A 51,195-nucleotide genomic window follows, 5' to 3' on the forward strand; every position below is an offset into this window, starting at 1 on the left:
TTATACTCACCCGGCTCAACATCAGCACCCGGCTTAGCACTAATAGAACCATCAGCATTAACCGTCGCCCACTCAGGAACACCCTCACCAGGAGCAAACTTAGACCCCTCCGGCAACGCATTCCCATCAGCATCCTTAGGAGCCGCAACAGAAACCGACTCCCCAGCCTTCACCGAAACATCCTCATACTTCGGATCAACCGAATCAGCAACAGGCTTATCAGCCGCACCAACCTTAACCGGAACCTCAACAGTGTCAGTAGACCCATCCGGATAAGTCACCACAACCGGAACCTTATACTCACCCGGCTCAACATCAGCACCCGGCTTAGCACTAATAGAACCATCAGCATTAACCGTCGCCCACTCAGGCGCTGCCGTCATCCCTTCTGGCAGCTCCTCGGCCGTAGGAGAGGCAAAAGTGGTCCCTTCATGTAACGGATTGCCCGCCTTAGTCAACGGAACCGCAACCGTACCACTATCCCCGGCTTCGACCTCGATCTTCTTGTACTGCGGATCCGGAGTCGCAGCGAAGTTATCTGCCGCGAGCGCCGTAGTAGTATCGCCCTTCGGATAGATCGTAGCGGTGTAAATCTGTGCCTGATCCAAATCGTCGGGAACAGTGAAGGGGCAGGACTCAATCTTGCCCACACTGGAAGATGTCACAGTGCACTTGCCGACCTGCTTACCAGTCGAATCAGTCCAAATAACGTCATAATCCTGCTCCGGGTTGAACCCAGAAGCTTCAGTGTTTGCAGTATCGCCCGGTGTTGCCAGCTTGTCCGTGGAATCATATTCCACAACGTCAAACTTACGGTTCTCCAGTTTCAGCGCAAAGTCCATATCGATTACGCCACTGATCGCATTAGAGGAAGCAAGCAGCGTATTTCGGCCAGCGTCCTGGAACATGTTGGTCTGCATCGTATCCATGGACCCGCCAACGCCCTCGGGAATCTCGGGAGACACATACATGTACTTGGTATTGACATGCTTAGAACCAAAGTTGCCCTTCGCCCAAGAACCCTTGTCTGCAGGAGCCAAATCGCCATAGGTTCCGCCGTTGGAAATACCCTTATAGCTGTAGCTGTCCCCCCAAAGCCCCTGGAACTGAATCTGGTAGGAGCCATCGGCCTTGGTCAAAGCGTACGCCGTTTCAGCAATGGCGGACTTGCCCGGATTTTCTTCCTCGTACTGCGCCATGATCTGCTTTTGCGCGTCACGGAACTGATCCTGGGTTGCTCCCTTGTTTGCAGCCAGCCACTTATCGAATCTGCGGGCTACCTCGTCCTGCACATATGACGCACGAACCTTCATTCCCTCCATAGGCTTATCGCCCATACCAGTATTTAGCCGGGGAACATCGCCGTCCTCACCATAAACGTTTCGCTGATCCCACCACACACGGCCAAGCACGTCGCCACCAGTCTTGGTGGGAGTCAAGTTAGTCTGCTTGTCCTCGGGCAGGTGCATCACATCGTTTTGAGGCCGCTCTTGGAAAGACACGTTGTAATCAACAGCGCTCTGCCGGGCCAACCGCCAAGTTGCGTGCACACGCTGCACGCTGTTGTGGAATGTTTGGAAGCCCTCCGAGAAGGACGCCATGTACTTCGAATCGTCCGGATTGTCAGACCAGACTCGCAACTTCTGGGTCGAGTTAGCCTTCCACTTGTGCTTGTTACCTAAAGAATCGGTCCAATCAGGCAGCTCAATAGAGTACTTTCCGTCCTCTGCGGAAGTAGCCGTATATATAGGAGAGACAGTCTTAGCAGAATCGTCATCCATCCACTGCACGTACACGTTCACTCCTGGCAGAGGAGTGTCAGCATCGTTATAAGCCGACCAGGTCTGCTTGCTATCGGCCAAACCGCGCGCCCCCGACCGGTCAAGGAATACCTGGCCGGAAACAGTATGGGCAGCCTGATACTGCCCGGGCGATGAGATCGGGGTATTTTCAGCAAAGGCAACCGGATTTACCACCGGAGACATAAAAAGCCCACCCGCGGTAAGAGCAACAGCACCAAGACCTGCCGCTAACGGACGGGGAGTAAAAATCAACGGGTTGCGCTTTAGACTCATGAGTCCTCCTGCCTAGAAGAACCGTGCGCCCCGACCATCGTTGGCGGGAAAAATACGCGACGGTATGCACTCATAAAGCCTAGCAAGTAGCAATGTCATTCACATAGGACTGTGAGCCGCATCACCATCAATTGCGCAACTAAATTATCGCAGGTGAGGTAACGAAAAGCGCCATATAAAGCCCGCCCCCAACAGGCGAGGGCGGCCCCTAAAGTTCCTACAACAACTACTGCTGCTCTTTCCACCAAGCCAGCAGCCGCTCTTTTGCCACCTCTTCATCAAGCGGACCAGCATCCATACGCAACTGCAGCAAGTACTTATAAGCTTTTCCTACCTGCGGACCAGGACCAATCCCCAAAATCTGCATAATCTGCTTGCCGTCCAAATCCGGGCGGATAGAATCCAGCTCTTCCTGCTTAGCAAGCTCGCTGATACGACGCTCCAGATCGTCATAAGCATGCGACAAATACGCCGCCTTCCGCTTATTGCGCGTAGTGCAATCCGCCCTGGTAAGACGGTGCAACCGCTCCAAGAGCGGCCCCGCATCTGCCGCGTACCGACGCACCGCCGAATCGGTCCACGCCTGCTCCCCATACCCATGGAAACGCAGGTGCAGCTCTACCAGCCGACACACCTTTTTCGTAGTGTCCTTGTCGAACTTCAACGCCCGCATCCGCTTGCGCGTGAGCTTAGCTCCCACGATCTCGTGATGATGGAACGAGACCGTCCCATTAGATTCAAACCGCCGCGTATCCGGCTTACCCACGTCATGCATAATCGCGGCAAAACGCAGAATAAAATCAGGCGCCGGCACAGCCCCGTCCGGGCCGGTCTCCATAGACATCGCCTGATCGAGCACAGTCAACGTATGTTCATAAACATCCTTGTGACGCTTATGCTCGTCAACCGTCTGCCGCAACCTGGAAAACTCGGGCAACACAATATCTGCCACCCCGGTATGCGTCATCAACTCAAGCCCAGCCCGAGGGCGCTTACCCACCATGAGTCGGACCAGCTCGGCCTGGATTCGCTCAGCAGACACAATCGACAGCCGCTCCGCCTGCTCCCCCATGGCACGCATGACATCCTCGGCCACGTCAAAACCTAACTGCGAAGCGAAACGCGCCGCCCTCATAATGCGGAGCGGATCATCGTCAAAGGACTGCTCAGCAGAAACCGGGGTACGCAGGGTGCCCGCCAACAAATCCGCAAGCCCCCCAAGCGGGTCGACCAACGTCATGTCGGGAAGACGAATCCCCATAGCGTTCACCGTAAAGTCGCGCCGCGTCAGATCGCCCTCTAAAGAATCACCGTACGCAACCTGCGGCTTCCTAGAGCCCACCTCGTACTCGTCAGTGCGGTAGGTCGTAATCTCGACAACCGTGTCGCCAATACGACCGCCGATAGTGCCAAAAGCGCGCCCCACATCCCACGTGTTAGCGCCAGCTTTACGCAACAGCGCCTCCGTCTGCTCGGGATGGGCAGAGGTAGTCAAATCAAAATCATGAGGGCGAAGACCCAAAAAAGCATCCCTGACCGGGCCGCCCACAAGCGCGATCTCTTCGCCGGCGTCGACGAAGACCTGCGCCACCGCAAAAACTTCCCTAGGCACGAGCGCTAATGCTGCGTGCGCGTTCTTCATTGCAACCTGCGCTGCCGCTGCCATTCCTACTTCGGCAACGTCGGGCAAACGGACAGCATCAGCGATCGGCTCAGGAATATTCTGCATACGACAACCCTAATCGAAACGGGCAACTAATAGACAAACAGATACGCAAGATCACCTGAATTCCGCTTCGCGGTGGGTAAAATATGGCCTTTCCACTAACATGTTTCCTATGGGAAAAGCCGGCACCACAAACACATGGACTACCACTCTGCCGTGGGTCCGCTCGGTGCCGCCTAAGAAAACGGCGGCCCAAGAAGGCGCTCCCACCACCTTGATTGACTCCCTTGCCAGGCGCGTACACCGTCCTGACGACTTGGTACAGCTGGTGTTCATTGCTCTATTAGCAGCGTCGCTGGTGCTAATTTCCATGGTGGGAACCGAAACTTCGGTGGCCATCACTTCAGACGTGCAGCACGCCGCCTCCCGCCTACAAGAGATCGTCTATTTTCCCCTTCGCATCGTAGAGAACGCGCTAGTACTGGCAATTCCCGTGGCGGTGTTAGGGATGCTGGCATTCAAAGAACTGTGGCGTCTGATTCTAGAGGCCGTACTGGTGGCCATCGTTTCCGGCCTGGCCGCCTGGGGCGTCACCGAAGCCCTAGCGCTACTACCTAAGCACCTGCTGACCGCCTTCGCTATTACCGAGGGCGGCAGCACCGTGATCGCCCTGAACGTCCCCATTGCCGCCCTCGTCGGCATGATCACCTGTGCTGGGGAACGCTCCCGCGAGCGCGTCATAGCCCTATCCTGGACAGGCATCTGGATCACCCTGTTCATCGCTCTGATTCAGAACCGGTCTACCCTGTCTGCAGCACTTCTTTCCGTTGCCGTAGGGCGCATCGTGGGACTCTTGGGCCGTTACGCCGTAGGGGTAGTTGACCGGCGCGCAAAGGGTGCGGAACTAGTTGGAGCCATCCGGTCTGCTGGGCTTCACCCGAAACTCATCAGGCGCCTCGGCACCCCGGCCGGAGGAGCGCCGCAAGTCCTGCAAATTTCCACAGTGGCCTCTAGGCGGGGCCACCTGGTACTGCAAACGAAGCGGGTAGGAGACGCAGAAGTGGTACCCGACAAGGCCGCCTGGCCCTCCGGGATCGATTCGCGCCACTACGTGATGGAAGACGTTTCCGGAAAACGTTACGAAATCACCGTCCTAGATTCGAACCGCAACTATTTGGGGTGGATTGAGCGCACATGGGACAGCTTGCGCCTGCGCGGCCTGTCCGGATCCAACCCCGCCACCCTTCGCGGTTCCCTAGAACGCGCCACGATGATGGCCTCTGCCGCCACCGCTGCGGGAGTGCACTCGCCCCGCCTTGTCCAGGTAGGCAAGAGTGGGGAAAGCGCGCTCATGATTTATGAGGAGACGCCGGACGCTCGCCCTCTGGCAACGCGCAATGCCGACCCGCGCGAAAAGGGCGGTTCCTCCGCTATGGCGCAGGGTGCCTCCCTTACTGAAGAGGGCGCCCGCTCCCTTTGGCGGCAGCTGCGCCGCGCCCACGCTGCCGGCCTGGCACACCGCAACATCACCCCCGATGCCATAGCCATCACCCCCAACTCGGATCCGGCGATCATGCACTGGGAGGCCGGCGAGATCGCCGCCTCGGAACTAAATCAGCGCGTTGACCTTTTCCAAATGCTGGTAGTCCAAATATTCACGTTGGGGTGGCAGCGCGCCCTCGACATCGCTAAAGAAGAACTGGGGTCAGAAGTGCTGCGGCAGATCGTGCCGGTGACCCAACGCATCGCTCTGCCGTCGGTAACTTCGAGGCTGGCGGGCAAACACAAGCTACTAGGCCCGCTACGCGAAGAGCTGCTGGGCGAACAACCCGAGAAGACCGACGTGCAGATGGTCGAGCTTACCCGCTTCAACTGGAAGCGGACCGTCTTCGCCGCGATCGGCGTGGGGGCACTGGTAGTAGTGGCAGGCAGCCTGAACATTGAGGAGCTCAAGACCGCCATCACCGGCGCCAAGCCCGGATGGATCATCGTGGCCACCGCCTTTGCTTTTGCCTCCTACGTTGGCGCCGCCCTCAACCTGAAATATTTGACCCCGGAAAAACTGCCGGTATTGGAGACTACCCTGGTGCAAGTTGCAGCCTCCGTGGTGGCACTGGTCGCACCCTCCGGGGTGGGGCCCGCAGCCCTAAACCTGCGCTACCTGCAAAAGAAGGGCGTAGCCCCATCGCTCGGGGTTGCCACGGTAGCCCTGGTGCAGGCCGCCCAGTTCGTGTTCACCGTTGCCGCCCTGGCGATCGTCATCGTGATCACTGGCCAGGACGGTTCGGTCCGCATTCCCGGCCGCACACTATTCCTGGTACTGGTAGGCATTGCCGCCGTAGTAGTGGTCATCGCCGAAATTGGACCACTGCGCAAACGCATCATGGCTTGGCTAAAGCCTTGGCTGTCAGAAGTGTGGCCTCGCATCGTCTGGGCCATGGCCGATCCTAAACGAATCGCCCTGTCCGCCCTCGCCGTGCTGCTGCAGACCGCCTGCTATGTGGGCACATTCGGGGCGTGCCTGATGGCATTCGGCCACCGCCTGCCCATCCCGCAGCTGACCGTTACGTTCCTAACCGCGAACACCCTCGGTTCAGTAATCCCCACCCCCGGCGGTCTAGGCCCGGTAGAAGCAGCCCTCACAGGCGGGCTACAAGTTGCCGGCATTCCGGGAGCCATCGCCCTGTCCACGGCCATGCTCTACCGCCTTCTCACATACTGGCTACGTGTACCTTTCGGGTGGGTAGCGCTAAAGTATTTGCAGCGAAAGAACACCATCTAGCCTGCTGAAAGGGAACAGATGACTGACAAGGCGAGCGAGCGCCGCAACCCCGTCGTGGTGCTACTTGCGGCAGCAATTTGCGTGACTGTGGCCATCATTGCCGGGCTAATCATTTACAACGCCACCAAGAGCAAAGACCACGAGGCTGCACCCACCCAGCAGACCAGCGAGCAGACCGAAACCGAGGTCGCCCTCCCGACCGACCCGCAAGGGCTCCTGGATGTGGGCGCCCGCGAACAGCCTGCCGAAAAAGTTGCGAACGAAAAACAGCGCAAAGCTATGCTGGCCGAAGCCCGCCGCGACCCGCAGGATGGGCGCGCCCTCGGCAAAGCGGATGCGCCGGTAGTTATGGTCGAATTCGGCGACTTCTCCTGCCCGATGTGCGAACGCGCTCAGGAAGAAAGCATTTCGAAGCTGACCCCGCTCATTGACGCGGGAGTTTTGCGGGTGGAATGGAAAGACATGGCCTTCTTCGGCCAGTACCATTCCGAATACGCCGCTGCTGGCGGACTAGCAGCCGCAAACCGCGGTAAGTTCTGGCCCTTCCACGACGCCGCCTACAAATTGAGTGCGGATGGCGACCACCCCGATTGGAACGAATACCTGCTCCGCCAGACGGCACAAAAAGCGGGCATCGAAGATGTTGACGAATTTATCGAAGAGGCGGGCTCTGACGAACTTGCCTCACAGGTAGACCAGCAAACCGATCATGCTTCTACCGACCTGGGCCTGCAAGGTACTCCCATGTTCTTCATCAATGACCGATTCATCAGCGGCGCTCAGGATCCGCAGCTATTCCTTGCCACTATCCGAGCCGCCTACAAAGATGCCACAGGACGGACAAACATCAAGTGAGCGTCACACTACTAAGCGCATACCTGGGCGGACTGGTTACCCTTCTGGCCCCCTGCTCTGCCACTCTAATTCCCGCGTTCTTCGCTTACGCTTTCAGTTCCAAGGGCCAAATTGCGAGGTCGACGCTCGTGTTCTTCGCGGGCCTTTTGGTAGCGCTTTTGCCGCTTGGGGCCGCAGCGGGTGCCCTGTCTAGTGTGCTGATGCAGTACCGACACACGATAGCGGTTGTTACTGGTGTCATCATTATTGTGATGGGCGTTTGGACTGGGCTGGCTTTGCCGTTCCCGCATCTGCGGCTACCGGGGAGCACGCGGCGCGCGACTCGGCGGGGCGGCGGGGTTTCTGCCCTAGCTATTGGCCTGTTGGGATTGAGCTACGGGTTGGCTGGCGCCGGTTGCACCGGCCCCATCCTGGGTGCTGTTTTGGCGCTTGCGGTTACTGCCGGTTCGACCACGTTGGGTGTGGCCACCATGTTTTCTTACGCGCTTGGCATGTTTACCCCGATCGCGGCGCTTTCGCTCGGGTGGAATTCGCTCAGCCAGCACAAGCGCAATTGGTTGCGGCCACGCCCGGTGAAGTTCTTGGGGAGGCAAACCACTTGGGGTTCGCTGATTGGCGGGGCGCTGTTCGTCATCTTGGGGATCCTCCTTATTGGCAGTGGCGGAATTGCTGGTTTCGCGATCTTGGGCACCAGCGAACAGGCCCACCTAGAAAACGCTCTTTTGCAGGCGGGAAAGGCAGTACCTAACTGGTTGTTCCTTCTGCTTATAGTGCTGCTGGCCGCCCTGGTGTTCGTCCTCGTGAAAGGCGGAAGGAACAAGCGTAAATGAGGTATTTGCACTGGCGGTCTAACCTGCCTACGGTTGGCTGGCTCGCGGCAACTTTCGCGGGAGCATTCCTGCTACGCGAGGTAGCCGTCGTGGTATTCACCCTGCCCATCGAGGCGGTTGGGTTCCCCAGATCGCTACTGCGCCCTTCCACCACCGTGTTGGAACTGGTGATTCCACTAGCCATAGTGTCCTTCTTTACTTTGGCGGTTGCCCGCAAGCTAGACCATGGCATGGACGTGCTGATAGAGCCGTCATTGCAGGCCACCCGCGAGCGCGCTGCTCGTCGGCCGGTGGATCCGTGGGAGGACGAAGAGTACTCGAACGCGCGCGCCTTTTCAGAGCTATCCCTTACCCCAGACCCGGTCACCTATCCGCCTAGGCGCAGTATTCCGGTGCTGATTCGCGCGGGAGCTATGGCCCAGTTCTTCCTAATTGCCGTTATTGCGATCCGCAATATCACCGTCTACGAGGTGACGGAGGAATCCACGGCAGCGCTGCTGAGCGGCGGTGTGGGCGTGCTGGCGGTAGCAGTGGCCGAGGAGTTGCTCTTTCGCGGCACCCTTTTGATGACTAGCCGCGACCTGTTTCGGCGCGAGTGGCAGGCTGTGGTCCTGTCGTTGGTGCTGTTTGCTATCTGGCAGTTCGGCATGATCCCCCTGGGCACCGACTGGACTATGGCAGTCCTGATTGCTGCCCGCTCAATCGTGACCGGTTTTGGTTTCTACTGTGTGCGCGTCATGACCGGGCACCTGTGGCCCGCGATCATTGCGCACACGCTCTGGGGTTTCTTCGTTTTCGTCCTGTGAACTGGCCCGCGCCCACCGGCCTCGCCTAGACACCTAACGGCTAGTTGGCGCGCAGGGCATCCAAGATTTGCTTGTCAGTGGCGCCGCCTTGACCTATGGCGCGGCCGACAGAGCCTTCCTGGGTAAGTGGGGAGGTAGTAGCCCCAATTGCCCCTGGCAACCCCAGGAGTGAGCGCCAGTACGCCAAGTATTCGCCTTGGTAGTTGTGGCCGTGCCCCGGTTCGGTTTCTATTGCCAACGGCAGTTCTGCGGAAAGCTGCGTGAAGGTGACAAACCAGTGCCACCGCAGGTGCGAATCCACGTCGTGGCCGGCGTCTTCGCGCATCCAGTCCGGTTCCGCGGTCCAGATCGGAAGCTCCCAGCGGGTGACCGGGTCGGAAGCGTGCTGGGCGTAGATAGTGCGCGGGTAAGACCACCTGCCAAGCTCGCGGCCATAAATGTCGGTGGCAAGTTCTCCATGAGAAGTGACCACCCTAATGTGGCGGCCGTTGTCTATTACGGGGGCGATTTGAGGGCTGCCATGGGTGCGCGCCCTCTCTAGATTCACCCGCTCCGGCGTGAAGGCCGGAGTTCCCGCCCATAGCTGCCCGCTCACTAGGGAAACCAGATGGCGCCCGTGGGCAGTCTTTGACAGTTCGGTGAGGGCGGCCAGCCCAGAGTAGGCGCCCAAAGATTCTCCCGACAGGTACACCTTCGGGCGCTTATCCTTGGGCAGGGTGGATACTTTCTCGAGTACCGCGCGCACGAGCGTGGTCCCCGCCCTCTTCACTTCGTCTTTGTTGGCCAGGATCTGCACCCACGAAGGGTTGTATGAATACTGCATCGCGGCGGTGGCGCAGTTGCCGCCAGTGACGTATTCGAAGGCGCCCGGATTCCAGCTATTCACCCAGCCGGTGCCGGTCGTGGTGATGACGGCCAGCACGGGACGCTCAAAGGCGCCGGTGCGTTCCAGCTCGGCTACTACGGCACGGGCCGTTTCTGCCACGTTTTTGTGTTGCGCCACCGAGGCGTAGGCGCGAATTGGCTGCGTGGCGGGAAGCTTCGTCAGCTTGCTTATTTCACTTTTCGAGGGCGTGTGTGCGACGTAGGCGCGCCCTTCCTTTCCCAGCAGGTTCCAGTCCTCATTGGAGGTGACTGACCCCGACACCAGTTCCGAGGTGGGCCGGGAAGCGTTGGGGTAGGTCTGTTTGTTTAGTTCCGCCGCCTGTTTTGAGGCCCATCCCAGTCCACCGCGAATCACCCCGCCGTATAGGACAAGTGCAACCACGGTAATGACCAGCACCCACCCGGCCAGGCGCGCGAGCGGCAACGGCAGCCGGGACCCAAAGCTCTTGATTAGCTTCACGGTTAGCTGGTGTACCAGGCTGATGAGCTGCAAAATGCCCCACGCCAGGGCTGCTCCCAGGGCAAGTTCCAGCAGGTAGATTATGACGCTCGGTTTTTCCATACCGGTCAAAGACGCCGTTTTTATTGCTGCCCGATAGTTCATCACAAAACCCCAGGTAGCCAGCGCTAATAGACCTGCGGAGACGATCCAGGCGAGCAGTCTGAGGACGCGTTTTTCTACCACTACTTGCAGCGCCAGCGCCCTGGCTATCCAGTAAACAATGGAGCCCAGCAAGGCCCCGAAACCGTATCCGAAAGCAGAACAAATCCCAATTGCGACGGACTGGGCCCAGGGTGGTTTCACGAGTAACAGGGGGGCCGTAACTACGAGCGCCACATTCACGGCAGCAATTAGCCCGACCACCGAAGCGGGCAACAAACGTGCATAGTCGCCGAACGCCAACTGACGCACGGACTGCCGCTCAGGATGCGGACCAAAAGAAACGAGCACGCTTTTCCCCAAAATCCCGTATTTACTCTGCCAATACCAGGATAAAGGTTTTTCATCCACACTCGCTTCTACCCACACCACCACCCGTCGTCCTAGCTGCGAGGGCGCCAGTAACTACTGCAAGTGAAAATCTGAAAGCTGCCCCGACAATTGCACGCCGCCCTTGACCGGTCGGATCGAATCAATCGTGGTTCCCGCCGGCAAATCCGTCAGCGGCAGCGGACCCAGCGTAGTCTCCTTATCCCCGCCCAATTGCCCGGAATAGCCCCAAAGATTCATGTCTACGCCGTGCACAACAAATTCAATCTGCGGCTTATTGTCGCTGGTGGGCTCTGCGGCGCGGATGGTTAGCTTCCCAGTAACCTGCACTCCCATAACCTTGCTAGTCAGACGGATCTGTTCGCCGTCAGTGTGCACCTGGGCGGGGATGTCCTTTGCCTGCAACACCTTCTGTATTTGTTCGTCCGGCAGCAAGAAAACATAGCTGGCGTGACGTACCTGCGTTTCAGGTTTATACGCCAACCCCTGCGCCTGCACCTTCAGATCGCGCAAACTAATAGTCGTGCGCTCGTCCCCGGAAAGGATGGGCACTTTCACTTCGCTGGCGGTAAGAGTCGCGTCCTCGACACGCGTGCGCACCAGGTTTTGCAAAGCCGGAAGATCGTGGATTTTCACTTTCGGGTCAACCGCCCCGTAGTCCTGCAGTTTCGAGGCCCCAACGCTCTGCGCAAAATACACGGCTCCCCGGTCGGCACCTATGGCCAGCACCGCAACCAGCACTAGCAGTCCCAACAGGGCCTTCCACGTCGAATTCTTGGCCATAACAAACCCTTTCGGACTACTGGGAGGCTTTTTCTACCAAACGTCTGATCCAATAATCGATCGCAACCGCACCCGCGCCCGCAGCCCAATTAGCGTAGCCACCCTTGCGAACGTGCACGCGAATCGGGTCAATGTTTGGCCCCAGAAATTCGGCAAGTTCCTTTTCGAATTCCATTTCGGGCCATTCGGCAATAGCCGCCAACGTCCCACAGATCACCACGTCAGACACCATTGCTACTGACGAAACGACCGTTACCGCCTTGTGGAGGGCATGTTCAAAACCGCACAGGATCTGGGTAAGTGCCGGATCCTTGGCAAGCAGTTTTTCGCGCAGCAGCGCAATGAACTCTTCAGTATTCAGATCCTTCTGCGCCAGATCGGGTTGCGCCCACGCCACTCGTGACCGCAGCGACTGTACCGTCAACGCGGTAGAGACGCAGCCGCGATGCCCCAGCGTGCAGATGCCAGACCCACCGGACAGGGGCATGTGCGCGATGCGCTGGTGCCCGCCATCGTCACTGGAAAGCAATTTGCCAGAACGAACCAGAGCGTGCCGTACCGTAGCCCCGGTAGTCAGCACAGCAAAGTCATCTACTTTCCGCCCAATGCCAAACCACAGTTCCCCCTGCGAAAGCGCATCCGAATCATTCGAATACCACAGCGGGAACAGGCGCGGTTCAACGTACTGGGAGAGGTCAATCTGTTCCAACCCCAGCGAGGGCGCCGAAGTAACGTAGCCGTCCCGATCGACAATGCCGTCGAGGGCGACCACCGCCGCCTCAATGGTTTCGTTAGCCCCAGCCGCCTCGGCAGAGCTAAGCAATTCGTCAACCACCTTGCCGATTGCCTGCGGCGTAGACATGTCAGCGTGCTCGGCGTGACTGTAGCGGGTGCGCCCGGTTGAATCCACGAGCGCGACCGTGGCGCCGCCCTCGTAAAGAAGAACGCCCGCGAACAAGATGCCTGCACGGACTCGCATATTGGTTACCGGCCGGCCCAAAGTCTTCGAAGCTCGGTCTTCGCCCCGATCCAGCTCCGGCTTAGACTTGGCCTCTTCAGCTATGCCCAAATAGATCAGCTGCTTAGCGATACGTGTCAGGGAAGCGGGGGAAAGCCCAAGAGCCTTGGCAAGTTCCAAGCGCCCCAGCGGACCACGACGCACAATCTCGTGGGCAACTAGGATTGCTGACTTATCGACTGCCACTTGCTCCCCACTTTCTGGCACCACAGTGCCCTAGCCACATAAAAAGCTACCCATCCCCATTAAAGGAGCCGGGTCTAGTCTATCGACTTAGTTAGCCTTCGCGGAACATGATCCCCATAGAGGACTGCGGGTAATGCCAGGTCAAAGCGCCAGGAGCAGCTACCGCGCGACAGGTGCCACATTCGAGGCAGGCCGCGTATTCGACCTCAATGTCTCCGTTTTCCGCTTCGGAGTACACATGCGCAGGGCAAATGCGAACCAGCAGCTTGCCAGTGCCCGTGGCCTTCGCAATCTCCTGATTTACCTCAATGTGCGGGTTACCTTCGTCTACTTCGTACACGTTCCTGGCCAGGCGGTCCGGAACGGTTCCCCCAATGTATTCTTCCATTTACATCGACCTCATACCTTGAACGGCGATCTTGGCTAGCTTGGTTAGTTTCAGCGGCGATTCCTTGAACGCATCCCACGCGACCTTCACCAGGTGCTTGCGCGGGGTGAGGTCGTGGTTGTAAACGCCGTACAGGACGTTCGCCACCAGTTCACCGACCTCGCCGTACATTTCGTCGTTTTCCAGAAATTCTGGCGCGCCTGCGTAAGTCTTCATATCCTTGCCGACAAACATGGATTCGTATTCGGTGATGTAGGCGCTCAGCGCTTCCTTCGAATAGTCCTTCTTGTCGAGGGCGGCGAGCACGGCTCGGGCTGCAGCCTGCGCGCTACCAGCAGCTAGGTCCATGCCGCGAACAGTGAAGCCGGTGTTCAGAGTGAATCCAGCGGCGTCGCCGATAACAATAAGGCCGGGGTGGACCAGGTCGTGCTGCATCTTGGATCCGCCTTCAGCTACCAGGTGGCAGCCGTACTCGAGCAGTTCCCCATCCTTGAGGAACGGCGCGATTGCGGGGTGGGAAAGGAAGTGGTCGTGCAGATCAGAAGAGACCTTGCCCTTCTTCTCGATGTCATCGAGGCGCGCCACAATACCGATGGATACGGATTCCTTGTTGGTGTACATGAATCCGCCACCTGCGACGCCCTCGGTGCAATCGCCCACGATGGCGTAGGCGGCACCCTCGTCCTCGTTCAGGTTGAAGCGTTCGCGAATGCGACCTTCCCCAAGCTGGATGACGGACTTGACGCCCACCGCCAGATTCTCTTTAGGTTCGCGATCGCGCAGCCCCTCGTCCTTGCTAATGAAGGAGTTGACGCCGTCAGCCGCGATAATCACGCGCGCCTTCAGTTCGTCCTCACCTGCGCGGACGCCAATGTAACGCCCATCTTCCTTGACCAAAGAGTCGACCTTGATGCCAGGCATCACGGTCACGCCCGCTTCTTCGCACTGCCGCGAAAGCCACGGATCGAACTTGGCCCGTAGGACGGTCACCGCATTCACAGGTTCGGCTAGACGCCCATCCCAGTAGTCCACGTTGACGAAAGATTCCTTGTTCAAGAAGGAAATGCAGTTACGCGTAATCTTTCGTTCAATCGGGGCTTCTTCAATGAAATTAGGGAAGATTTCCTGCATTACGCGGCAGTAAAAAACACCGCCGGACAGGTTCTTCGAACCCGGTTCTACACCGCGCTCAATCAGCAGGACTTCCTTTTCCTGGCTGGCGAGCAGGTAGGCGCAAACCGCACCCGAAATTCCGCCACCAATGACGATGGCATCAAAGTCGTACTCTTCTTCGGTCATTTATTTATCGAACTGCCTCAGTTAGGGCCGGCAACACTTCGTAGAGGTCGCCGACAATTCCGTAATCTGCCTTTGCGAAAATCGGAGCGTCCTTGTCGGAGTTGATCGCAACAACGAGCTTGGAGCTATCCATACCAGCGGTGTGCTGGATCTGGCCGGAAATGCCGACTGCCAGGTACAGGTCTGGCGAGACGGACTGACCGGACACACCAACGTAGCGGTCGCGGCTTAGCCAGTCGGAGCCTTCAGCAACCGGACGCGAGCAAGCAATTTCTGCGCCGAGCGCGCCTGCCAGATCGCTGGCGAGCTGCAGGTCTTCTTCTGCCTTGAAGCCACGGCCGACGGAGACGATCTTGCGGGCGTCGCCCAGGTTTGCCTGAGCTGCCGAAGATTCTGCCACTGCGGTGACCTTGGCGTCGTAGCCGGAGAAGGCGACCTCTTCAGCTGCGGCATCGCCAGCAGCGTCGGCTCCACCTTCGGCGATGAACACGGCCACGCCGGAGTAGGTGACGGTTTCGGTCGAGATGCCGCCGAAGCGCGACAGCTTCGCCTGGCCAGCCCCGATTTCTAGCGGGGAGGTGAGCAGCGGAGCGTTCAGCTTGGCAGCAACGGCGCCAGCCAGCACCTTTTCGACCGGACGGGAAGCAGCGAGCACAACGTCGCCAGCTTCTGCGGTGATTGCTTCTGCTACTGCGGGAGCTGCAGCTTCTGCGGGGACGCCCTCGGCGAGGGCGACGTTCAGGACCTTGTCCGCGCCCGCAACCTTGACGTCACCCACGGTGACGACGGTGACGGAGCCGGCGGCAGCCTTACCGAGTTCGATCAGCTTTGCGACGTGAGATTCCGCCGCGATAACCCATGCGTTTGCCATTTTTGACTAAATCCTTCCCTTACAGAACGCCCTCGGAGCGCAGTGCTCCAACAAGTTCGGCGACAGCTTCTTCACCGGTGTAGACCTGGTTCTTGCGGTCCTTAGCAGCCGGCTTCTCGGTGCCGGTAACTTCGACCTCGACGGGTGCTGCAGAAACTGCGTCAGCAGCAACAACCTCGACGGGCTTCTTACCTGCAGCCAGAATGTCCTTCATGGAAGGCACCTTCACGGGAGCTGCGTCGGTGGCCACAGAGACAACCACGTTGCCGCTCACGGTCAGGGTGCGAGTGCCGCCGCCAACAGCCTGGACGATTTCGTAACCGCCGTCGGCCGGGGTAATCGAGACGACTTCCTGGAAGCATGGCCAGCCTAGGTAGCCTGCAACCAATGCACTCATGACGCCGACGCCCTCGTCGATGGAGGAGTCACCAGTCAGAACAACTTCAGCCTCTGCCTGCTTGGCCAGTTCGGCCAGGGCGGAAGCAATCTTTGCGCTGTTCCACGAAGTGGTGGCTTCGTCGGAAAGGATTAGGCCACGATCGAGGCCCTTGGACATGGCGTTCTTCTTTGCCATGGACGAAGACAGGTTCTTGCCACCAACAGAGATGCCAACCAGTTCTGCCCCGGCGGCTTCTGCCAGCTTGCGACCGACCTCAACGGCTACGGGATCGTAGTCGGAGACGGCAGCCTTGGCGCGAGACCAATCGACGGACCCATCAGAACGGACGTTAGCGTCCTGGGGGTTTGCCGCATATTTATACGCAACCGCAACAGTCATCTAATATTCCTCCTCCAGGAATAGTGAATACGCATTTGTTTGCTACCCACAATCCAACCGCAGCAGTGTCTATTTTTAATAGGACTTTCTCCCTAAAAATCACAATTTCTTTTTATTTCTTTGTGGAAATATTAGAAATAGTTTCTGCAGGTGAGAGGCCATTTTTGCACCGTTAATATGGTTTTCTAGAGGAAGATTCGACGCTTTATTTCAGTAGGTAAAAGAGCTTAGGAAGGGATTCAAGCGTTGTTCGACCTCCATGGTCGTGGCGGGACCGTGCCCCGGCAGTACCGAAAGGGCGGGATTAAGCCCTGCCAGCCGCTTGCAAGTCTGCCGCATCGCGGCCGCGTCTCCCCGCACAAAATCGGTTCTTCCTACAGAGCCCGCAAATAGCGTATCACCAGTAAATATGATGCTATTTTCGGTATCCAACAGACAGATAGAACCGGGGGTGTGCCCCGGCGTTGACAACACCTGCAAAGTGGCATCGCCCCACTGGATCACTTCGCCCTCGCGAAGACCGGTGCATGGAACATCAACCTTGTAGAAAGTGCCGTCGTCGTCGGATCCTGACAGGTGCGGATCAGCCACCCCGGCAACGTCGTCCTCGCCGACCATTACCGGTATAGAATAGGCCTCTACCAGCTCGTTTATTGCGCTGATGTGGTCTGAGTGGCAGTGCGTAACCACAATGCCGACCGGATTCCTCCCCTGCAACTTATGTAGAAGCAGATTTGCGTTATCGCCCGGATCAATAATTAGCGTTTCATTTTCACTAATTAAGAAATAGCAATTAGTTTCGTAAGAACTTACAACATGCTTTTCAATGCGGTACATCATTACCTTCTCTCGACGGAGCTGGCTGCCGCCAGAGTGAGCCCCTTTGTTTCGGGGGCAAACAGTATCGACACTAGGGCCCCAAGCGCGGATATGCCGGCGCCCATCAGCATAACGGCCTCAATGCCCCGGGTACTGATAAGTCCCGGAAGCAAATAGATCGAAAAGACCGTGCCGATTCGAGAGAAAGCCATTGCCACTCCCATGGCAGACGCGCGCACTTGGGTTGGGAACAGTTCGTTTGGATAGAGCCATTGCAGGTTTCCGGGGCCACCGGAACAGATCGCATAGATACCAAAGCAAGCAATGACGACGGCAATAGGCGCACCCTTATACCAACCCAACACGGCCATAGCAGCTGTCATCAGCAAAAACGAATAGATAATTAGGGGGCGCCGGCCCAGCCATTCAGCAAGGAACATCGCGGGGATCGTACCCAGCAAGAAGAAGGTTCCCACTATCGATTCGCCAATCAGGATGCCCCTGCCAGAATCGAATCCGAAGGCTCCCATGATCTGGGGACCGTAGGTGTAGATGGCAAACATTGGGATTGCCTGACACAGCCAGATAAAGCCCACGAAAAGGATGCGTTTTAGATACACGCCCTTGAAAATTTCGCCAAAGCGGGTGCGCTCGGAGGGTTCCTCCTCGAGTACCACCCAATGGTCGAAAATGTCGTGCAGAATCTGATCGGCTTCCTCTTTGCGCCCCTTCGAGTACAGCCACCTGGGCGATTCTGGGATCGACCAGCGGCCTACCAAAATGATTATGCACGGAATTAGCGAGGACGCCAGTGCCCACCGCCATCCGTTACGCCATTCAAGCACCAGGTATCCGACCAGGTAAGACACGTTTGCGCCCACGTACCACACGGCCGCAATAAAGCCCATCGATATTGCTCGATACCGCCGTGGGGTGAACTCGGCAATCATTGAGGTGGCTATCGGGTAATCCGCTCCGATCGCAACTCCGATCAGGAAGCGTACGGCGATCAGTTGGATCGCATCGTGCACAAATAAGTTCCCAATCGAAAGGGCGGCAATTGCTAGTACGTCGATGACGAACATTTTGCGACGCCCCAGTTTATCGGTCGCCCACCCGCCAAGGATGGCCCCGACAAACAGACCGGCCAGGGCGATCGTCCCGATCGCCCCGACCTGCGAGTCTGTTAGATGCAAGTCGGGCACCATCTTCACCATAGCGATGCCGACGACGCCGAGGACGTACCCCTCTAGAAAGGGGCCGCCCGACGAGAAGAGGGTGACACGCCGCAAGAAGGGAGTAACTCCCAGATCATCCAGTAATACTGCCTCTTTCGCCATGCGTGTCCCCCTCTTTAGTCGTGACTAATTTGGATTTACCGGTATTCGATGATGCCCCAGTTCAGGTGCGGTTTCGCGCCTGTCTTTTCGAAATCTTCGTCAACTAGGCGGAAGCGCAGCTCGCCCTCGCCCACCTTCCACAGCTGGGTCTTCAGGACGGTGCCAGGGTGGACCGGAGAGGTGATACGGGTCTTGAAACGAGTAATGCGCTCGGGCTCGCCCGGCACAAACTGGTTGATGGCGTGGCGCATGACGACGCCCGCGTAAGAAATAGCGTGCAGAATCGGACGGGGCTCACCGTTCTTGGCGGCGTAATCCCAGTCGATGTGCTGCGGGTGGTAGTCCCCGGACAGGCGGTAGATTAGCGCCTGGTTCTCTGGAATGCGCTCGCTAATTTCGTAATCGGGTTCGCGATCGGGCATGTCCACCAGATCCTTCGGAGGCTTGGGGCCACCCCAGCCGCCGTCATAAATCAGGCAGTCCCAGGATTCGTTGGTGAACAGCAGGTTGCCATCCGAATCGTAGGTGTCGCCAATGTGCTGTGCTAGCAGCCCGCGGCCTTCGCCACGGTCGTACAGGCCCTCAAGCTTCACCTTGGTCTCTAGGTGATCGGACATCTTGGTGATGGGCTGGTGGAACTTGATGTCAAAGCCCCAGTGCAGCGACCCTGCGTAGTTGTAGCCGTAGTCGATCGTACGAGTGACTTCGCTGTCTACGATCAGCATTGCGCCGAACATGGGCAGCACCTTCAGTTGCGGGTTCTGCGGATCCTTTTCGTTGATGTATTCGAGGCCGTCTTTGCCGTCGATACCCGCACCGCACCCAAGGGCGAACAGTTCCAGATCACGGAACGTGTAGTCGCGAGTGAAGGGACCAAATGTTTGCCCGACCATATCAGTGTTAATAGCCATGGCATTCCTTTCTTTTAGTTACTTGGCACCAATAGATGCTTCAGGAGTTTTCCGTAGGCTCCACGCGGCAAAGCCTTGCGGAACTCGATTACGGAAGGAACTTTGAACGAGGCCAGATTGGCCGCCGCATAGGCCGAAATTTCGGCCTCGGTAATGTTCGACCCGGGAGTCAGTACAAGTACCGCTTTCACGGCCTGGTCGCGCACCGGATCGGGCACTCCCACTACTGCCGCTTCTGCAATTCCCGGCATTTCTTCGAGAATGTTTTCCACTTCGGTAGTGGAAATGTTTTCGCCACCGCGCTTGATCAGATCGATGTGGCGGTCAGCAAAATAGAACCACCCATCCTGGTCGCAGGAACCAAAATCACCCGTGTGATACCAGCCGTCCTGGTCAATCGCCGCAGCGGTTGCTTCCGGATCCTTCCAGTAGCCGGCCATCAGCGAATAACCCTTCCGGCCCCGCACCAGAATTTCCCCGCATTCGCCAGGAGGAACATCTTCGCCCTCGGCATCGACAATGCGCACCTGGTAGCCCGGGCCTACTCGCCCAATCGAAGGCCACTTGCGCGGTCCGTACGGGTAGTCGGTTATGACCCCCACCAGTGATTCGGTAGAACCGTAGTTGTTCAGCAGCGTCACGCCGAAGCGCTCCTCAAAAGCGGCCTTTTCCTTCCTAGATATAGGGAGGAAATAGTGCACCTGGCGGACCCGATGATCGCGTTCGCCCTCGGCAACCGGTTGGCGCATCATAGTGCGCACCATCATCGCCATCGACTGCACCAAAGTCGCATCATTTCGGCGCACCTGGTTCCAAAAACGCGTAGCCGAATAGCGGGATGCCAAAATCAGGGTTGCTCCCACCGTCAGCACTGGCAGCAGAGCAGAAAGTTGGAAATTCACGTGCGAAGCGCACATGGAAGTCATGTAGCGGTCTTCGTGATTCATGGCCAGCTGCCAGTTCACGTACAGACCCGAGAAGATCATGTTGGCGTTAGTGAGCATTACTCCCTTAGGCGTGGAGGTAGTCCCCGAAGTGAACATAATTTCCACGACATCCGCACTTACCGGTTCGTGCTCACTAGCCAGTTCCTCCGACTGCGCATCCCGCAAGGCCTCATATCCCGAGGGCGAACCGTCAACTACCAGCACGTCCTCGATCAATTCGTCCATGCCCGGCATCTGGTAGAGGGACGGCTGAGTAAGCAGAAGGGAAACGTCGCACGCCTTCATAATGTAGGCGCACTCTGCGGTGGTGTAGGAGGAATTCAGGGGCACGTAGATCGCCCCTATCTTGGCGAGGCCCACCAGGGCCTCCAGACATTCGGGGGAGTTGGTTAGCTGGACAGCTACCCGATCCCCCCGGCGGACCCCCCTTTCAAGGAACAGATTGGCCGCCTTGTTGGAGAGGCGATGGAACTGGGCGTAGGTGTATACCCGCCGCACGTCCGCGTCGCAGTCCTCAAAAATTAGGAAGACCTGCTCCGGATGTGTTTGTGCCTGGTATTCCACAAGGCTACGCACCGTAGTTCCATCGCCAGTTTGAAACATTATTTCACCTGCGCGGGAGACCCCGCACTCTCCTTACTCGGCAAACTTGAGCTTGCCAGATTCCTTGAATTCATTGATCTTTTCTTCGCTGAAACCAGCCCGTTCAAGCAGGTAACGAGTGTCTTCGCCCAGCTTCGGCATGGGACGCCACTGCCTGCCCGGGTTGTTCTTGAACTTCGGGAAGACGCCGATGCCCTTGATCTTCTGGCCATCTTCGTTTTCCCATTCGGTGAAGACGCCACGCTGGTACATGTGCTCTTCCTTGACAACCTCTTCGAACTCGTTGACAACTTGCGCCGCAATCTTGTGGGCGGTGAAGTCGCGCTCCACGTCCTTCTTGTACTGCGTCTTCAGGTATTCGGTCAGCTTCTGCTGGATCAGGTCGGCCTTAGGCCCGTTCAGCCACAGAGCCGAGGTGTCCTCTGGGTAGTCCTCAGTGCCCCACAACTCGCCCAGGCCGATGGTTTCGAGCAGGTACTTATTCTGCGGTACGCCGTAGACGCACAGCCCGATGTAGCCGTCCTTGCATTCCCATTCGCCGATGGCGCACAGGTTCTGGTGGCGGTTACCCGGACGCGGCCAAACAATGCCCTCGTTCATGTAGTCCATCAGGTAGTAGGACCCGATGCGCATCATGGTTTCGTACATTGCCAGGTCGATGCTTTCGCCCTGGCCGGTAGCGCGCGCCTTGTGTAGTGCGGCTAGCGAGGACGAAACAACCATTAGCGAGTTGAAGTAGTCCACCGAGTAGGGGGCAATGTTCATCGGCTGTTCCTGAGTGCCGTTCTGGGCGATGATGCCCGCGTAGGCGGCAACGGTCAGGTCGTAGGCAGCCGAGTTGACCCGCTCCGGATCGCCGTCCTGGCCGAAGCCGGAGACGTGCACGATTACCAGGTCGGGGTTGACCTCCCACAGCACCTCATCGGTGATGCCCTTGCGTGCCCACACCGGGCCCTTGGACGATTCGATGAAGATGTCCGCGTCCTTGACGAGGCCGAGCAGCGCTTCCTTGCCTTCGTCGCTGAACGGGTGGATGGAGATAGAGCGCATGTTGCGGCGTTCCATTTCCTTTACCCACTTGGTGTCGCGCATGGAGTCGCCCGACCAGATGTTTTCCATCCAGGTCACGTCGGCGCCCCATTCGGCCATCAGGCCGGCGGCGGTCGGAGCAGCGATTTCTACAGCCGAGAAGATGACTTTGACGTCATCTAGAGGGCCAAATGATGGTTTTTCAGTTGGCAACATGGCTGGCTCCTTAGCGGTACTCGCGCAGTGCTGCGCGGCCAGCGGTCAGGATCATCATTTCGTCGGTGCCACCGGAGACGCGGTCTACGCGCAGGTCGCGGTAGAAACGCTGGACGCGGTGTTCGCCGGTGATGCCGACGCCTGCCAGCACCTGCAGAGCCGAGTCGACGACCTCGAAGGAGGCGTGCGAGCAGTAGTACTTAGCCATGGAGCAATCGCCGCGGCCCAGCAGACCGTTTTCCTGCTTCCAAGCAATTTCGTAAAGCATGTTGCGCATGTTGGTCAGAGCGACCTTCATGTCTGCGAACTTCTGCTGGATTAGCTGGTGACGGGCAATTGCCTGGCCACCCTGGATGCGCTGGTTCGCGTACTTGGCTGCGTCCTCGAAAGCGCAGTAGGCCTGGCCGTAGTTGGTCAGAGCCACCAGGTAACGCTCCAGATCGAAGTCCTTGACGCCACGCATGAAGGCGTTGCCCTCGGTGCCAAACAGGTCTTCTTCTTCCAGCTCTACGTTGTCGAAGTAAACCTCTGCACAGGAGTCCATGCGCAGGCCCAACTTCTGCAGCGGTTCGCGGGTGACGCCTTCCTTGGACATGTCAACGAACCATTCGGTGTAAACCGACATGTCTTCGCTGTTGCGGGCCATGACGACCATGTAGGGGACCTTCATAGCGGAAGTCTGGAAGGTCTTGTGGCCGTTCAGGTACACCTTGCCGTTCTTGCGGGTGTAGGTGGTGCGCATGTCGTCCCACGACGAACCTGCGGACGGCTCGGTCATTGCGTAGTTCAGCATCTGCTTGCCGGAACCGACGAAGGACAGGATGGTTTCCTTCTGCTTCTCGGTGCCTTCACGCAGGACCGTGTCCCAGCCGGGCAGCTGGTACAGGATGTAGGTCGGGCCACCGGCGCGACCTAGAGCTTCGTAAGCAGCGCACAGGGTGGTCCAGTCTGCGCCGAAGCCGTCATATTCTTCCGGCAGCATGATGCGGTCAAAGCCCAGGTCACAGATGGCCTTTACCCATTCTTCGGGGTATTCATGCTTTTCGTCGCATTCGTGGAAGTAGGTCTCCCAGTTGCGGGAATTCATCAGTTCGGTGAACCCGTCAACCATGAGTTGCTGTTCATCAGTGAGCGAAAAATCCATGTTCTTTCTTTCTAGTTGTTGTGTGCGTGCTTGTTGTAAAACTTTGCTGCGGCCTCCATGCACTCCCCTGCCGCGTCAAGCAGGCGGGAGTTATGCAAGAAGCCGTGGATGACACCGGGAACCGGGTCAAATTCGGCTGCAATGCCGGCATTGGTGAGGATCTTGAACAACAGTTCAGAGTTGTCCCGAAGCGGATCCAGATCGGCTGCGGCAATGTAAGAAGGCAGGAAGCCGTCGGCCAGTTCGTTGTTGACGATCTTGAAGAATCGCTGATCTTCAGCCGGTTCCTCGCCCAGGTACTGGCCCCAGTAGTAGTCGATGTCAGCCTCGGTAAGACCGTCCCATTCGCCACCCAGCAGGCGGGCGGAAATGGAATCGTCAAGCCCGAAGTAGCCGTAGAAGAACAGATTCACGCCTAGACCCGAAACGTCCTTTTCGACCTCGCGCAAATGCAGGTACGTGCCGGCAACCAGGTTGGCCCCGCCCGAATCCCCTGCGAAAGAGATCGAGGACGGATCCAAATCCAATTCGGCCCCACGGGCACGCAGATCCTGCACCACAGCCACAATTTCCTCGACAGGCTGCGGGTAGTGCGCCTCCGGGGACAGCGTGTAGTCAACCGAGACTACGGCCGCGCCGGTCAGGCTTGCCAGAGTGCGAGCAATTCGGTTGTGCGTGTTCACCGAACCGACCGTGAAACCGCCGCCGTGCGCGAACACGATGATCGGCAGCACGCCCTCGGCAGGGTAGAAGACAGTAACCGGAACTTCGCCGTACGCAGTAGGCACGCTGTACTGGCGCTGGCTGGCCATTTCGGGGCCGCCTTCGTTCCAGAATGCCCGCTCCGTTTCGTATGCGCTGCGCAGGTCAGATAGAGACTGGTTGGTGTCAAAGGCACCGGAAGCCAGTTCTTTCTGCTTCGCCACTACCTGGCCCGTCTGTTCAGACCAGAGGGCGGGAACGTTCACCTTGTTAGGCATTTACGGCCTTCTTCGACGTTCTCGGCAACGGCCTCGGCGGCCTCCTGCTGTGCGTTTTCTAGCTTCGCCTTGTTGCGCGACACGTAGACCAGCAAGGCCACCGCGAACAGGGCGGCAATAACGGCCGCACCAGCCAGGATCAGGAAGATCCCGTGGTAAGCATCGTTACCCTGGGCGTCGATCATCGCTCCGAACCAGATGGATGAGAAGGAGTCAGGTAGGAAGCCGATGACCGAAAGCAACCCAGTTGCCGTACCGAAGATGGTTAGCGGCACTTTGCCTTCGGTTAGCTGGGAAGAGACGACGCCGAACACGCCGTTTGCCAGGAAACCGAGGACGATCATGATGCCCGCAGCAACAAATGCCGACGCCGGCTTTGCGGGCAGAACGGTGAAGGCAACAAGGCCGGCAACCGCGACCACGGAGCCGCCGACGATAACCTTCGAGGGCGAACCCACCTTTTCGGCGATGGTGCCGAAGATGGGGCCAGACAGGAGGGTGACACCGTAGGTACGCACGATCGACACGAAGGAGACAACGCCAAGAGAGGCGCCCATGACGTCCTTGAAGTACGGGGTCGTGTAGTTGATACCGGTGTAGTAGAAGTAGACGAAGAACATGCAGCCTGCGGCTAGCCACACGACAGGGCTCTTCAGCGCGTCCAGTACTTCGCCGAAGTCGAAGGAGGACTTGGTGGGGTCAATTTCGCCCTCGAACTTCGGGATGAACATGTAGGACAGCACGCCAAGCAGGCCAATGATTACGCCAAGGAAGATGAGCATTGCGCGCACCCCACCGACAGTGTTGCCTGCAAACAGGGATTGGACGATCCACAGGATGACGAGGCCGACTACTAGGCCGGCGGCGCCGTACAGTCCGTAGGAGATGCCGATGTTACGCGAGTATTCGCTTTCTTCCGAGATCAGGCGCACGAGCTTGAAGCGCACGCCCCACCAAATCAGGATGGAGGTGATGCCCATTCCCACGAACACGATGTACAGCACTGCGATGGAGGGCAGGAAGGCGTACACGAAGGTGAGGGCTGCGGTGCCAACAAAACCGACCCAGGACAGGGTGCGTACGCGAACCTTGTCGGCCACGATGCCGGAAGGAAGATAGCAAATAGTTGCGGTGAGGGCGTAAGCCGCCAGTAGCTGCCCGATCTGCGCGTTAGAAGCGTGCAACGCCTTGATTAGCGGATCGTAGAAGACGTTCTTCAAGTAAGCAGGCGTGTAAATAATTGAGCTGCCCATTGAAACGAGCACTAAAAGAAAGATGCGGTGAAGGCGGGACAGATCCTTCACACTCTTCTCTCCTATTACGGACTTAGCCATATTTTTCCTATTCTCTAAAGCTGACCCTAGTGAGCGACTTTGCATCGGGCCTAACCAACAGTTCGGTTATTAAGACCTGATATTCCTCCGCTTGAGTGAAATTCAACCACGAGATTTTTTTGGGCTCTTACCCCTTCGTCCCTACATGCGAAAGATGATGTCAGCCACTGCAAACCCGGTTTGTACTGGGCTTATTTATGAGAGCGAAAGAACGCCGGCGCATTTTTGCTCACCCGCTGTTGCACGGATGTGCAGCCCGTGAGCACGAAAAATAATTTCTACCAAGCGGTAGTTAGTAACATTTACCCGTATAGGTGCGGCATGGAAGTGAAATTCTCGCAGTTTTTTCTATAAAAATCAGGAGTGCACTTTAAAGCTGGTCTAACCGCAGATTGCGCACCTTTCTTTTCGCCCCGGTAATTAGTGAGTCCGTTATTTCCGGCCGCGAAATAAGTAAGGGAGCAAGGCGTGGCGGCAACACCTTCCACCATCCACCCTGCCACCTGCGGTGTTACATTTATTTTTGCGCTGAGTAGGACTTATGGCCCAGGTATTACGTCACAGACAACCATGTCTACTTGTGGCCCTATTAGCTATATCTGCGCCTACACACCTCTATATTCGGCATTCTGGTCGCAATAGCCATATTTCTCACCATAGAAATAAGAAGCTTTGCCATTGCCGCTCTACATCCGCTGCAACCGCACGATTGGGCGGCGCGTCGCGCGAAGGAGGCAGGCTCGCCCTCCTACTTCCTAGATTCACCCATGCACAAAGGTGCGCCTGGTCGCATAGTCCTGACACGATGCGCACGCATATTGTTATTTTTAACAGCAGGTACGATTATGAATGAGACGGACGACTCACTGACCCGTTTAGACAAAGGAGACTGAACAAGAATGGCAGAAGACCTGATTCAAAAAGCTCTGTCTACCGCCAAGGACACCAAGGCCATAGTTATTGGCGAGGACGTCCTGGATCAGACCGGGAAGATGTTCAAGGACCTCTTCAATGACAAGAAGGCCCTACTGGTAGCCGACGAAAACACTTTCGGTGCTGCCGGCGAAGAAGTAGTTGCCTCGCTGGAAGAAGCTGGCGTGCAGATCATCGACCGCATGATCTTCCCCGGCAAACCCACTGTCTACGCCGATTACGACAACGTTTCTAAGGTACGTGAACACCTCAAGGGTCTAGATGACACGGTCATCTGCTCCATCGCTTCGGGCACTCTGAACGACATTTCGAAACTGGCCAGCGGCGAACTGAAACGCCCGTACATGAACGTGTGCACCGCCGCCTCGGTGGACGGCTACGCCGCATACGGGGCTGCCATCACTCGCGACGGTTTCAAGATCACCCGCGAATGCCCCGCTCCCGCCGGCCTTATTGCCGACCTGAAAGTTATTGCCAACGCTCCGGCGCGTCTTACCGCTACCGGCTACGGCGATCTGCTGGAAAAGATTCCTGCCGGCGCTGACTGGATCCTTGCCGATCGCCTGGGCGTAGAGGCGATTGACGACTACACCTGGTCCCTAGTGCAGGGGCCGCTGCGCCAGGCGCTGGCCAATCCGGCCGAACTTGGATCGGGTAACCCCGCCGCTATTGCGGGACTAGCAAAGGGCAACATCATGTCCGGCCTAGCCATGCAGGCCCTTTCCTCTTCGCGTCCCGCCTCCGGCGCAGGCCACCAGTTCAGCCACACCTGGGAGATGGAAGGACACGGACTCGATTGGGAGCCGCCGCTTTCCCACGGCATGAAGGTAGGCATCGGCACCGTTGCCTCGCTGGCCCTGTGGCAGGAATTCTTGGCGATGGATATCGACAACCTGGACATCGAAAAGGTTGTTGCCGCCACCCGCCCCAAGGAAGAGGTCGAAGCGCGCGTCCGCGAATACATCATCGACAAGATCGAAGACGTGGCTGTAAAGCACACCCTTAGCAAGTACCTAGAGGGCGACGCCCTCCGCGAGCGCTTGCAGACGCTAAAGGACAACTGGGCAGATATTCGTGAGTCCTGCTCGAAGCAGATTATTTCGCCTGAACAGGCAATTGAAGATCTGAAGGCAGCGGGCGCTCCCTACCACCCCGAGCAGATCAAGATCGACTGGGATCGCTTCCGGAAGACCCATATTCAGGCGCAGATGATCCGTCCTCGTTACACCGTGTTTGACGTGCTGGTGGATCTGGGTGCCCTGGATTCGGTTATCGAGCACCTGTTCAGCCCTGAAGGATTCTGGGGGCAGCACCGTCACCCCGTCAATGAAGACAACTAAGGATGGAAATGGATAAGGAACATTCCTACACAATCGGGATAGACTTCGGCACTCTATCCGCGCGTGCCGCAGTGGTGCGTGTTTCGGACGGCAAAACGTTAGGTACCGCCGTGCACGCATACGAGTCCGCCGTCATGGATAAGACTCTCAGCTGCGCCGATGGGCAGGAATTGCCCGCCGATTTCGCTTTGCAGAATGCGAGCGACTACATCAGGGCGATCAAGGAAACTGTGCCCGCCGCGTTGCAGGAGGCCGGCGTCAGTGCCTCCGAAGTGATCGCCCTTGGCGTTGACACCACTTCTGCCTCAGTCGTCTTCGCTGCCGAGGACGGCACCCCGATGAGCGAAATTGAGCAATTCCGCAACAACCCGCACGCGTACGTGAAGTTGTGGAAGCACCACGGGGCGGCGGAGCAGGCGGACCGCATCCAGTCGCTAGCTGCCGAGAGGCAGGAGAAGTGGCTGGCCCGCTACGGCGGGATTATCTCCTCCGAACTACTGCTGCCGAAGGCGCTGGAAGTATTCGAGAAGGCGCCCGAGGTCTACAAGGCCACAGGAGCGATTACCGACGCGATGGACTGGATCAACTGGCGTCTTACCGGCGTGCACAAGCAGTCGGCTGGACCTTCCGGTTACAAGCGCATCTACCAGGACGGCGAATACCCCTCCACCGAATACTTGGAGGCCCTGGCAGAAGGTTTCGGCGATGTGTATGAACAGAAGATGTCTGCCCCGATCGTGCAGCTAGCAGAGCCTGTTGCCGGCCTAAGCGAAGAGGCCGCAGAGTGGACCGGACTGAAGGTGGGAACCACCGTCGTGGCTGGTTCCATCGATGCGCACGCGCACGCCCTCGGTGTGAATGCGATTGAAGACGGCGTCATGACCATCATCGCCGGCACGTCTTCGGTGCTGCTCGTTTCGGATAAGGACTTCCACTTTGTGCCGGGCGTTTTCGGCACCGTCGATGGCGGTATTTGCCCAGGCAAATGGGGGTACGAGGCCGGACAGACGGCCGTTGGGGACATCTTTGGGTGGTTCAAGGACACCTTCGTACCCCTGCGCTACTACGAAGAGGCCGACGAAAAGGGCATCAACGTACACGACTTGCTTACGCAGAAGGCGATGGAGCAGAAGATCGGCGAGCACGGCCTAGTGGCATTGGACTGGCACAACGGCAACCGTTCGATCCTGTCTGACCCCAGGTTGGCTGGCATGGTGCTGGGCAAGACACTGTCCACCCAGCCCGAGGACATCTACCGCGCCCTGATCGAGGCGTCCATCTTTGGCGGCAAGACGATCATTGACAACTTCGTGGAGCACGGGGTTGAGATCAAGGAGGTCGTCATTGCCGGTGGGCTGCTGAAGAACCCGATTTACACGCAGGGTTACGCAGACGTGACCGGGCTGCCGATTTCTATTTCCGCAACGGAACAGGCGGGCGCGTTGGGCTCGGCCATTTTCGCCGCGGTTGCGGCCGGTGCCTACGAGGACGTGTACGAGGCTGCCGCTGCAATGGGCAAGAAGATCGAGGCCAAGTACAAGCCGATTCCCGAAAACGTTGAGGCCTACCGGCCTCTGTACGAGACTTACCGGGAACTGCACGACTACTTCGGTCGCGAAAATACCGACATCATGCATAGGCTGCGAAAGATCCGCAACGAAGCGCGCTCCAAGTAGCTAAATAATGGTGAGTGGCCAGGTTTCCCCCGGAGCCTGGCCACTCACTTTTTCGCAACACCTACGCTTTGCGCAAGGTGATAGTCCAAATAGCCTCTCCGAGCTGCTTGAAGTCCAGCACCTCGTGGCCCTGCGCTGCAGCCCATGCGGGAATTGAATCCGTCGCCTGCGTGCAATCGAAATCTATTTGCAGGGTATCGCCGCTGTTGATCTGGGCGATGGCCTTCTTAGCCTCTGCTAGCGGGAAAGGACACACCTGGCCCACAGCGTCTAGGCGGTAGCTCTTTTCCGAACCCGTAAGAACCGGGGCGGGAGTCTTCTTGTTTTCTTTGGTGGAGAATTTTATTCCTAAAAAGCTCATGTTTTTCCTTTACTTTAAGCGTTTTCTAGAACGGGCTGAGGCTGCAGGGTGGCCCCTGCGCGGGTGTGGTTTTGGATAAACAGGCGGGCACCGAGTCCCACGCCCAGGAAGGTGAACAGGAAGGCGGTCCACCCCTGCCAGCCGAACAGGGCCGTGTCTACCAGCGAGTTACCGATAGTGCATCCGCCTGCCCACACGGCACCGACGCCCATTAGTAGGCCGCCCCACACCGCGCGCACGGCCGTCCTCGCGTCGGGGACGCGAACGCGGAATTCGCCCGAGAGCTTGGCTGCCAGGTAGGAGCCTGGGATTAGCCCCAGGATTAGTAGCACGCCCCAGTCGACGTTGCTGATGTCAGCGGTGGTCAGGAATTGGATCAGCTTGGCGGAGGGAGTGGTGATGCCGAGGCCGGCATTGCGGCCGGTAGCTGCGGACAGGGGGAAGGCTACTGCAGCGAGCAGGCCAACGAGGGTGGCAGTGAAGTAGGGGTGCCACTTCTTTTCGAATAGAAAGTGTGCTACGCCAGTCTTCTTTGCTGGCAAGGCTGCCACCTTCGGAGTGGCTGCGAGCTCGCGGGTAACCAGGTATGCCACCCCTACTGCCAGAAGAAGCGAGAGCGTCCACCAGGGCACACCCAGGGTGTCGTAGACGGTGGTTGCGTTGACGGTAGCGCCGCGGAGTTTCTTAGTTAGGCTCGCGCCTAGCCCAAATTTGAGCACCGAGGACGATAGTGCGTACAGCACCAGGGCGATCCAAGAGCCCACTAGGCCCTCGCCAGCGCGGTAATAGGTGCCGGTGGCGCAACCGCCGGATAGAACAATGCCGACACCAAATAGGAGGGAGCCGATCGACACTGCAAAGGGCGCGAATTTATCAACTTCAGGGCTCACTACACCAAGGCCAGCAAGCGCAACGACTATTACAGATTGCAGCGCAATTGCTAGCAAGAAAGCGTTAAACCACCTAGTCGAACGCGATAGCCACACGTCACGAAAAGCGCCGGTGACACAAAATCGGCCTCGCTGGAATATGAAACCAAGAATTATTCCTAGAATTAATCCAGAAATGAGCATAGTAATCTCCTGAATTGGGAAAGAAAGAGAAAATGGATATAGCTCCGCTAAATAAAATCGGAGTGGAGGGTAGCCCTAATTATGCCTGGGCGAAGGCTGAAAAGTTTAGCGCGAAGGGTGCATCAAACACATATGCGCAGCTGAAACGCACATCATCGCGACAGCTTGGAAAGAAGCTGTGGCGGTGTGTGACAAAGCAGCGAATTCAGTGCGCATAACATCCCTTTAGATAGATAAAATAGGATGATATTTTTATATCACCATCAAAAAATGCTGCGCAATAAAGTATTTACTATTTGAGATTAAGCCTCTGGGCCCAGTGAGGCAAAAGAGGCGTAGTGTCCCAAGAAAGACACGGCAATAGTGCCCGTAGAACCATTACGATGCTTGGCCACAATAATGTCTGCCTCGCCCGGACGGTTATCTTCTTCGTACGCTTCGGGACGATGCAGCAACATGATTACGTCAGCGTCCTGTTCTAGCGAGCCGGATTCACGCAAGTCCGCCATCATCGGCTTATGATCGGTGCGCTGTTCGGGGCCACGGTTCAGCTGCGCTACCGCAATGACCGGCACTCCCAATTCCTTCGCCAACAATTTCAGCGAACGCGAGAAGTCAGACACTTCCTGCTGGCGCGATTCCACGGCGCGTCCCGAAGTCATCAGCTGCAGGTAGTCAACCACAATCAGCCCCAGATTATGCTGCTGCTTTAGCCGGCGGCACTTTGCCCTAATCTCGGTCATAGACATGTTTGGGGAATCGTCAATAAAGAGGGGGGCTTCATCGGTCTTGCCGATTACCTCGGCAATCTTCACCCAGTCCTGCCTCTCCATCTCGCCTCGCCGCATCTTCGACATGGGCACGCGCGCTTCGGCAGAGAGCATACGCATAGCGATCTCGCCGCGCGACATTTCCAAGCTGAAGATAACCGAAGCTACCCCGTGATGAATGGAAGCGGACCGGCAAAAGTCCAGTGCCAGGGTGGACTTACCCATTGCGGGACGGGCAGCAACAATGATCATCTGCCCTTCGTGCAGACCGCCCAAGAGCCGATCCAGATCGTGGAATCCCGTGGGTACCCCCTGGGCTTCGCCCTTGTTGTTCTCGATTGCCTCCAGTTCTTCAACCAGCGGTTCGATGGCATCCGAAATGGGAACATAATCTTCGGCAGTGCGGTTCGACGTGACCGCATAGATCTCGCTTTGCGCGGTGTTGATAATCTCGGCTGGATCGCCGCCCTCGGCACTGTAACCCAGCTGCACGATTCGGGTACCCACATCTACCAGCGACCGCAGCTGCGCCTTCTCGCGGACGATCCTGGCGTAGTAGTTTGCGTTGGCGGCCGTGGGGACGACCGTAGTCAGAGTGTGCAGGTAAGGGGCGCCACCTACGCGATTCAGGTCGCCTTTACGCTCTAGCTCCGCCGCAACGGTAACGGCATCAGCGGGTTCTTCCCGGCCGTACAGGTCAATGATCGCGTTGTGAATGATCTCGTGTTTCGGGGCGTAGTAGTCCGAACCGCGCATCTGCTCGGTAACATCCGCGATCGCATCCTTAGACAGCAACATGGCGCCCAATACGGACTGCTCTGCATCATTGTCGTGAGGCGGAACGCGATCGTAAGCGGACTCTTCAGCCATGTATACCCCCTGGAAGTCACTTTGCTCTAAGTATCGAACAAGAGGACGGAAAAAACCAAGCTGCTTCCGGCTGGCATGTGGATAAGCTGGCCACTATTGTGGAGTTCTTGGGGATAAAATCTCCCACCCTGTGGAAAGCGTGTGGACAAAAACTGCTGATAAAACCACAGTAAAGCAGGTAAACCGGCTTTCACCGGCTAAAAAGTCCACAGCTTTATACACAGGCTGTGGATAACCAATTTCGGAGGAAAAGTGGACAAGCCGCGCCAGAGCACCTTGAACCGACAAATCCTAGAACTGGCGATACCCGCCCTCGGCGCACTGGTAGCAGAACCACTTATGACCATGGCTGATTCGGCCATGGTCGGCCACCTAGGTACGGAGCAGTTAGCCGGCATGGCGGTGGGCACCACCATCTTGAACCTGTTCGTCGGCATGTGCATTTTCCTGGCCTACACCACAACGGCACTGACTTCGCGGCGCCTGGGAGCTGGGGACAAGAAAGGCGCACTGCGCGGCGGCATTGACGGGATGTGGCTTGCAGCTGGCATCGGCTTGCTGCTCGCACTGGTGCTATTGGCCGCCGCTCCCCAACTGGCTTCCCTATTTGGCGCCTCCCCCGCTGCTTCCGAGTACGCCGGCATCTACTTGCGGGCGGCAGCACCCGGCCTCATTTCCATGCTTACGGTCATGGCTGCCACCGGCACCCTGCGCGGCATGCTCAACACTCGCACGCCGTTCGTCGTGGCCACACTGGGCGCCCTGGCAAACGTTTGTTTGAACGCCACCCTAATTTACGGGGTTGACCTTGGTATCCGGGGCGCCGGCATTGGTACGGCACTAGCACAAACTGGCATGGCTGTCGCGCTGTGCCTGATTGTTTACCGCGGGGCCAGGCGCGAGGGCGTATCTGTCCGCCCGTCCATAGAGGGCATTAGGAAGTCTGGATTCTCTGGGCTACCACTACTGATTCGGTCCCTCGCACTGCAGTTGTGTGGCGTGCTGACCGTTAGCGCAGCCACCCGCCTGGGCGACCTAACCCTAGCTTCGCACCAGGTGATCAACTCTATTTGGGCATTGTCCTCTTTCAGCCTCGACGCTTTGGCGATCGCCGCGCAGGCACTGACAGGCCACGCTTTAGGTACTGGCAATTTCGACCGGGTGAAGGCGGTGCTCGGTCGGTGCCTAGCCTGGGGCGCCGGCGTGGGCGTCTTCCTGGGGGCAATAATCATTGTGGGCTCGCCTGTGATCGGCCGCATTTATTCCTCTGACCAGCAGGTGCTGATGGCTACCGCAATTGGACTGATCGTGGCCGGGCTGATGCAACCGCTGGCCGGAGTGGTTTACATGCTTGACGGAGTGCTAATCGGGGCAAACGATTCAAAGTACATGGCCGCCTCTTACGTGGTGGTGTTGGCGGTGTACGCTCCCGCTGCCCTAGCAATCGCCCACTTTGGCAACACCTGGTCGGCAGCTTTGGCGGGCGGACAGTCCTTACCCGCGACGGCGCCCTCTTACGGGTGGATCCTTGGGGGCAACCACGCTGGCACCAATCTGGTATGGGTTTGGATCGGTTACGCGGCGATCATGTTCGGCGCGCGTGCCGTGGTCCTGGCGTTGAGGGCGCGCGGCAGCAAGTGGATGGAAAACGCCGAAGGGTAAGCCTACCGGTGCGAGCAGTGGCGGATCACGATCGCCGCAATAATGCAGACCGTGGCAACCGTCGGCAGCGAGAGTGCCTGCATCTCCCCCACTAAGAAGCTGACCACGGCTCCCAGCGGCTTTGCAGATCCAACCTGACCGTCGCCCCAGTTCATTAGATACGAGCCGAGTGTGCGCATGATCAGCGAAAAAATGTAGATGCCGATGCCGATCTTCACTAGCAGTGTCGATGCCGCCGAAGGGCTGAACCGGCCCACGTCTTTGTTGGCCATTATTTCTTCTCTCTACAGTACTTATTTGCTCCGCGGGAAGCATTTCCCATTCGTACCATAAGTGCAACGTCATCCTCTGGCAACTGTGGGCTTCTGGTCTGAAAAAACGTAATCAGCTATCGCAGCTTCAGCAAATTGACTACATTCAACAGCACCAGGCGTATGCCAAACGTTCACGTCCGCTGCGAGTCAGCCTTAGGCCGGTCCAGAGATTCCAGCAACGGTCTGGGGAAGTAAAATTGCAACCGCGCTATACCCCTTTATGATCTGCCTCTTACAGAAATATTTCTACAGCCCCAGATGTACCAGCTGTTCAGCAAGTACTAGTGCGTTGGCTCCCCATAGGCGTGGAGGCCGCGGGTGGGCACTGGCCTGTTCCGGTTCGGCCTCTAATACGACTTGCACCCACGAGGGCGGAAAACTGGCCCCGGCGGCCCCTACTAGGGCCCCGGCTATGGCAGCGTTTGTATCCGTATCCCCGCCCTGCAAAACGCTCGTGCGGATGGCGTCCTCGCCCGAGATAGCATGCAACAACTGGTAGAACGCATTTTGCAGGGCTATCATCACCCAGCCCTGATGAGTCATGAAATCTTCGGGAAGATTGTCTTGCGCCCGGATTATCGCGCGCAGAACCGGGTCTGGCACGCGCATTTCCTTCGCCCAGTTGAGGACCATCCTGTAGATAGCGGCTGCAGTCAGTCCGCGTACGCCAAGTGCGATTGCCATGGCGTAGAGCGAGTTGGCTGCGCGCGTTACCGCGTGCGGGTGGGTTAGTGCGGCGTCGGTGGCGGCCCACGTGCCCACTTGGTGTAGGGGTGCGTGCCACCCGTAGATTCCTAGTGGACTGATGCGCATGAGGGCGCCATTGGCCTGAGTCTCTTTTGAGCGTCTGCCTGCCAGTGCGGAACGGGTGGCCATGCCCATGCTGAAGGGCTGCGAATTCCCCCATTCCCGATACGCCGCAAAAGCTGCAGCCGAAGAATATTCGCCCTCGTCAATGATCGAGCGAGCCAGGCAGAGCGCCATCTCAGAATCGTCAGTGATCTGACCCGCTATGGTCCCGTGGACGGCAGATGGCCCCATGACGGTGTGGCCGGCAAAGCGCGTCCTTACTTCTTCAGGGGTCATGAACTCCATTTGGGCGCCAAACGCGTCGCCAACGAGTTGCCCAAGAAGGGCGCCGCGCGCCCGGTCAATTACCGTCTGATCCATACTCTTACCCTACCGGGGCCGACGCCCTCCTAGATTCGAGACGCAATTTTGCGTTATGAAGTTGGGGCTTCCTGGCTGGTCTGCGCCAAAAGCACACCAACACGTCGAAAGCATGCCTACCGGTACACATTTCCATGTGCTTTCAACCAATCCAGGTGCTCTGGGCAATTAGATGTGCTTTCGCGGAGTAAACAAACGCGCCACCGGGATAGCAAAACGGCCCGGGCGCCTAAGCGCTCACGGGCCGTAATGCTGAATAAAAACTATTCGCCGTCAACCTTTACTGCCAAGGTCGCGTCGACCTCGGGGTGAAGGGAAACGTTCACCTTGTAAGAACCGGTGCTCTTGATCGGGGCTTCCCAAGAGACGCCACGACGATCAATGGTCTGGCCCAGCTGTTCCTTGACCGCAGCAGCGATCTCGGCAGTGGACACGGACGCGAACAGACGGCCGGTGTCGGTTGCCTTCTTAGAGATGACAACGCCCTCGGAGCCCTGCAGTGCATCGCGGATTGCGCGAGCATCGTCGATCGAGGCGATTTCGCGCTTGCGGCGAGCTGCCTGCATCTGATCGATCTGACGCTGTGCACCCGGGGTCCACTTGGAAGCCAAGTTACGCGGGAACAGCAGGTTACGTGCGTAGCCTGCGCGAACGGTTACAACGTCACCAGTAACACCTAGGTTCGGGACGTCAACGTTTAGTACGACTTTTGTCTGTGCTGCCATTGTTCCCCTCCTATCAGCGGCCGGACGACGAGTACGGAAGCAGTGCGACCTCGCGGGCGTTCTTGACGGCCTTAGCGATCAGACGCTGCTGCTGTACGGAAACACCGGTCACGCGACGGGCGCGGATCTTGCCGCGGTCCGAAATGAACTTGCGCAGCAGTGCGGTGTCCTTGTAATCGATTACTACATTTTCGACGCCCCGGAACGGGTTCGCCTTCTTCTTAATTGGCTTAACAGTGCGAGCCTTTTGCTGCCTTGCCATGCCTTCTCCTTATGGTCTGTTGCCTTGCGGCAGCCCTCTAACGAGGGCGGAATCCTGGAAATTGGGCTGTGTGCCCTTTGCGCTTTAGAACGGGGGTGCGTCGTCGAAGCTGGAGCCGGCTTGTGCTCCGCCGGTGCTCCACGGATCTTCGGGCGAACCTCCGGTTGGCGCGTTGTAGCTTGCGTTAGAACCGAATCCCTGACCCTGGTTTGGCTGCCCGTAGTTTTGGGGCTGGCCCTGGTTCACACCGTAGCCGCCCTGGTTCTGCTGGCCGCCACCGTAGCCGCCTTGGCCGCCACCAAAGCCGGATCCGCCCCGCTGGGAGCGTTCCACCCTTGCGGTGGCGAAGGTTAGTGAGGGGCCGATTTCGTCTACTTGCATTTCGACGACAGTACGCTTCTCACCCTCGCGGGTTTCATAAGAGCGCTGCTGCAACCGCCCCTGCGCAATGACGCGCATGCCTTTTTGTAGCGAGTCGGCAGCATTTTCTGCTGCCTGCCGCCACAGGGAGCAGCGCATGAAGAGGGCTTCGCCATCTTCCCACTGCCCTGACTGACGGTTGTACCGGCGGGGAGTGGAGGCGATCGTGAACGACGCGACGGGCGCGCCAGATGCCGTGAACCTGAGTTCCGGGTCAGCGGTTAGGTTTCCTACTACCGTTATTACGGTGTCTCCGGCCATGATTCCTCCGTTGGTTCTATCGGGTTACTACTTGTTGCCCAAACGCATCAGCTTGGTGCGAAGAACGGTTTCGTTCAGAGTGAGCTGACGGTCGAGTTCCTTAGCGTCGGCGGGGGTGGTCTTCAGCTTGATGACCACGTAGATGCCTTCGGAGTGCTTCAGAATTTCGTAGGCCAAGCGGCGCTTGCCCCAAACGTCAACTTCCGCGGAACCACCATTGTTGGTTACAAACTTGGTGATCTTTTCCATGGATGCGGGGACTGCACGCTCGTCGAGCTGCGGGTCCAGGATGACCATGAGTTCATACTCACGCATTGATAACCCACCTCCTTTGGTCTAAACGGTCACGGTCCTTCCGTGACAGGAGGGTCTGCGTTGGCCTTCTTTGCGGGTGCAAAGTACAGCCAAGTGTTTAGTCTAACGGCTTCCCCACCGACTTACTACCCTTTTTTGGGCGGAGCCTGCCACATTATTGGCGCCGTCCGCTGCTTTGCGAGGGCGAAGGGCTGGACTGGCGGCCTTGCTGCTTATGTTCTTCTTCGTGTTCCTGGTCAGGCTCTTCTTCGATGATGCTTTCAGTGACCTCTTCCGAGGGCGAAGGGCTGGGGCTTTCAGACCGCTGTTCCTGCTGGCTGGGCGCAGGAGCCGGGGCGGGGGCGGGAGCCTGCCTGCTACTAGAAGCGGGCGCCCATCCTTCGAATTGCTGGATGGGAGTGTCCGCGAGCGCGTCCTGCATGTACCAGGTCCACACTTGCGCCGGCCAGGTTGAGCCGGTTACTTCCCCTACCCCACCGAATGGGGTGATGGATTGTTCGGATCCGTCCTCGCCTACCTGGTACATGGACACGACGGTGACTAGCTGGGGTACGAAGCCGGCGAATTGGGCGGAACGGTTTTCTTCAGAGGAGCCGGTCTTGGCTGCTGCGGGACGGCCCAGGGCTTGGGCTTTATCGCCGGAGCCGCCGCGCACTACGGCTTGCAGCGCCTCGGTGGTTTGATCCATGATGTCTTCGTCAAACACGCGTTTTCCAGCAGTGTCGGCCTTGTACAACACGTCGTTTGCCTTGTCTTTGACCTGGTCAACGATGTGCGCGTCACGGCGCACGCCGCGCGAGGCGATGGTGGAATATGCGGTGGCAATGTCCACTGTGTGCGGCGAGGACGAGCCCAGCACGTTAGTGGCTGATTCATCCAGGCCTGGGGTATTTTCCGGGTATCCCGCATCGATTGCCACCTGCTTGGTGGTGGCGGGCCCGACCTTTTGGTTCATGCGGACGTAGGCAGTGTTGACCGAATCCTGGGTGGCTTTCTTGTAGGTGATAGTCCCATAGGACACGGAGGCGTAGTTGTTTACGCGCGCCTCCCCTAGTGGCATGGGCGAGGACCCGTCCACTGTGGAATAGATTGAGTCGCCGTCCTGCAGTGCCGCAATCAGTGCGAAGGGCTTGAAGGTAGAACCGGCCATGGCGTTGTCTTGGAAGGCGGCCGACCGCTGTACCTTCTGGAAGTCGGCACCACCGTATTCAGCAACAATCCCACCGGATTCTGGGTCTACCGACACCAGGCCGGTGCGAAGCTGCTTCGGCCGATCGGCCGGCAGGTTGTTCACCGCGTCAACGGCGGCTTTCTGCCGTTCCGGCTGGATGGTGGTGACAATTTGCATGCCCATGGTGTCGATTTGTTCGTCGCTGTAGCCGGCTTTAGAGCGCAGCTCTTGGCGTACATGAGCCAAAAGGTACCCGTTTGTGCCGGTTAGTGAGGGCTGCACTGCCTGGGGGGCGGCAGCTTTGGGGAAGGCCATTTTTTCGGCTTCGTCGGCACGAATCCAATTGTCTTTTACTAGGCGGTCGACTACGCGGTCCCAACGTTTGTGGGCCATATTTTCGTCAATTGCTGGGTCCCATGAGGAGGGCGCGGGAATAATTCCTGCTAGTAGTGCGGCCTCTGAGGGGGTTAGTTCGGCGGCTGGCTTGTTGAAGTAGGCGTGGGCGGCAGCCTCAATGCCGTATGCTCCTCGGCCCCAGTAGATCGTGTTCAGATAGTTGCCTAGAATCTGGTCTTTTGATTGTTCGCGGTTTATCTTCAGCGCCAAAATGGTTTCTTTGAATTTGGCGAAGTAGGCGCGGATGCCGTGTTCGTTTGAGGTGGAGCCGGTGTAGTAGTTTTCTACGTACTGTTGCGAGAGTGTGGATGCGCCTTGGCGTGGCCTGCCCAAAAGGTTGTTTATTAGGGCGCGGCCGATGCCTTTGACGTCGATGCCGTTATTTTCGAAGAACGTGGAGTCTTCGGAGGCAACTACCGCTTGCCCAATGTAGTCGGGTAGTTTGCTGGCGTCGATGATTTGACGGTTTTGGGTTTGGAACTTGCCCATCTCGGTTTTGCCGTCGGCGAAGTAGACAGTGGAGGTTTGCGCCTGCGCCAGTTTGTCGGGCCCGGGTATGTCCATTGTTGCGTAGGCCACTAAGAAGGTGCATCCAGCTGCGATGACGCCTAGTAGGAAGGTGCCTAGCAGCCCGATGCCCAGCCGTTTCGGCCAAGTCCGCCTGGCCTTCTGGTTGCGTTTTTGCACTGCCCTATCGGACCTAACTGCGCTGGTTTTGCGTTTGGGTTGGTACGAGGGCGGGTTATTGCTGCTGCTTGCGCGCTTACTTTTCGTGGCGCTTTGGCCGCTTTTGGGGTGTTGCGTACGCCTTGTGCTCTGGGGGGCTTTGGGGGCTGGCTTGGGATTCGAAGTGGCCTTCGGGGTGCTGGTTGCGCCGGAAGCGTTAGCGTTCAAGCCGCGCCCTTGCCTACGTAGGCGCAGTTCGCGGCGAGTCAGTTTACCCGGCCCGTCCTTTTTTGGATCCGCCACGTTTCCCCTTTCTAAAATGCCCGCTCGAGCACTTCTTACCCTACCGCCTCTATTGGGTTCACAACCTTGTCATTGGCCACAATTGGGCCTTTCTGGCTCTGCCTAGGCCCTTAGCGGGAGGTTTCCTTTAGAACTAATAGTAAACGCTCAGGTTTTACACAGATAATAGCGACTACTCTTAGATGTTTTTGTTGCCGGGCCCAGGCCCTTAAAGAATAGGAGTCCATGTGCGGGACGCGAACTTGCTTAGCCCCAATGCTTTGTGGCTTGCCTGGATTCTTGTCGCTGTCGCGACCGCTTTGATGTTTTTCCTGGCAGCGGGCGCAAAAAAGTATTTTCGTAAGGCTTTTGTGGCGTTGCTTGCGGGTGGAGGAGCCTCTGCAATAACGCTGCTCGTAATTGACTACCTTTGGGTGCCTTTTCCCGATGGGCTCGACTGGCACATTTACATTTGGATTGTTTTGGCGGTAAGCGCCCTAGTTATGGGGGGTTTCGCCCTCGGGATTAAAGCCCCCACACTGGCGAGGGCAACTCGCTTTTTGGGCGCACTAGTTGCGGTTGTGGTTTTTGCGGCTGGGGCCTCACTTGGTACTAATGCGGTATACCAGGCCTACCCCACTATGGAATCTTTCTTTGGGCCCAGCAAGATTGACACCGTTTCTTGGAAAAAGCTACATCTGGCTGCGGGCAGCGAGCGGAAACTGGATGCTAACTCCTTTGGGAATATTCCCAAGCGGGGGGTGCTCACTAAGGTGACAATTCCGGGCAAGAAGTCTGGTTTTCGGGCTCGCCCAGCCAATATTTATCTTCCTCCGGCCGCGCTGGGGCCACATCCACCGAAACTGCCTGTGCTGGTGTTGTTGGCCGGTATTCCTGGCACCCCGAACGACTGGGTTCGACTAGGTAACGCCCCCATGATGGCAGAGCGCTATGCCAGTACTCATTCTGGCGTTGCCCCAATTCTTGTGCTAGCTGACGTTACGGGATCTACCACTTACAACACCCTGTGTGCGGATTCGACTAGGGGTAACGCTTCCACCTACGCCACTAAAGATGTGCCCGAATGGGTTAAAGCCAACCTACCTGCCGCAGCTAGCGCGGACAAATGGCTGGTTGCCGGAGTCAGTTTTGGGGGCACCTGCGCGGTCCAATTCGCGTTGCAAGCACCCAACACCTACCGCCACTTTTTTGACATGTCTGGGGAAGCTGAACAAAAAATAGGCACCCGCCGCTACACGATTCAGCGTGCTTTTGCGGGGGATGTGGAAAAGTGGAAGCTCTACCAGATCGCTCCCCTACTGCAGAACGGGCATTTCCCCGCCATGTCGGGTAGGTTCGGGCTCGGAATTGAAGATAAGTTCGCGGGAGCAAAAACTAGGCGCGTGCACGCGCAGGCAAAGAAGAAAGGAATTGACGTGGGTCAGATTGTCTACACCCAGGGCAGGCATTCGTGGGCGGTCTGGCGCAGTCTATTGAAACAGCAATGGCCGTGGATGATGCAGCAGCTAGGAATCGAGAAGGGCAAGTGATGAGCAGAATCAAGTCCGCGTTATTGCGCTCGCCCGCCACCCTTGTTCTAGTGGGGTTGGGCTGGGCGGCAAACATTGCTTTAGCTCTCGCGCTGGGGATTGGCCCCGCTGCTTCTACGCGCGGGCCGCTAGCTCGTTTTGCACTTACCGAATTTCCTGGTTGGTCGCGCCCTTTAGTTGCTGTCTTTACTACCTCTGATGGGATTGCCCTGCTGCTAGCTACCGCGTTTGCCCTGGCTGTAGGTTCGTGGGCGGAACCAAAGTTGGGTTCTGCCCGCCTGGCACTAATTGCCGTGGGTGGCCACCTTTGCGGCATTATTTTTGGGGCACTTACTGTATTTGTCTTTTACGCGGTAGGGTTTTCCACCTCGGCTGTTTTGGTTGACGAAACAGTGGTTTCTCTTTCGCCGTGGGTTATTGCGGTTCTTGTGGGCACTACCTGGCGGATCAGTCGCATTGGGGCTCGCCGCATCCGAGTGGCAACCTTTGTCACCTTGGTGGTGTTGTGCCTGATCGTAGGAAACTTGGTTGAGGTGGTGCGCATCGGCGCCGCGCTTGCGGGCCTAGTGCTTGGCTACACGCCTTCCGCGAGCGCCCGACGCGGAAAACCTATGGGGGCGCGCGCTGACATTCCCTCTAACATTGCCATAATCGTTGCCGCATTGGGTACCTCGGGGCTTATTAGCGCCATTTTCAGGCACCCTGAGGGGCCGATGGCGCAAATTGAACGGCTAATTTTTATTTCCAGATTGCGGCCGGCTTCGTTGGCAGCACACTGTTTCCCTGATGGATTCGCCTCGATTAGGGCACATATAGCGGATCCGCTTTGCACGGTAGAGTTGGCGCGCGCCAGCGGTGGGGCCATGTCTCCCCTGCTTCACCACGTCGCCCTCTTCCTGCTGTTTTTGGCGCTGGCAGACGGGTTGTCGCGTTCGCGCAGGGCAGCCTGGATTGTTGCGATGGCAGTGCAAATTGTGGGGGTTGTGCGCGCCCTGGTGTGGGTGCATTTGGTTCCTGAGGACTTCACTTTTTCTACCCAACACATTTTTTCGGCGCTTCCTCCGCTCTATTTTCAGATAGCTATCAGTGGGTGCGCTCTGGTGCTGCTTCTTGCAACTAAAGGTTTCTTCCACGTGCATGCAGCAGAGGGCACCTACAAGCTCATGGGCAAGAGGGCGGGGCTCATTTTCGCGGTGGGCCTGGCAATTATGCTACTGCTTTATGCTTTGGAGCCGCGTGCCTGGTCGACTCCCCGCACCTTTGTGCAAATTTTTGCGGGGCCTCCCGCCCATCTGCTGGCCATTGCCTTGGTGTTTTTGCTTTGGCGTACGTTCACTTCGAGGGGCCGGCTCGTGCCCGCGGAGCGCGCCTATTTCCGCCCCGCGAACTTAGATGCAGAATCGCATTTGTGCGAACTTGTTCTAACCGGTGGCGGTTCTCTTTCGTGGATGTCTACGTGGGCGGGCAACCAGCCTTGGGCGGATAGGACGGGCTTAGCCGGGTGGGGTTACCGCGTTGTCGAGGGCGTGGCCTTGGCTACCGCCGACCCGGTGGGCAAGGTTGCAAATATGGGTCGCCTCGTCCACGAGTTCGGGGCATTCGCGCAGAAGAACGGGTGGATTCCCGCCCTCTATTCGGCCCACGCCGAGGTGGCCAAGGCGGCGCAGAATCTGGGTTGGACTGCCATGCGAGTAGCTGAAGAGGCCGTAGTTCCGATGGAATCATTCACGCTGGTGGGTAAGAAATATCAAGATTTGCGCACCGCAAAAAATCGGGCCGCTCGCGAGGGCATACACGTCGAAGAGGTAACTTGGGAGGATCTTCCCGAGGGCGGGCGCGATCAGATTCGAGCGATTTGTGCCCGCTGGGTCGAGGGCAAGGCGTTGCCGGAAATGCATTTCACCCTAGGTGGGGTGGCTGAGCTGCAAGATCCCGCCGTGTCGCTTTTGATTGCTGTTGACGATGAGCGCACCATTCACGGGGTCACTTCGTGGCTACCGGTTTACCGGGACGGGCAGTTGGTCGGGCGCACCTTGGATGTGATGCGTAGGCGCGAGGGCGGTTTCAAACAGGTCATCGAGTTGCTGCTGGTAGAACAGGCTATTGCCTGCCAGGAAGCCGGTCTAGAGTTCGTATCCTTGTCGGGAGCCCCGCTTGCCCCAGCGCCGGCGGGCGCCGAATCGAGCGAGATTGAAGAACGCGCTTTCCTTTCCGATTCGTTGGATAGGGTGGGACGCATGTTGGAGCCGGTCTATGGGTTTAGGTCGCTGGCCAGATTTAAAGCAAAGTTTCAACCGGCTTACGAACCAATGTATCTGCTGGTTCCCGACGTGGCAGAACTGCCTGCCGTAGGTTTTGCCATCGGCCGCGCTTACCTACCCGACTTTGGGGTGACCGATGCGTCTATGATGGCCGCCCGCTGGCTGAGGGCGAAGCTGGGGGTCTGACCCTACCTCTAGGTCGCGCTTGGGGCTCGACTATCGAAGTATCGGTTTAGCCGCCTTCAAGTAGTTAACCAAACTGCAGAAGATAAAAGATACCGTCGCGATATTGTGCTCAAATACCAAAGTTTGCGTATCTTATCGCAACTTTTGCTGGATTAATAAGCTAGCGTGTGCGTTCCAAGGTTCCTAGATCACTAGCACTAATGAGATTTCCAATTAAGCCCTGCTGATGGGAGTTATTTTGTGTATGCCTGATTCGTAATTACCTATTGGAATGCATACCATTTCATCGATTAGCAAGAGAGCGACAGGGAAAACTACCCGGCTTTGAATACTGATGAAAGAATTGCTGCTCTGTCGATATTAGTCACTTGCACTATGAGAAGCATCAGCAAAGTTTTTCGATACTTAAACTGACAGTCATTATTCCTACACCGCTGTCTTCCCTATCTTTAGGATATCATCATCAATCCAATTCGGAATTCACAAGTCCCAGTCTGTCGGATAATGTCTATGTTAGAAATTAGGCAAACAAAAATTAAACTCTCAAACATATAATCGGATTACTCAGCCTGCGAGGACCCTGACACGACATCAATTGAAATTACATAAACGAAGAGCCTGTCCCCCTTAGCAGAAACTACGTCAGCGATAACAAATCCACCAACGAGTCTGGCATGACTATCGACACCTCGACCGCACTCGACGCCCGTTCCAACCATCCCATCACCCGGCAAATCCGTTAAATTAGAGCGTTTTAATGTCGCGCGGACAAAAATCTATTCTGTTACCGTGACAGTGCAAGATCGCCCTTACCACCCCTTGACGGTTAGGTAAGCCTTGCTACCAACCAAAAGAACGAAGGCGATTGAAATGAAATCGACAATAAGCCGTAGACTCGCTACTACTTTGGCTGGCGTAGCTGTGTTGGCGGGCGGATTCGCCGCGACATCTACCGTTGACGCATCAGCGCTAGCATCAAGTTGTAAGGCGTGGTTAAACACAAATGGAGGATCTCAGCAGGCTGAGGGTGTCTGTTCCTCCATTGGCAGAGACACCAAGGTCCAAGTTGTTATGGTCATTCCAGCGTGGCCAGATTATACTTCGGGGTGGTTCCATGATGCGGGACGTAGGCACAGTACTAGTTGGGCAGCAAAGTGGGGTTCATGGCAAGCTAGGTACGCACGCACTGACCAGGCCCGCCGATAACCGTTCGAATAACTCATGATTACGTGTTCTGGAATATCGTTCCATTTTCCCGACGCTCAGCGACTGCGAACAATCTTCACAAATATGGATGCCGAATTCGCATCTGGCTTATTTCACGTGGTTATGAGCCCTTCCGGGTCGGGGAAGACTACGTTGCTAAACCTGCTTGACGGCTCCCTGGTTCCCGAAAAGGGAACCGTGAAGATAGCGGGAAGACCAGTTTCCGACTTTGCGCTAAAAGACCTGCGAGGGAAGATACTGGCTCGAGTATTCCAGGACTATCGGCTAATTCCCTACCTCAGTGCCCGTGACAACATTCGGCTGGCTCAGCAGGTTGCAGGCACGCTCGACCACAACCCTGATACTGCGTCCCAATTATTACAGCGTCTGGGGTTAGGGAATATAGCCGACTCACGCGCCGACCAACTCTCTGGAGGCGAAGCACAAAGGGTCGCAATTGCTAGAGCTTTAGCAAACAAGCCAAAAGTCATCTTGGCTGACGAACCGACAGGTGCCTTAGACGAGGAATCTTCTAGCGCAATCTCCAAATTACTCGGCGAACTAGCACACGAATTAGAGGTGTGCATAATCACCGTCACCCACGATCCAGCAGTGGCTGAAGCTGCAGACAGAGTACTGGAAGTGTCTGAATACAAACTAATCGAAAAAAGGTAGCACGCGCAATGCGGATGAAGGTTGCAATAGGTTTTCTTCGACAACATTTCCGTCTAGTGCTGATTATAAGCATAGGACTACTACTCTTTTCTACATGTGCTTCTCTTTCTGGAATGTGCCGCACAAACTTCATAAATGCAATCAAAACCGACTGTCAGGCAACATACGGTGGCAAGCAGTATAGGGTTGGAACTACAAATTCTGCCTCCAGAAACCGTTTATTGCAAGACACCGATGCGAAAGAGCTAGTTCCCGTAACACGCCAGAGTGAGGTTTTAGAAAAAAAGAATCGCTCTACCAAGGTAACAGTCATACAGGCCGGTGGGAATTTTGAGTACGGAAAGCTAATTAAAGGCCGCAGACAAGGGAACGAGAGACAAGTGGTGCTTTCTAGCGCCGCAGCAAAAACGTTAGGCACCAAAATCGGTGATCAGGTAAGCATTAGGAACAGTAGGTACGATGTAGTGGGTATAGTACTCCTCCCCGCCCACATAAGCGAAGAATTTGCTGTTCGACAAATGAGTAAAGCCGAACAACAAGACGCAGCTACATGGCTTACAGACATCGATCTCGAACAAAAAGAAAATCTTGTTTCTGATACACGCTTAGGTTTAATTCGCATTAATTCAATGCAAGGAGCTATAAATTACGCGCTCGAGGGAGAGCAAAGCGCACTTTTGAATAGCTGGCAGGCCCTATCTTTAGTTTTATCTTTGGCTACGATCGCACTTCTAATTGCCGGCATCACTACTGCTAATCGTACAGCTACAAAAACCATTCAAGCACTTCGTGCTTTAGGCATAGGAAGTCGCCCCTCCTGGCTCCTCACTGCCGGAATAATATCTTTATCGCTAATATGTGCCATCATACTCGGCGGGTTGTTCGCCCATCTGGGAATGTGGCTTTCATACGATTACATAGGTAAGAAATTCGATCAACTTTGGGTCTCCTACGCGCCAGGTAGTATATTTACTTGTTACTTCCGCGCTTTTGCAACTATACTTATCTCTTTAGCACTAGTTTTTATTCACTATAAATGGCGCAACCGAAACCAGCTCCTTGCACCTGTAAGAATCGAGAAAAGTCCCGTTAAAACCATTACTGTGTGCGGCGTTATTTTACTTGTAGTGTCCGCTATTTTGATATGGTTTGCCATTCCCCTTACATTGGCCGTGTTTTTTCCATCTATCATCGCGGCTGTAATAGGCTTTTCACTATTTGCATACGCTTTGTCATGGGTCAGCATTGGCAAACCATTACGGGAGGCTGGCATCGCTACCACTGCTTCCGCTCTTACCTTAGCTCCCTTAGTTGCAGTAGTTATCGCGCTGACCACTCTTGTAGCGATCTCTCTTCAAGGGCATGCCAATGCTTTGAACTATGGCAAACCAGACGGAGACGACTACATCGCCATAGAGCATGTCAGTCCGGCCCACGTCACTTATCTGGAAAAGCAGTTTCCAAAAGTAATGCAAAGTGCTGTTGTTTTTGCACTTCCCGATGAGTCACACAAGCTCATTCGCATAGCTTCCAAGAAATATGCCGAATGCAACGATAAAGGTAACTCGCTGACAGACTGTCGCGATTTCGTTGGTATGCTAAGTTTTTTGGCCACTAAACGCACTAACCTCGTTAAAGTCGGTGATAGCTCGCCAGAACTGCGCGAGAGCCAGGGTGATAGCGCTTTTTACATCTTGGGCTTCGACAACTTCTCAAATAAAGCTAATAATCTTGGCCGCGTCGATATCAGCAACAAAATAAACTATAGGCTCGGGCAGGCGAATCTGCCTGACTGGATAGCCAACCCCGCAGATCCTCAGCTAAAAAATGCCGGCATTGTTCCCGGAGCTGATCGTTGGATATACATTCCCGATTTCGTGCACAACCCCCTATCTATGCAAACCGCCTTCAGACGTGCTGCCAGTGCGGTATCACCCTCTATCGCAATTACTGAGGCAACTAGTGTGAATACTTCGTCTTTGCACAAATTATCTTTGGTTGTTTTGGCTTTGGGTTTCATCCTTAGCGCCGTACTAATAGGGACGGGTCTTACTTTGGCGCGGAAACGCGGCACCGCCCTGCAATTCGTTGTAAACAACTACGGCGGGGGCGATAGCCTGCTACGTAACCTCAGATTCCGGGAGGCATGCCCCTACATTTCCTCCATCATCGTCGCCACGGTAATCGGCTGGCTAATGTCTACTCCCGGGGTTGCCGGACGCGGCCCCACCCCACAGGAGGTTAGTGCCGGCTACACCTGGCTAATCCCCCCTGTACTTCTGACGGTAATATTCCTAACCGAAGCATTCCACCTGCCTAAAAACCGCAGAAAACTATCCACCCCACAGGAATAACCCCTACCGTTCTAGCTCACAAACTAAAGCTGCGCACTTTTCGGCCAGCTGGCCGCCCTCTACAAGGGCCTCAGAGAGACAAAGATAATCAAAAATATTATCTACCGCAGAACTGACTGGACCCGCCACCAGTTTTTGCAAATACTCGGCGTCCGGATCCACCACAGGTGCCCCCAACCCGCGCAAGTGGGCTATCCAAGCAGATACAGGGCGAAGCGCCGGGGTAGGATCCACCCCAGCCGTGGCGGCAGCCTCAAGGACAGGCACAATCCGAACCGGGATCTTCCTTGACCCATCGTGAGCTATATGCGCCAACTGATGGCGGATCCGCCGATTCCTGAACCGCTGCAGCAACTCACGTCTGTAAGCAGCCGATTCTACCTGCAAGAACACCCCCGCCAGATCCCAAAACTGCTCCACCCACCTTTTTAGCCGAGGATCCGCAATTGCCTGATCCACAGTGTCGCATCCCAAAATGGGACCCGCATAGGCCAGCAGCGAATGCGAACCGTTTAGCAACCAAAGCTTGCGCTGCTCATAAGGCTTTACATCCGAAACAAACTTCGCCCCAGCCCGCTCCCACCGTGGCCGCGACGCCGGAAAATCCCCCTGAATCACCCACTCTTTAAACGGTTCAGTAACAACAGGGGCAGCATCACAGTAACCACACTCAGCGCGCACCAACTCGACCTCTGCAGGGGTAGTAGCCGGCGTAATCCGGTCCACCATGCACGTGGCCCAACTGACCTCTAGACCACCCCAGCCCCCCAGCCCCGTGGCGGAAGCAAAACCTTCCACAGCCGCTCGCACTGCTGCCCCATTTTCTGCCAAATTATCGCAGGGCAAAATTGTAATCGGGCCCGCCTCTGCCCTGGCGCGCGCCCGCAGCCCAGCCCAAATGCGTCCGGGAATAGAGGCCGGCACTCGCCCTTTTTTCACGCCCTCTAAATCGTCTTTGATCTGCGGGTTTTCCACGTCTAACTGGCCAGCAGAATCCAAACAATAGCCGGCTTCAGTAACCGTAGTAGTAACCACACCAACCTCAGGGCGCGCAAATAGCTCTATAAACGCCCGCGACTCAGAAGCTGGATACACCTGTGAAAGCGACGTAATGACCTCAAAAGAATCACCCTGTGCCCCCCTGGTAATTAAGGTGTACAACCCCCCTTGAGGGCGAAGCTTTTGCGCCACCTTCGGGCTGCGCCCCGTAAACGCCGCAATCCCCCACCCGGCCTCGGCCTCAGTTTCAGCCTCGGCAGTATAGCTAGCCAAATGTGCTCGGGAAAAATTACCCACTCCCAAGTGGATAATTCGCACCTGGCGGGCCCGCTCACTTCGGCTTAGACGTCTCATACCTGGGCTGTCGACGCCCTCTCGATTAGCTTCATGGGCAAAACCATTGCCGGCACCTGTGCTACCCCGTGCTTGCGGATCTGCCCTATCAGCATTGAAGCCCCCGTAACCCCCATGGTGTAGGCGGGCGTAGCAACCGTGGTTAGCGGCGGGAACGACAGTGTCGCCGCCATAGTATTGCCTATACCTATCACCGACACCTCGTGCGGCACCTGGATCCCATTCTCGCGAAGGAAACGCACAAACCCGGCCGCCATCAGATCGTTGTAGGCAATAACCGCGGTAGTCTTCGCGTGCAGGAATTCTTTACCCGCGGCATACCCGCCCTCGACACTTCCAGACTGAGGGCTAGTGCGGCGGACTCTAATCCCAGCCTGTTCGCCGGCTTTCAAGAGTGAACGCCAACGCACTCCGTCAGCCCAAGATTCTTCGGGACCCGCCAAATAGGTAATGCGTTTGTGCCCGAGCCGCGTAAGATGCGAAACAGCGTATTTCATTCCCGCCCTGGTGTCAGTGACGATCGAAGGGATTGACGATACCGCCCTGTTGATCGTAACCACTGGCTTTACTTTGATGATCTGGCGGATGGCAGAATCGGACATTCTAGACGAGGTGAGTGCAATCCCATCGGCGGTAGATAGCACGCGCTCTACCCCAGCCCGCTCCTTGGGTCCGTCCTCGAGAGAGTCAACCAACATCACCATGTAGCCAAGTTTGCTTGCGCGCGCCTGAAAGCCCCTGACCGTATCGCCGAGCAACGGGTTGGAAATGTCGTTCACAACAATTGCCAACATTTTATTGATGGGCGTAGACACGGCTCTGGACACCGGGCCCGTGCGGTAACCCAGCTTGCGGGCAGCCTCGCGTACCCGTTCAGCAGTTTCGGCATTCACCCGCCCGGGCCGGGAAAACGTTCTAGAAACTGTCGAGGGCGCAACCCCGGCTTCTTGCGCTACATCATTAATAGTTACCGCCTTACGGGCACCCCTACCGGTGGTCCGCCCGTGCGGCAGCGGAGCTTTGTTGCGGCCCAGGATACTGTCCAGGCCGCGCTTGTTAGGTTCGGTCACGTCTGTACCTCTTTGTTGGATATAATTTATTGTAGACAAAATAAGGAAATTATTAGAGGTTCTAACCAATTTTTAATGTTTCCTGGGCGGGGAAATCCTCCGCGCGGCATCTGGAATAAGATTTAGAGGCTTCTGGATGCTTCGGGTAGCCCCAGGTGGCAGGGGCAACAGCCAGCAGAGGGGTGCCAAACTTCGAAAAATACCCACCTAGCATTAGGCTTACAGCAGCTATTTACAAACAAAAAGGCCGCTACAACAGTGGGTTAAGGGTCAAAAAGTGTGTCCGGAATCGCGGATTTTCACGGATTGACCTGTAGGTTTCCGGAAAGTATATGCT

At 56.9% G+C, this 51,195-nt stretch carries 40 protein-coding genes; 11 read left to right on the forward strand and 29 right to left on the reverse strand.

Annotated features, from left to right (window positions below; translation table 11 throughout):
* A partial coding sequence (locus tag QP400_RS10165) for a Rib/alpha-like domain-containing protein (protein WP_285444626.1) occupies positions 1–2,075 on the reverse strand: 2,075 nt, incomplete at its 3' end.
* Positions 2,076–2,301: 226 nt separating this feature from the next.
* Positions 2,302–3,804 (reverse strand): CCA tRNA nucleotidyltransferase, encoded by a 1,503-nt coding sequence (locus QP400_RS10170; RefSeq protein ID WP_004807730.1) that lies wholly within the window; start codon positions 3,802–3,804, stop codon positions 2,302–2,304.
* A 109-nt stretch (positions 3,805–3,913) separates the two neighbouring features.
* Between QP400_RS10170 and QP400_RS10175 the strand changes: the two genes are divergently transcribed.
* The 4 genes from QP400_RS10175 to QP400_RS10190 are packed head-to-tail and all read left to right on the forward strand — an operon-like array spanning position 3,914 to position 9,014.
* Positions 3,914–6,523, forward strand: a complete 2,610-nt coding sequence (locus tag QP400_RS10175; protein ID WP_048706357.1) for a lysylphosphatidylglycerol synthase transmembrane domain-containing protein — start codon at positions 3,914–3,916, stop codon at positions 6,521–6,523.
* A gap of 18 nt (positions 6,524–6,541) precedes the next feature.
* The gene (locus tag QP400_RS10180) at positions 6,542–7,378 is read left to right on the forward strand and encodes a DsbA family protein (protein WP_004807733.1); all 837 of its coding nucleotides are present in this window, start codon (positions 6,542–6,544) and stop codon (positions 7,376–7,378) included.
* Positions 7,375–8,208 (forward strand): cytochrome c biogenesis CcdA family protein, encoded by an 834-nt coding sequence (locus tag QP400_RS10185; protein WP_004807735.1) that lies wholly within the window; start codon positions 7,375–7,377, stop codon positions 8,206–8,208. The genes QP400_RS10180 and QP400_RS10185 overlap by 4 nt, the downstream gene beginning before the upstream one ends.
* Positions 8,205–9,014, forward strand: a complete 810-nt coding sequence (locus QP400_RS10190) for a CPBP family intramembrane glutamic endopeptidase (protein ID WP_004807737.1) — start codon at positions 8,205–8,207, stop codon at positions 9,012–9,014. Before QP400_RS10185 ends, QP400_RS10190 begins: the two co-directional genes overlap by 4 nt.
* A 40-nt stretch (positions 9,015–9,054) precedes the next feature.
* Here the strand turns inward: QP400_RS10190 and QP400_RS10195 are convergent, their stop codons facing one another.
* The 15 genes from QP400_RS10195 to QP400_RS10265 form a co-directional block, all read right to left on the reverse strand.
* Positions 9,055–10,851 (reverse strand): alpha/beta-hydrolase family protein, encoded by a 1,797-nt coding sequence (locus QP400_RS10195; protein WP_239181585.1) that lies wholly within the window; start codon positions 10,849–10,851, stop codon positions 9,055–9,057.
* 114 nt (positions 10,852–10,965) lie between these two features.
* A complete protein-coding gene (locus QP400_RS10200; RefSeq protein ID WP_004807740.1) occupies positions 10,966–11,673 on the reverse strand; it encodes an LmeA family phospholipid-binding protein in 708 nt (235 codons plus the stop codon).
* 16 nt (positions 11,674–11,689) lie between these two features.
* A complete protein-coding gene (locus QP400_RS10205) occupies positions 11,690–12,877 on the reverse strand; it encodes an ROK family protein (RefSeq protein WP_040315396.1) in 1,188 nt (395 codons plus the stop codon).
* A gap of 91 nt (positions 12,878–12,968) precedes the next feature.
* Positions 12,969–13,265, reverse strand: coding sequence for a ferredoxin family protein (locus QP400_RS10210; RefSeq protein WP_004807744.1), 297 nt, complete (start codon positions 13,263–13,265; stop codon positions 12,969–12,971).
* Entirely contained in the window at positions 13,266–14,564 is a 1,299-nt protein-coding gene (locus tag QP400_RS10215) for an FAD-dependent oxidoreductase (protein WP_004807746.1), read from the reverse strand.
* Positions 14,565–14,568: 4 nt separating this feature from the next.
* Complete coding sequence (locus QP400_RS10220; RefSeq protein ID WP_004807748.1) at positions 14,569–15,435, reverse strand: electron transfer flavoprotein subunit alpha/FixB family protein; 867 nt, start codon at positions 15,433–15,435, stop codon at positions 14,569–14,571.
* A 19-nt stretch (positions 15,436–15,454) separates the two neighbouring features.
* Positions 15,455–16,213, reverse strand: coding sequence for an electron transfer flavoprotein subunit beta/FixA family protein (locus tag QP400_RS10225; protein WP_004807751.1), 759 nt, complete (start codon positions 16,211–16,213; stop codon positions 15,455–15,457).
* 210 nt (positions 16,214–16,423) lie between these two features.
* The gene (locus tag QP400_RS10230; protein WP_231288203.1) at positions 16,424–17,053 is read right to left on the reverse strand and encodes an MBL fold metallo-hydrolase; all 630 of its coding nucleotides are present in this window, start codon (positions 17,051–17,053) and stop codon (positions 16,424–16,426) included.
* Positions 17,053–18,372 carry an MFS transporter gene (locus tag QP400_RS10235; RefSeq protein ID WP_004807755.1) on the reverse strand — a complete coding sequence of 440 codons (1,320 nt, stop codon included), beginning with the start codon at positions 18,370–18,372 and terminating at the stop codon, positions 17,053–17,055. Before QP400_RS10235 ends, QP400_RS10230 begins: the two co-directional genes overlap by 1 nt.
* Before the next feature lie 35 nt (positions 18,373–18,407).
* Entirely contained in the window at positions 18,408–19,283 is an 876-nt protein-coding gene (locus tag QP400_RS10240) for a MaoC/PaaZ C-terminal domain-containing protein (RefSeq protein WP_004807757.1), read from the reverse strand.
* A 14-nt stretch (positions 19,284–19,297) separates the two neighbouring features.
* Positions 19,298–20,833, reverse strand: a complete 1,536-nt coding sequence (locus QP400_RS10245; protein WP_004807758.1) for an AMP-binding protein — start codon at positions 20,831–20,833, stop codon at positions 19,298–19,300.
* 33 nt (positions 20,834–20,866) lie between these two features.
* A complete protein-coding gene (caiB, locus tag QP400_RS10250) occupies positions 20,867–22,078 on the reverse strand; it encodes an L-carnitine CoA-transferase (protein WP_004807760.1) in 1,212 nt (403 codons plus the stop codon).
* Between the two features lie 10 nt (positions 22,079–22,088).
* Positions 22,089–23,222: a crotonobetainyl-CoA dehydrogenase gene (gene caiA, locus QP400_RS10255; protein WP_101485870.1), complete on the reverse strand. Its 1,134-nt coding sequence runs from the start codon at positions 23,220–23,222 to the stop codon at positions 22,089–22,091.
* Between the two features lie 11 nt (positions 23,223–23,233).
* Positions 23,234–24,202: an alpha/beta hydrolase fold domain-containing protein gene (locus QP400_RS10260; RefSeq protein WP_101485869.1), complete on the reverse strand. Its 969-nt coding sequence runs from the start codon at positions 24,200–24,202 to the stop codon at positions 23,234–23,236.
* The gene (locus QP400_RS10265) at positions 24,187–25,536 is read right to left on the reverse strand and encodes an MFS transporter (RefSeq protein WP_101485868.1); all 1,350 of its coding nucleotides are present in this window, start codon (positions 25,534–25,536) and stop codon (positions 24,187–24,189) included. The genes QP400_RS10260 and QP400_RS10265 overlap by 16 nt, the downstream gene beginning before the upstream one ends.
* 899 nt (positions 25,537–26,435) lie before the next feature.
* On the opposite strand from QP400_RS10265, the gene QP400_RS10270 reads away from it, so the two are divergent.
* Both QP400_RS10270 and QP400_RS10275 read left to right on the forward strand, forming a co-directional pair.
* Positions 26,436–27,809, forward strand: a complete 1,374-nt coding sequence (locus QP400_RS10270; protein WP_101485867.1) for a sn-glycerol-1-phosphate dehydrogenase — start codon at positions 26,436–26,438, stop codon at positions 27,807–27,809.
* An 8-nt stretch (positions 27,810–27,817) separates the two neighbouring features.
* Positions 27,818–29,485 carry a ribulokinase gene (locus QP400_RS10275; protein ID WP_101485866.1) on the forward strand — a complete coding sequence of 556 codons (1,668 nt, stop codon included), beginning with the start codon at positions 27,818–27,820 and terminating at the stop codon, positions 29,483–29,485.
* A gap of 61 nt (positions 29,486–29,546) precedes the next feature.
* On the opposite strand, the gene QP400_RS10280 is transcribed toward QP400_RS10275, so the two are convergent.
* The 3 genes from QP400_RS10280 to dnaB form a co-directional block, all read right to left on the reverse strand.
* On the reverse strand, positions 29,547–29,846 hold the full coding sequence (locus QP400_RS10280) for a sulfurtransferase TusA family protein (RefSeq protein ID WP_180803553.1): 300 nt from the start codon (positions 29,844–29,846) through the stop codon (positions 29,547–29,549).
* 14 nt (positions 29,847–29,860) lie between these two features.
* Complete coding sequence (locus tag QP400_RS10285) at positions 29,861–30,919, reverse strand: YeeE/YedE family protein (RefSeq protein WP_101485865.1); 1,059 nt, start codon at positions 30,917–30,919, stop codon at positions 29,861–29,863.
* A gap of 302 nt (positions 30,920–31,221) precedes the next feature.
* The gene (dnaB, locus tag QP400_RS10290; protein ID WP_004807777.1) at positions 31,222–32,559 is read right to left on the reverse strand and encodes a replicative DNA helicase; all 1,338 of its coding nucleotides are present in this window, start codon (positions 32,557–32,559) and stop codon (positions 31,222–31,224) included.
* A gap of 252 nt (positions 32,560–32,811) precedes the next feature.
* Between dnaB and QP400_RS10295 the strand changes: the two genes are divergently transcribed.
* A complete protein-coding gene (locus QP400_RS10295; protein ID WP_101485863.1) occupies positions 32,812–34,221 on the forward strand; it encodes an MATE family efflux transporter in 1,410 nt (469 codons plus the stop codon).
* A gap of 2 nt (positions 34,222–34,223) precedes the next feature.
* Here the strand turns inward: QP400_RS10295 and QP400_RS10300 are convergent, their stop codons facing one another.
* The 7 genes from QP400_RS10300 to QP400_RS10330 all read right to left on the reverse strand — a co-directional run bounded on the left by QP400_RS10300 (position 34,224) and on the right by QP400_RS10330 (position 39,942).
* Entirely contained in the window at positions 34,224–34,493 is a 270-nt protein-coding gene (locus tag QP400_RS10300) for a hypothetical protein (RefSeq protein WP_101485862.1), read from the reverse strand.
* A 288-nt stretch (positions 34,494–34,781) separates the two neighbouring features.
* Entirely contained in the window at positions 34,782–35,705 is a 924-nt protein-coding gene (locus QP400_RS10305; protein WP_285462670.1) for an ADP-ribosylglycohydrolase family protein, read from the reverse strand.
* 263 nt (positions 35,706–35,968) lie between these two features.
* Positions 35,969–36,430, reverse strand: coding sequence for a 50S ribosomal protein L9 (gene rplI, locus QP400_RS10310; RefSeq protein ID WP_004807789.1), 462 nt, complete (start codon positions 36,428–36,430; stop codon positions 35,969–35,971).
* Positions 36,431–36,443: 13 nt separating this feature from the next.
* Positions 36,444–36,692 carry a 30S ribosomal protein S18 gene (gene rpsR / locus QP400_RS10315; protein ID WP_004807791.1) on the reverse strand — a complete coding sequence of 83 codons (249 nt, stop codon included), beginning with the start codon at positions 36,690–36,692 and terminating at the stop codon, positions 36,444–36,446.
* An 84-nt stretch (positions 36,693–36,776) separates the two neighbouring features.
* Entirely contained in the window at positions 36,777–37,373 is a 597-nt protein-coding gene (locus QP400_RS10320; protein ID WP_285445118.1) for a single-stranded DNA-binding protein, read from the reverse strand.
* Positions 37,374–37,400: 27 nt separating this feature from the next.
* Complete coding sequence (gene rpsF, locus QP400_RS10325; RefSeq protein WP_285445119.1) at positions 37,401–37,688, reverse strand: 30S ribosomal protein S6; 288 nt, start codon at positions 37,686–37,688, stop codon at positions 37,401–37,403.
* A 154-nt stretch (positions 37,689–37,842) separates the two neighbouring features.
* Positions 37,843–39,942, reverse strand: coding sequence for a transglycosylase domain-containing protein (locus QP400_RS10330; protein ID WP_285445120.1), 2,100 nt, complete (start codon positions 39,940–39,942; stop codon positions 37,843–37,845).
* 509 nt (positions 39,943–40,451) lie between these two features.
* Between QP400_RS10330 and QP400_RS10335 the strand changes: the two genes are divergently transcribed.
* From QP400_RS10335 to QP400_RS10350, 4 genes are all read left to right on the forward strand, one after another.
* A complete protein-coding gene (locus QP400_RS10335) occupies positions 40,452–41,753 on the forward strand; it encodes an alpha/beta hydrolase (RefSeq protein ID WP_285445121.1) in 1,302 nt (433 codons plus the stop codon).
* Positions 41,753–44,200, forward strand: coding sequence for a bifunctional lysylphosphatidylglycerol flippase/synthetase MprF (locus tag QP400_RS10340; RefSeq protein WP_285462672.1), 2,448 nt, complete (start codon positions 41,753–41,755; stop codon positions 44,198–44,200). Before QP400_RS10335 ends, QP400_RS10340 begins: the two co-directional genes overlap by 1 nt.
* 1,221 nt (positions 44,201–45,421) lie before the next feature.
* On the forward strand, positions 45,422–46,081 hold the full coding sequence (locus QP400_RS10345; protein ID WP_285462674.1) for an ABC transporter ATP-binding protein: 660 nt from the start codon (positions 45,422–45,424) through the stop codon (positions 46,079–46,081).
* Positions 46,082–46,089: 8 nt separating this feature from the next.
* Positions 46,090–48,435: an ABC transporter permease gene (locus tag QP400_RS10350; protein ID WP_285445124.1), complete on the forward strand. Its 2,346-nt coding sequence runs from the start codon at positions 46,090–46,092 to the stop codon at positions 48,433–48,435.
* Positions 48,436–48,438: 3 nt separating this feature from the next.
* Here the strand turns inward: QP400_RS10350 and QP400_RS10355 are convergent, their stop codons facing one another.
* Positions 48,439–49,788, reverse strand: coding sequence for a mannitol dehydrogenase family protein (locus QP400_RS10355; protein ID WP_285445125.1), 1,350 nt, complete (start codon positions 49,786–49,788; stop codon positions 48,439–48,441).
* Positions 49,785–50,858, reverse strand: coding sequence for a LacI family DNA-binding transcriptional regulator (locus QP400_RS10360; RefSeq protein ID WP_285445126.1), 1,074 nt, complete (start codon positions 50,856–50,858; stop codon positions 49,785–49,787). Before QP400_RS10360 ends, QP400_RS10355 begins: the two co-directional genes overlap by 4 nt.
* Positions 50,859–51,195 lie beyond the last annotated feature (337 nt).

Source organism: Winkia sp. UMB3158 (assembly GCF_030217145.1).
Classification (GTDB): Bacteria; Actinomycetota; Actinomycetes; order Actinomycetales; family Actinomycetaceae; genus Winkia; species Winkia anitrata.

Coding starts and splice junctions, on each gene's coding strand:
- QP400_RS10285 (WP_101485865.1), bottom strand. CDS start 30,919: ATGCTCATTTCTGGATTAATTCTAGGAATAATTCTTGGTTTCATATTC.
- rplI (WP_004807789.1), bottom strand. CDS start 36,430: ATGGCAGCACAGACAAAAGTCGTACTAAACGTTGACGTCCCGAACCTA.
- QP400_RS10210 (WP_004807744.1), bottom strand. CDS start 13,265: ATGGAAGAATACATTGGGGGAACCGTTCCGGACCGCCTGGCCAGGAAC.
- QP400_RS10265 (WP_101485868.1), bottom strand. CDS start 25,536: ATGGCTAAGTCCGTAATAGGAGAGAAGAGTGTGAAGGATCTGTCCCGC.
- QP400_RS10240 (WP_004807757.1), bottom strand. CDS start 19,283: ATGGCTATTAACACTGATATGGTCGGGCAAACATTTGGTCCCTTCACT.
- QP400_RS10350 (WP_285445124.1), top strand. CDS start 46,090: ATGCGGATGAAGGTTGCAATAGGTTTTCTTCGACAACATTTCCGTCTA.
- QP400_RS10200 (WP_004807740.1), bottom strand. CDS start 11,673: ATGGCCAAGAATTCGACGTGGAAGGCCCTGTTGGGACTGCTAGTGCTG.
- QP400_RS10215 (WP_004807746.1), bottom strand. CDS start 14,564: ATGACCGAAGAAGAGTACGACTTTGATGCCATCGTCATTGGTGGCGGA.
- QP400_RS10190 (WP_004807737.1), top strand. CDS start 8,205: ATGAGGTATTTGCACTGGCGGTCTAACCTGCCTACGGTTGGCTGGCTC.
- rpsR (WP_004807791.1), bottom strand. CDS start 36,692: ATGGCAAGGCAGCAAAAGGCTCGCACTGTTAAGCCAATTAAGAAGAAG.
- QP400_RS10355 (WP_285445125.1), bottom strand. CDS start 49,788: ATGAGACGTCTAAGCCGAAGTGAGCGGGCCCGCCAGGTGCGAATTATC.
- QP400_RS10180 (WP_004807733.1), top strand. CDS start 6,542: ATGACTGACAAGGCGAGCGAGCGCCGCAACCCCGTCGTGGTGCTACTT.
- QP400_RS10320 (WP_285445118.1), bottom strand. CDS start 37,373: ATGGCCGGAGACACCGTAATAACGGTAGTAGGAAACCTAACCGCTGAC.
- QP400_RS10225 (WP_004807751.1), bottom strand. CDS start 16,213: ATGACTGTTGCGGTTGCGTATAAATATGCGGCAAACCCCCAGGACGCT.
- QP400_RS10305 (WP_285462670.1), bottom strand. CDS start 35,705: ATGGATCAGACGGTAATTGACCGGGCGCGCGGCGCCCTTCTTGGGCAA.
- QP400_RS10170 (WP_004807730.1), bottom strand. CDS start 3,804: ATGCAGAATATTCCTGAGCCGATCGCTGATGCTGTCCGTTTGCCCGAC.
- QP400_RS10280 (WP_180803553.1), bottom strand. CDS start 29,846: ATGAGCTTTTTAGGAATAAAATTCTCCACCAAAGAAAACAAGAAGACT.
- QP400_RS10345 (WP_285462674.1), top strand. CDS start 45,422: ATGATTACGTGTTCTGGAATATCGTTCCATTTTCCCGACGCTCAGCGA.
- QP400_RS10260 (WP_101485869.1), bottom strand. CDS start 24,202: ATGCCTAACAAGGTGAACGTTCCCGCCCTCTGGTCTGAACAGACGGGC.
- QP400_RS10270 (WP_101485867.1), top strand. CDS start 26,436: ATGGCAGAAGACCTGATTCAAAAAGCTCTGTCTACCGCCAAGGACACC.
- caiB (WP_004807760.1), bottom strand. CDS start 22,078: ATGTTGCCAACTGAAAAACCATCATTTGGCCCTCTAGATGACGTCAAA.
- dnaB (WP_004807777.1), bottom strand. CDS start 32,559: ATGGCTGAAGAGTCCGCTTACGATCGCGTTCCGCCTCACGACAATGAT.
- caiA (WP_101485870.1), bottom strand. CDS start 23,222: ATGGATTTTTCGCTCACTGATGAACAGCAACTCATGGTTGACGGGTTC.
- QP400_RS10220 (WP_004807748.1), bottom strand. CDS start 15,435: ATGGCAAACGCATGGGTTATCGCGGCGGAATCTCACGTCGCAAAGCTG.
- QP400_RS10300 (WP_101485862.1), bottom strand. CDS start 34,493: ATGGCCAACAAAGACGTGGGCCGGTTCAGCCCTTCGGCGGCATCGACA.
- QP400_RS10245 (WP_004807758.1), bottom strand. CDS start 20,833: ATGTTTCAAACTGGCGATGGAACTACGGTGCGTAGCCTTGTGGAATAC.
- QP400_RS10175 (WP_048706357.1), top strand. CDS start 3,914: ATGGGAAAAGCCGGCACCACAAACACATGGACTACCACTCTGCCGTGG.
- QP400_RS10235 (WP_004807755.1), bottom strand. CDS start 18,372: ATGGCGAAAGAGGCAGTATTACTGGATGATCTGGGAGTTACTCCCTTC.
- rpsF (WP_285445119.1), bottom strand. CDS start 37,688: ATGCGTGAGTATGAACTCATGGTCATCCTGGACCCGCAGCTCGACGAG.
- QP400_RS10340 (WP_285462672.1), top strand. CDS start 41,753: ATGAGCAGAATCAAGTCCGCGTTATTGCGCTCGCCCGCCACCCTTGTT.
- QP400_RS10275 (WP_101485866.1), top strand. CDS start 27,818: ATGGATAAGGAACATTCCTACACAATCGGGATAGACTTCGGCACTCTA.
- QP400_RS10230 (WP_231288203.1), bottom strand. CDS start 17,053: ATGATGTACCGCATTGAAAAGCATGTTGTAAGTTCTTACGAAACTAAT.